The following is a 56,218-nucleotide window of genomic DNA, read 5'->3' as shown; positions in this document are numbered from 1 at the left end:
TTGCGAGCGGAGCGAAGCAATCCATCGCACCGCATATGCGGATCGATGGATTGCTTCGTCGCTTCAGCGCAAAATTGCTTTGCAATTTTGTCGCTAGCGCTCCTCGCAATGACGGGGATGGAGCTGCGACACATCAGCGTAAGCGGTTTATGACGCCCTGAGCTAGATCAAAAGTCCGCCGCCGGCGACGATCACCTGACCGCTGATGTAATTCGATTCCGGGCTGCAGAACAGATAGACCGCGTCCGCCGCCTCCTCCGGCGTGCCGCCGCGGCCGAGCGGGATCATCCGGCCCATCGCCTCCAGCATCTGCGGCTGTACGCCGACCTTGATGTCGCGGCCGGCGACGTCGATGGTCTTCTGCTGGGTCTCGATCGGCTGGGTCAGGCGGGTGTTGATCAGGCCGAAGGCGACGCAATTAACGTTGACCTTGTAGCGGCCCCACTCCTTGCACATTGTCCGCGTCAGCCCGATCAGCGACGCTTTTGCCGAGGAATAGCTGGCCTGCCCGGCATTGCCGTAGAGGCCCGCGATCGAGGAGATGTTGACGACCTTGCGGAACACCTCGCGCCCGGCCTCGGCCTCTTTCTTGGCCATCACCCGGATCGGCTCGGCCGCCGCGCGCATGATGCGGAACGGGGCGACCAGATGCACGTCGAGCATGGCCTGGAACTGCTCGTCGGTCATCTTCTGGATCGTCGAGTCCCAGGTGTAGCCGGCATTGTTGACGATGATGTCGAGCCCGCCGAAGTGTTCGATGGCGCTGCCGACGAACCGATCGGCAAAGCCGGCCTCGGTAACGCTGCCATTGACAGCGACGGCGTCGCCGCCGGCCGCCTTGATCTCGGCGACGACGGCATTGCCCGGCTCGGCATCGAGATCATTGACCACGACGCGCGCGCCCTCGCCCGCCAGCTTCAGTGCAATCGCCCGCCCGATGCCGCGGCCCGACCCGGAGACGAGCGCGACTTTGTCTTGCAGTTTCGACATTCAAATTCTCCCTGAGACTAAGTTATGTGTTGCGGCCCGCTTCGCCTCTCCCCGCCTGCGGGGAGAGGCCGGAACGCATCGAAGATGCGTTCCGGGTGAGGGGGAGTCTCCGCGAATCCGTCTGTCAGACGCGTGTGTGGAGACGGCCCCTCACCCCAACCCTCTCCCCGCAAGAGCGGGGCGAGGGAGCGCATTCCCGTTGCGGCGCGACTTCTCCCCTACAGCGCGATGATTGCTTCCCCCGCGAGCTTCACCTCGCCGTGCTGATCCTTGGTCGTCAGCGCCAGCTTCGCCCGCTTCTCACCGCCCTGCTCCATCAGCTCGGTCACCGTGCCCTCGCAGGTCAGCTTCGCCCCGAGCTGGGTGATCGCGGCAAACCGCGTCGAGAATGAGCGGATGCGCGACGGCGCGACGGCATCGGTCAGCGCCTGACCCAGATAGCCCATGACGAGCATGCCGTGCGTGAACACGTCGGGAAAACCGGCGGCTTTCGCAAAATCGCTATCGACATGGATCGGATTGTGATCGCCGGAAGCCCCGCAATACAGCGCGAGGCGGTGGCGGGTGATCGGCGGAAACTCCTTGTGGACGATGACGTCGCCGACCGCTGGTTTCGCTACGCTCATGACGGCCTCGCATTGCGCACCACGACGGTGCGCCAGAGGTCGGCGACATGGACGCGGTCCTGGTTGGTGACCTCGGTTTCGACCACGATCAGCGTCATCGCTCCGCCCTTCTTGTCGGTCACGCTGGTGACGCGCGGCCGGAACGTCAGGGTGTCGCCGACCACGACCGGTGCGCGATAGTCAAAGCGCTGCTCGCCATGCAGCACGCGTGCGAGATCGATGTCGAGCGCGGTCAGGAACTCGAAGGGCACCGTCGCGTCCATCATCTCCAGGCAGAACAGATAGGTCGGCGGCACCGGCGCCGCCGCGAACCCGGCCGCCTGCGCGGCCGTCTCGTCGCGATAGATCGGGTTGCTCTCACCGAGGGTGTCGAGGAAGAAGCGCAGGCGTCCCGGCTCGACGCGCGCGGTGACGGGCGTAAAGGTGCGCCCGACAGCGGTTTGATCGACCATGGCGCGGCCTCAGACGCGTTCGTAGAGCGTGACGACGCAGGCGCCGCCGAGGCCGAGATTGTGCTGCAGGCCGATCCGCGCACCCTCCACTTGAGTGGCGGCCGCGGTGCCGCGCAGCTGCCGCGTCAGCTCGTAGCATTGCGCGAGGCCGGTGGCGCCGAGCGGATGGCCCTTCGACAGCAGGCCGCCGGACGGATTGGTGACGATCCTGCCGCCATAGCTGTTGTCGCCGTCGTCGATGAAGCGCTCCGCCTCGCCCTCGCCGCACAGGCCGAGCCCCTCATAGGTGATCAGTTCGTTATGGGCGAAGCAGTCGTGCAGCTCGACGACGTCGAGATCCTCGGGGCCGATGCCTGCGGTCTCGTAGACCTTCCTTGCGGCGTCGCGCGCCATGTCGTAGCCGACCACCTGCATCATGTCGTTGGCGCCGAAGGTCGACGGCGTATCGGTCGTCATCGCCTGCGCGGCGATGCGGACCTGCCTGTTGAGGCCATGCTGCTCGGCGAATTTCTCCGAGACCAGGATCGCGGCGGCGCCGCCGCAGGTCGGCGGGCACGCCATCAGCCGCGTCATGACGCCGGGCCAGATCACCTGGTCGTTCATCACGTCGTCGGCGGTGACCTCCTTGCGGAACAGCGCCAGCGGATTGTTCCTGGCGTGACGGCTGGCCTTCGCACGCACTTTTGCAAACGCACTCAGCGGCGTGCCGTATTTCTTCATGTGGCTGAGGCCGGCGCCGCCGAAATAGCGCAGCGCCAGCGGCACGCCGGGCGCGTCGACCAGCTTGTCGGCGGCGGCGTCGAAATCGTCGAACGCGCTGGGACGGTCGGTGAAGACGGCGCCGAGCGCGCCGGGCTTCATCTGCTCGAAGCCGAGCGCCATCACGCAATCGGCCGCGCCCGACTCGATCGCCTGCCGCGCCAGGAACAGCGCGGTCGAGCCGGTCGAGCAGTTGTTGTTGACGTTGACGATCGGGATCCCGGTCATGCCGACCGGATAGAGCGCGCGCTGGCCACAGGTGGAGTCGCCATAGACGTAGCCGACATAGGCCTGCTGAACCTTGCCGTAGTGGAGGCCGGCGTCAGTGAGCGCGAGCTTCGCCGCCTCTGCGCCCATCACATGATACGGCGCATTGGCGCCGGGCTTGACGAACGGGATCATGCCGACCCCGGCAACATAGGCGCGTGACGTCATCGCGTATCCTCCCGAAATTTACCCACTGGACTATTTATTACCCATGGGTAATATACGGGCGATTTCACGGAGTCAATGCGACAACGACTGCTCATGGACGCCCGCTCCCCCTCCAGCAACGAATCCCCCTGGCTGCCGTTCGAGAGCCGGCGCCGCGCCCGCGACGAGAAGCGCGAGGCGGTGCTGCGCACGGCGGTCGCGCTGTTCCTGGAGCAGGGCTATCACCGCGCCACGCTCAACGAGGTCGCCAGGCGGCTGAACATCACCAAGCCGGCGCTCTACAATTATTTCCGCGGCAAGGACGAGATCCTGTTCGAGTGCTGGGCGATCGGCAACGAGCTGGTCGACGAATGCATCGCCGAAACCTCGGCCGGCGGCGGCAGCGGCCTCGACAAGCTGCGCAAGCTCACGGTGCGCTACGCCGAGCTGATGACCGCGGACTACGGCAAGAGCCTGGTGCGCTTCGATCTCCGCGACCTCAGCGACGACAACCGCAAGATCGTGCAGAGCGCGAAGCGGCGGATCGACCGCGCCTTCCGCGACTACATCACGCAGGGCATCGCGGACGGCTCGGTCAAGCCGTGCGACCCAAAGCTGTCGGCGTTTGCGATTGCGGGCTCGCTGAACTGGATCGGGCACTGGTTCCAGCCGGACGGCGCGCTGAGCGGGCGCGCGGTGGCCGAGGAGTTCGCGATCCGCCTCACCGAAGGCATCGCCACGACTTCAAGGAATACGACATCAAGGAAGAAGGCGGACAAATCGCCTCGCAAGGGAAACGCACCAAGGGAGGAGCAGAGTGAACATCACGCACGGACTGCGGCGCGCGCTGCAGGTCAATCCAAACGGGCTCGCAGTCGTCTGCGGTGAGCGGCGCCGCAACTGGCGCGAGGTCGGCGAACGCGTCGCCCGCCTCGCCGCCGCCATTCGCTCGTTTGGCGCCAAGGATGGCGACCGCGTCGCGGTGCTGTCGCTGAACTCCGACCGTTATCTCGAGCTCTACCTTGCGGTCGGCTGGGCCGGCGCGGTGGTCGTGCCGCTGAACATTCGCTGGAGCCCGATCGAGAACGAAGACGCGCTGCGCGACTGCCGCGCCGACATCCTGTTCGTCGACAAGGCGTTCGCGCCGGTCGGCGCGACGCTGGCGAAGACCATTCCCGGCCTCAAGCTGGTCTATGCCGACGACGGCGAGACGCCCGCCGACATGGAGAATTACGAGACGCTGATCGCGCGCAGCGAGGCCATGCCGGATGCGATGCGCGGCCGCGACGATCTCGCCGGCATCTTCTACACCGGCGGCACCACCGGCCGCTCCAAGGGCGTGATGCTGAGCCACGGCAATCTGATGGCCAACGCGCTGAACGCACTCGGCGAAGGCCTGTGGCCGAGCAGCACGATCTATCTGCATGCGGCGCCGATGTTCCACCTCGCCAATGGCGCGGCGATGTACTCGGTGCTGCTGTCCGGCGGCTCCAACGTCGTGATCCAGGGCTTCACCCCAGACGGCGTCGCGGCCGCGATCCAGAAGGAGCGCGTCACCGACGTGCTGCTGGTGCCGACCATGATCCAGATGTTCGTCGATCACCCCACCCTGGGCAATTATGACCTGGCGTCGCTGCGGGGGATCGCCTACGGCGCCTCGGTGATCTCGGATGCCGTGCTGATGCGCGCGATGAAGGCGCTGCCGCATGTCGAGTTCACCCAGGCCTACGGCATGACCGAGCTGTCGCCGATCGCAACCGTGCTGCACTGGAAGGAGCATATCGGCGACGGCCGCGCCAAGGGCCGGCACCGCGGCGCCGGCCGCGCCACGCTTGGCGCCGAAGTGAAGATCGTCGACGCCGAGGACAAGGTGGTGCCGAGGGGCACCGTCGGCGAGATCGCGGTGCGCGGCGACATGGTGATGATGGGCTATTGGGAGCGGCCGGAAGAGACCGCACGCGCCGTGATCGACGGCTGGATGCACACCGGCGACGGCGGCTACATGGACGAGGACGGTTTTGTCTATGTCGTCGACCGCGTCAAGGACATGATCATCTCGGGCGGCGAGAACGTCTACTCGGCGGAGGTCGAGAATGCCCTCGCCCAGCATCCCGCGGTGGCGCAATGCGCCGTGATCGGCATCCCCAGCGACCGCTGGGGCGAGCAGGTTCACGCCGTCGTGGTGCTGAAGAGCGGCGCCAGCGCCACGCCGGAGGAGCTGGTGGAGCACTGCAAGACGCTGATCGCCGGCTACAAATGCCCGCGCAGCGTCGACATTACCGCGACACCACTCCCGCTCTCCGGCGCCGGCAAGATCCTGAAGCGCGAGCTGCGCCGGCCGTATTGGGAGAACCGCGACCGGCGGGTGAGCTGAGGCGGGCAAGCTCTAACCCCGTCATTCCGGGTCTGGTCCCGCGGACCATCCCGGAATGACGGACATTCATGACGCCATTCAATGGGAAACGTTGACATCGGAGCAAGCGACCGATTGGATCGATCAACATCAATCCAGCGAGTTCCGATGACACCCGATACCAATGCCAACGGCGTGCCGCGCCGCCTGATGCACCGCCGCTCCGTCGAATGCGTCGGCTATCTCCGCGATGACGGCCTGTGGGAGGTCGAGGCGCGACTGGTCGATACCAAGCCGTATGCGCGGGAAGACCGCCATCGCGGCCTGCAGCAACCTGAGGATCCCGTGCACGACATCCGCCTGCGGCTCGCGGTCGACGACAGGTTTACCATCCGCGAAACCGGCACCACGATGGCTTCGACGCCCTACCCGTCCTGCCTCGACGTCGAGGGCATTTTGCAGCGCCTGGTCGGCGAGCGCATCGGCAAGGGCTGGCGCGAGATCGTCAGGCGCAAAATCGGCAAGCTCGAGACCTGCACGCATCTCGCCGAGCTATTGGGTCCGGCGGTGACGACGCTGTTCCAGACCGCGACCTCGGGCAAGGACCCGGAGGGCCGCGGCGCGCTCGATCACCAGCACGATGCCAAGGAGCCGCCGTTCTTTGTCGGCGGCTGCTATTCGTGGCGGCTGGATGGGCCGGTCGTGGCGGAGATCTTTCCGCAGTTTGCGAAGAAGCCTGACGTCACGCAGGATTCGTGAGCTAGCGCTCACGCCAGGCGCGCATCAACTGATCGGAAAACGGCTTGACGAGGTATGACATCACCGTGCGCTGGCCGGTCTGGATGAAAGCCTCGACCGGCATGCCCGCGATCAGCTTCAACTCTCCCAGCCGGGCGATCTCCGCCTCCGGCACGGCGATGCGGGCCACATAGAAGCTCGCCGTGCTCTTCTGGTCGACGGCGACATCGGCGGAAACCTGGCTGACTTCACCATTGATCTGCGGCGTGGTGCGCTGGTTGAAGGCCGTAAAGCGCAACAGCACCGGCTGCCCCATCGACACGCGATCGATCTCATGCGGGGGAATACGCACCTCGACGACGAGTGCGTCCTGGCTGGGGACGATGAGCATGATCTGCTCACCGGGACTGATGACGCCGCCGATGGTGTGCAGCGCCAGCTGATGCACGGTGCCATCCTGCGGCGCACGGATATCGATGCGCTTGAGCTGATCTTCGGCCGTCACCCGTTTCTCGACCAATTCCGCGGTCTTGGCGCGAATCTCGGCGAGGTCCTTTCCCACCTCGGTGCGCAAATCCTGGTCGATCTGTATCATTTGCAGCGTGGTCTCGGTGATGCGCCCCCTGGTTTCGGCGATAGCGGCGACCAAAGCGCCACGTTCGCCATGCAGGCGCGCCGCGTCGCGCTCGAGTGTCGTCAGGCGAGTGATCTGGACCAGATTCTTGCGCCACAGATCGCGTACGCCCAGAAGCTCCTGGTCGATGAAGTTGGTCTCGCGGTCCTTCGCCTGGATCTGCTCGTCGAGCCCGCGGATCTGCTCGCGAAGCTGGCCGATCCGCTCGTTGAGCTGCGCCTTCTTGCCGGCGCGGGCGGTGCGGCGCAGCTCGAACAGCTTGCGCTCGCCGGCGAGCAGCCGACTGACGTCCCGGTCAGCGGCGCGTGCGGTGAGGTCGTCTGGAAAGTCGAGACGGTCCTGATCGTCGCGTTCCGCCTCGAGCCGCGCCCGGCGCGCCGTCTGCTCGTCCAGGCTCTTTACAACGATGAGGAGATTGGCCCGCGTCACCGTCTCGTCGAGACGCACGATCACGTCGCCGGCTTTCACCCGGGCGCCCTCCCGGACATTGAGCTCGCCGACCACGCCGCCGGTCGGGTGCTGCACCTTCTTGGTATAGCTGTCGACCACCAGCGTGCCGGAACCGATGACGGCGCCGGCCAATTCCGTGGTCGCGGCCCAGCCGCCGGCGCCACCGGCGAGAATGATGACGCCCGCAAGGCCGGCGCGCAGGTGGCGACGGATCGCATACGGAACCACGTTCAACGGCTCGCGGTTCATGAACTTGCCCCTTCCGTTATGATCTTGAACGGCGCCACCGGCCGTGGCGGCGTCATCTTCGCCAGCAGCGCGTGCTTTGGCCCGAACGCGTGCACGCGCCCCTCGGCCATCACGACCAGTTGGTCCACAGCGGCGAGCGCGCTGGTCCGATGCGCGACGACGATGACGATGCCGCCGCGCGCGCGCACGCCCTCAATGGCGTGGGTCAGGGCCTGGTCGCCTTCGGCGTCGAGGTTGGAGTTGGGCTCGTCGAGCACCACCAGGAAGGGATCGCGATAGAGCGCGCGCGCGAGTGCGATGCGCTGCCGCTGTCCGGCCGAGAGCGCCGTGCCGGCTTCGCCGATCGGCGTGTCGTAGCCCTTCGGCAGTCGCAGCACCATCTCATGCACGCCGGCGGCGCGCGCGGCGGCGATCATCGCCCCCGCATCGGGGGCCAGTTCGAAACGGTTGATATTCTGCGCCACGGTGCCGGCGAACAGCTCGACGTCCTGCGGCAGATAGCCGATGTGGCGGCCGAGCGCCTCGGAGCTCCATTGGTCGAGGGCGGCGCCGTCCAGCCGCACCTTGCCGCGCGCCGCCACCCACACGCCGACGATGGCGCGCACCAGCGACGACTTGCCCGATCCGCTCGGGCCGACCATGCCAAGTCCCTGTCCCGGTTGCAGCGCGAATGAAGCGTCCATCACGACGGCGCCCTGTTCGCCCGGCGGCGCCACGAAGACGGCCTCGACCGCGAGGCCTTTGCAAGGCGGCGGCAGCGGTGTCTTCTCTTCCTCGGCCGGGAGCTGCGCCCACTGCTGCTGCAGCCGTTTCCAGCTCTGCCGGGCTGCGATCAGGCTTTTCCAGTGCGCGATGGCGAGCTCGACCGGCGCGAGCGCGCGCGACGCGAGGATGGAGCCCGCGATGATGATTCCGGCCGTCGCCTCCTGGATGATGACGAGATAGCCGCCGACGCCGAGCACCGCAGATTGCAGCACCATGCGCAGCACCTTGGAGACGGATCCGAAACCGCCGGTGATATCGGCGGCGCTACGTTGGGTGGCCATGTAGCTGTCATTGGCCTGCGCCCAGCGCGCGGCAAGGCGCCCGCGCATGCCCATCGCCTGCAATACCTCGGCATTGCGGCGGCTGGCCTCGGCGAGCGCATTGCGCTGCGCGATCTGCCCGGCAACTTCCCTGGTGCGCGTACGCGTCAGCCGGTCGGTCAGCAAAGTGAGGGAAATGAGCACCACCGAGCCGATCGACGCCGTGAGCCCGATCAATGGATGAAACAGAAAGCAGATCGCGAGATAGAACGGAATCCACGGCAAGTCGAACAGCGCAGTCGGGCCGAGGCCGGAGAGATAGCTGCGCACCTGGTCGAGGTCGCGCACCGGCTGCAGTCCGTCGCCGCTGGCGCGCGCTCGCAGCGGCCAGCGCACGACGATGTCATAGGCGCGCCCCGAGAACGCGCGATCGAGCCACTCCCCGATGCGGACAAGGATGCGCCCGCGCAGAATGTCGAGGAACGCCTGAAACGCATAGAGGGCGCCGACCAGCGCGGCAAGACCGACCAGCGTCGGCACGCTGCGGCTTGGCACCACGCGGTCGTAGACTTCCAGCATGAAGAACGAGCCGGTCAGGTACAGCACGTTCAGCATGGCGGTCATCAGGCCAAGCCCGACCAGCACGCCGCGGCAAGCCTGAAGCGGCGAGGTCTGATGCGCGTCCGCTGGCGGGTTCGCTGGCGCGGCGGTGGTCGTCGCGCGACGTCGCTTCCAGACCAACCCAATGAGAATCAGGGCCACCGCGACGAGCGGGCCGATGCGCAGGGCGAACTTAACCGGATCCGCCGCATATCCGAGGATCTCGCCATACCAGGCGGTGAAGCTATCCGGCATCGGAGATACTCCGCGCGAGTACGGTGCGCTCACTCCGCAACTTTGCGCAGGAAGTGCGACCGAACGCAGGCAGCGCCGCTGTCTGACACCATATCAGGGATATCACCGCCGCTGGATCAGGTTCTCTGACTTTCATGCAACTGTGCCACGCCTCAAGTCGCCTAAGAGGTGCCGACTGTGCGCCAAAGGTGACGTACAGCCGGCAAGCTCGCGGTTCAGACGTTGATGATGCCGTCGTGGTTTCCGTCGATCTTGATGGAGAAACTGCTGGAAGCAGTATCCCCGTCGGCGTCGGCGATCCGGACGGTGAAGTCGAGCTTCTCGTCAGGCGCCGGCTGCACCTGAGTCAGGCTGAATCCGCCGATATCGAAGGTGTTGTTATCGTTGCCGGCGATGCCATCATGGGCGCTGATATTTTCGATCAGGACGCGGTTATGGTCTGTCGCCGTCGTCCAGGTCACCTTGTCGCCGGTGCTCAACCCCGTGATGATTAGGTTGCCGTCGGCGTCGACCGTGGCGACCGGAGTAAACGTCGTGTTGCCCGTCTTGACGACAAAGTCCGTGACCGAGCCCGACGTGATGTTGATGTGGGTGTCATTGGTGAGCCCGTCGACGAAATTGACGCCCGGCTCGGCGGCGGTGCTGAAGGCCGAGATCTTGACGGTGACGGGTCCGACGCCCGGATTGGTCTGATTGACGGTAAAGGACGCCGTCTTCGCATTGAACACGTTCTGGAAGTCGATGTTGGCTTCGATATCGGCCTCGTTCTGGTCCAGATTCGGCACGAGGAAGTTCGTATTCGTGCCGGTGACGTAGGTAATGTACGCACCCTCGGTGGGATGATCGGCGCTGTCATTGAGCGCGTTGCCGTTGACACCGAACGAGGTGGTGCTCTGGGCCTGGCTGATATTGAGCACGTCCTTGGTCGTGATATTCCCGCCCTGGGACTGGTTCAGTGGATTCTCGCCGATCACCACGATCTGGGTGGAGGTCGGATCGCCGAACGTCATGAAGAGGTTGCTGCCGGATGGCGCTCCGGCGAAGCCGAAGTTCAGCTCCGCTGGCGGCAGACCGTTCAGGATATCGAAGGTGTAGCTGCCACCGGACAAGGTCAGCTTGAAGAAGTCGATGTCTCCGGCATTGTGTGTGCCGCTGTTATCGACATCCTTGAAGTAGGTGACAACCGTCCCGTTGTTGGTGATGTCCCTGAGCAGCGTCGTCTGCGAGACGGTGCCGTCCCCGACAACCAGGGATGCTGGTGAGCTGATGACGCTGTACGTCGCCGGGTCATCCGCTCCGACCACGCCGTTGAGCGTATGGGTGACGGTCGCGCCGGCGGAAAAATCCACCTGCCCGTCGGAGATGGGCCCGATCGTCGGCCCGTCGTCCTGGAACTGGATGGCATCGCCGATGCCGGTCGAGTTCGTCGCCGTATCGCCGTCGCCATCGGTCACCGTCACCACCGCCAGCAGCGCGCCGTCGGTGATCGAGATCGAGTCGTCGGCACTGGCCGCGTTCGGATGCTTCAGCGAGGCGTATTGCGCCACGCTGACGACACCGGACGTGCTGTCGATCGCCACCGCGAAGGCTGCCGCCCCCGCAGCAGAGCCGATCCGTCCGACCACCAGACTGCCTTCCTTGAACAAGAAGATGCTGGTGCCGGCCGTCGTGTCGAGGCCGGAATCCACGCCCGCGGAAGACACCGCCAGCGAGAATGCGATCGTCCCGCCCTCCTGGTCCGCGCCAAGCGAGCTTCCGGTCGAGCTGACGACCGGCGTGGCATTCTGCGCGAACCCGGACGGACTCAGGTCGGTGCTGACATTGGTCACGCCCGAGAACAGCGTCGCCACCGCTGCAGCGGTGGTGTCGTTGGCGTCCGCCTGGACACCCGCGGTCTCGTCATGCGCCACCGGCGCTGCGCCCTGCACGATCGCGGCCGTCGGCCCGTCGTCCTGGAACTGGACGGCGTCGCCGATACCGGTCGAGTTCGTCGCCGTATCGCCGTCGCCATCGGTCACCGTCACCACCGCCAGCAGCGCGCCATCGGTGATCGAGATCGAGTCGTCGGGATTGGCCGCGTTCGGATGCTTCAGCGAGGCGTATTGCGCCACGCTGACGACGCCGGACGTGCTGTTGATCGCCACCGCGAAGGCCGCCGCTCCCGCAGCAGAGCCGATCCGTCCGACCACCAGACTGCCTTCCTTGAACAGGAAGATGCTGGTGCCATTCGTCGTGTCGAGGCCGGAATCCACCCCTGCGGAAGACACCGCCAGCGAAAATGCAATCGTCCCGCCGAACGAGTCGGTGCCAAGCGCGCTTCCGGTCGAGCTCACGACCGGGGCGGCATTCTGCGCAAAGCCGGACGGGCTCAGATCGGTGCTGACATTGCTCACGCCAGAGAACAGCGTCGCCACCGCTGCAGCGGTGGTGTCATTGGCGTCCGCCTGGACACCCGCGGTCTCGTCATGCGCCACCGTCGCTGCGCCCTGCACGATCGCCGCCGTCGGCCCGTCATCCTCGAAGTGGATGGCTGTGCCAACCACGGTGCTCGCGGCGTTGGCGCTGGACAGGCTGAAGCCGCCGATATCGAAGGTATTATTGTCGTTGCCGCTGATGCCGTCGTTGTCGCTGATGTTCTGGATCAGGACGCGGTCGTGCGTTCCGTTCGTCGTCCATTGCACCTTATCCCCGGTGCTCAAACCGGTGATGATCAAGTCGCCATTGGCATCGATCGTGGCGGACGGGGTAAACGTTACGTTGCCTTTCTTGACCACGAAGTCGGTGAGCTTGAATGACGTGATGCTGACATGGGTGTCATTTGTCAGCCCGTCGACGAAATTGACCCCCGGCTCGGCGGTGGTGTTGAACGCCGAGATCTTGACGGTGACGGGTCCGACGCCCGGGTTCGTCTGGTTGACGGTAAAGGACGCCGATGTCGCGTTGAACACGCCCTGGAAGTTGATGTTGGCTTCGACATCGGCCTCGTTCTGGTCCAGATTCGGCACCAGGAAGTTCGTGTTCGTGCCGGTGACATAGGTGATGAATGCGCCTTGACCGGGATTGATCGCATTGCCGTTGACGCCGAACGAGGTGGTGCTGCCGGCCTGGCTGATGTTGAGCACGTCCTTGGTCGAGATGTTTCCGCCCTCGGATTGATTCAGCGGATTCTGCCCGATCACCACGATCTGGACCGAATTGGGATCGCCGAAGGTCATGAAAAGGTTGCTGCCGGAGGGGGCACCGGCGAAGCCGAAGTTGATTTCTTCGCTGACCGCGACCTTGACGTTGTTGCCTAGGTCGAGCGAGTCGTCTGGATTTGTCGTAATCGGATGCCGCAGCGGCTCGTACTCGATGGTCCAGAGCTTGCCGCCGGTCACCGGACTGCCGGTCTCCTCGATATAGACCGCGAAGACGATGACGCCGGCGGAAGTCTTTCCGAGCAAGATGTTGTCGTTCACGGTGTCCGTGTACAGAAAGACTTCTTCGCCATCGGTGGTGAAGATGCCGCTCGATGCGCCGTTCAGCGCGGCGCCGTTCGCATCCGTGAAGGAGATGTTGCCGACTGAGCCCGTGACGCCGCTGATGGAGAACACGTTGCCGCTGCTGACCGCCTGGTTGATCACCGTGGTCGGGGCACTAAGTGCCGTCAGCCGACTTGCAAACGCCGCAGGAAGCGCCGTGCTGGTATCGTCATTCTGCAGACCAGCGGTTTCGTCGAGAACAACGGTCGTACCGGTGGGAGTGACTGAAAGTGCCATGAGAACTCTCCTTCAAAATGAAGATGGTGAGCTTGCACTTCAAAAATGCCGCGCGCTCGCTCTCCGGCGATCCGTCGCGGTCGCCGGGAGGGCACATCAGTTCCTGGCAGTCCATGCAAATGCGGCGTAGCGGGGGCTTGCTCCTACCTCGCGCACGCGCGTTCTCCTCCGCCTGAATCAATCGCGGAGAGAGGTACCTGCAACAAAATGCTCGAAACGCCCTTGCATGCTAATTCCCTCGATCTGCCGCAGGCAGCTGCGAACCCAAATAGAGGGGCATACGAAATGCAAAAAATAAAAAATCGGAACCAGACCTGCGTTTGGAACCTTCCAGTAAGGGAGCGAGACAATTCGCGGTAAATTGCTAAAAGGCATTACCCCGTTGGGATGAGACGCATCGCCTCACATCGGTTTTGATAGAACAACGATGAAGTCGACCTGCACGTGTGTCCACAGCGAGGGCTTACGGCGTGCCGATAAGTCCACGCGATGGTCATGCAACAAGCGCTTTGGCAGCTCGGCTGCCAAAGCGCTTGTTGCTGCCCGAGGCCGGCATGAGTTGCCCTCGCCTCAACGCCGTCCGTCAGTCAAAAAAGCCGAGCTTCGGGATTCCATGAGGCACGTCGGCCCTGCCCATTCACGCCGCGGCGGCATCGTGCTCCAGCACGGCCTGCGGCGGGTTGCGAAAACCGATCCCGATCCGGTTGTAGGTGTTCATCAGGCCGATCGCGATGGTCAGGTCGACCAGCTGCTTCTCGCTGAAGACCTTGCGCGCTGCCACGTACTCCTCGTCCGGGATCGCGGTCTCGGCGACGCGGGTGACGGTCTCGGCCCAGGCCAGCGCCGCGCGCTCCTCGGCGTCGAACAGCACGTCGGCTTCGCGCCAGACCTGCAGCACCGCCAGCTTCTCGACCTTGACGCCCATCTTCAGCAGGCTCCGCGTATGGGAATCGAGGCAATAGGCGCAGCCGTTGATCTGCGAGATGCGCAGATAGACCAGCTCGACCAGCCGCGCGGAGAGGCCGCTCTGCATGATGTAGCCGTAGACGCCGCCGAGGGCCTTGATGCCGGCCGGCGCGACCTTGTTGTAATCGATGCGCAGGCTCATTGCTTGTGTCCTTCGTGATCGTAGGTGGTCAGCGCCTTTTCGCTGCTGTCGACGACAAACGTCGCCAGCAGCTTCGCCGGCTCGGTCGCGCTCACGTTTCGGGTCAGCACGTGGTGAGCGCCCGGCGGCTCGAAGAAGCTGTCGCCGGCCCGATAGGTCCGCGCGGGTTCGCCCTCCAGCTGGCTCTCGATCGCGCCCGAGAGGATATAGACATAGAGAAACGCCGATTTGGCGTGGTGGTGCGGCATCGACGTCGCGCCCGGCGGAAAGGTGACCTCGACCGAGACCAGCGATTTTCCGGGGATGTTGGTGATGACGTGCTCGAATTTCGGCGTCACCGTCTCAGGGGGCTTCTGCGCCAGCGCGGGTGTCGCAAACGCCGTGCAGGCCAGCAGCGTCGTCAGTAAGGTCTTCATGTTCTGCCTCCATTGCTGACCGATAGATGCGGGCGCGGAGGGCCAAAAAGTAGCACCAAGAACCAACCGAATTGGTGTACCACGGGCCATGCCCACCCCGCTCCCCATCGCGCTCGACCGCTCGGCCAGGACGCCGCTCTCCGAGCAGATCCGCAGGGCGATTGCGGTGGCGATCGACAATGGCGTGCTGCTGCCGGGCGCCCGGCTGCCGTCGTGGATCGACCTTGCGGCACAGCTCGGCGTCGCGCGCGGCACGGTGCGGGCGGCCTATGAGAAGCTCGCCGACGCCCAGCACATCGTCTCGTCGAAGACGAACGGGACCACGGTCGCCGGCCGGCGGAAGGCCGCAAAGCCGGACACGCCGGTCGCTCCCGGATCGGTCGTCGAGATGTTCCAGGATCTGAGCGGCCAGGGCATCTTCCGGATGGGCGTCCCGGCGCAGGATTCGCTTCCCGCAAAGCTGCTGGCGCGGATTCGCGCCCGCGCCGTGCGCGCCGAATTGAGCGCGGTGACCCGCTACAGCGATCCGCGCGGCGAGCTCGAGCTGCGCCGCGAGATCGCCGCCCATCTGGCGATTGCGCGCGGGATCGAATGCTCGCCGGCGCAGATCGTGATCACGTCGGGCTTCAGCGGCGGACTTGGCCTCACGCTGCGGGTGCTCGGTCTCGAAGGCCACCGCGCCTGGATGGAAGACCCGGGCTTTCCACTGACCAGAAAGGGACTCGAGCTGGCCCGGCTCGACCTGGTCCCGATCCCGGTCGACGACGCCGGCATCGATGTCGGGTACGGCATTGCGCACGCGCCCGATGCCGCGCTTGCCGTCGTGACGCCGGGACAGCAGGCCCCGCTCGGCCCGCCGCTGTCGCCGGAGCGGCGCGCGCGGCTGCTCGACTGGGCCGCGCAGGCCGGAGGGTGGATCATCGAGGACGACTATCTCGGCGAGTTGCAGCTCGACGGGCGCGCCGCGCCGGCGCTGGCCTCGCTCGACCGGCAGGGCCGCGTGATCCATCTCGGCTCGTTCAGCAAGACGATCTCGCCGACGCTGCGGCTCGGCTTCCTGGTGGCGCCGGAGCCGCTGGCGGCGCAGTTCGCCGACGTCGCGACGTGCCTGGCGCCGGCGCCCGGACCGTCGGTGCAGCTCTCGACCGCCGAGTTCATGCGCGAGGGCCACTACATCCGTCACCTCCGGCGCACCAAGCGGGCCTATTGCGACAGCCGCGATGCACTGACCGCGAGCCTGCGCGCTTTCACCAACGACGTGCGCGTGGCCGGCCTCGCCGTCATGCTGACGCTGCCGGACACCACCAATGACGTCGAGATCGCGCGGCAGGTGCTGGCGCATGGGCTTGCGCCGGCGCCGCTGTCGCCCTGGTATAGCGCGCCGGAGCGCGCGCAGTCCGGCCTGCTGCTCGGCATTGCGACCGTGCCCGATCGCGGCGTCCGCACCGCATGCAAGCGGCTGTTCGATGCGATCCGCAGCCCCGCTGCGCGGCCGCCCCGTCGCGTCAGAGCCCCGGCAGGCCCGTAAGCTTCAGGCTCAACGCGCGCAGGCGCTTGCGCGCATCCGCGTCATAGGCCTGCGGATGGGCGCGCGCCTCGCGCATGCCGTCGAAGAACAGCCCGCTCCGGTCAGCGACGTCGTCGCCGTGCACCAGATGCAGGATGGCGTCGCCGCCCTGCTCCACGGTCGACATCGGCGTGGCGCCGCTGATGCGCACCATGGTGGTGTTCATGTAAGTCGCCGGATGCAGCGAATTCACCGTCACACCCGTTCCCGCGAGCGCTTCGGCGAGATCAATCGTGAACATGATCTGCGACAGCTTGCTCTGCGCATAGGCGCGGGCGCCGCTGTAATTGCGTGTGATCATCACATCGTCGAAATCGATCGGGTGCTGGCCGATCGACGCAACATTGACGATGCGCGCCGGCGCGCTCGCCTTCAGCCGCGGCAGCAGAAGATGCGCCAGCAGGAAGCCGGCGAGATAGTTCACCGCAAAGCGCAGCTCGTGGCCGTCCTTGCTGGTTTGCCGCGCCGGGCCTTCGTTCTGCGAGCCGATGCCGGCGTTGCTGACCAGGACATCGAGGCGCTCCTGATCGTCGAGCACCAGCTGGGCGAACTCGCGGACCTCGGCGAGCGAGGACAGATCGGCCTGGTAGAACATCGGCTCCTTGCCGCTGACGCGCTTGATCTCGTCGCACAGCGTTTGCGCCCGCTTGGTATCGCGGCCGTGGATCAGAACCCGGGCGCCCCTGGATGCAAGCTTCATGGCGACGTAGCGGCCGACGCCGTCGGTGGAACCGGTGATCAGCACCGTCTTGCCTGCCATGTTCATTGCAACGATCTCCTTGCGCCACCGCCAAAGATAACCGCGCGGAACCGACTTTGCCATGGCGGGCCCGGTCCGAAAGGCGCCTCGGCCCGCAGGATGGGTGCAGATTTGTCGCGCGGCCTGCGGTCGCGCGGCGCCGCGCCGCGCGTCAAGGTGGATGGGTTCTGCTATCGTCGGCGGCGACGACGAAGCGGGAACGAAATGTTTTCGATCATTTCGGACAGGATTTTGCGCAAGGCTCCCTCGCTGGAACCCTTCGGCATGCTCCTGATCTTCGGCGTGCTGACCGCACTGCCGATCATTCTCGCTGCCCGCCTGGTTGAGCCCGCACTTGTCCTGCCCGCGCTCAGCCTGTTGTTGTTCGTGCAGGCAGCCGTCGCCGCCCTTGTCGCGCATCTGATTCACGCGCGGACCAGCGTGGCGAAGGTCAATCTGTGGGATTTTGCCGGCGCGTTCACCTTCATGGGCGTTGCGGCGGCGATCCTCGGCGAGCCGGACCAGGCGGCGCTGTTCTTCGAGGAACAGGCCGCGCGGCGTCCGGAATAGAGCATGATCCGGAAAAGTGTGAAGCGGTTTTCCGAAGAAACCATGCTCAAACAAGAAACCAAGCGCGATGATCCCATCGCGCTTCGACCGTAAATCCCAGGCCGGGCCCCTCTGGCAGCCACAAGCTGCGATGTCGGACTGGAACGCAAGTTGGAGTGGCCCTGCTCGACCCTCGGCGCGACCTCGCGCCGTGGCGGATTTGCCGTTCGCGTGACGGCAACAACCAATTGAGTCGAATTGGATCCACTCCCCAGACCGCAAGGGGAGCCGACCCATGTCCGAACTATTCTCGCCCGACCTGTTCTCGCTCGATGCCCTCAGCGCGCTGCTGCAGGTCGTCCTCATCGATCTCGTGCTCGCCGGCGACAACGCCGTGGTGATCGGCCTCGCCGCCGCAGGCTTGCCCGAAAAGCAACGCACCAAGGCGATCCTGATCGGCATCGGCGCGGCGACCCTGCTGCGCATCATGTTCGCGGTCGCCACCACGCAGCTGATGCAGATCGTCGGCCTCCTGCTCGCCGGCGGCATCCTGCTGCTCTGGGTGTGCTGGAAGATGTGGCGCGAGCTCCGCGCGTCCGCTCACGAGGCCACCGCGGAACATAGCGCGGACGGCACGGTGCCGCCGCGCAAGACGCTGTGGCAGGCCGCGACCCAGATCATCGTCGCCGACGTCTCGATGTCGCTCGACAACGTGCTGGCGGTCGCTGGCGCGGCGCGCGAGCAGCCGATCATCCTGGTGATCGGCCTCGTGCTGTCGATCGCGATGATGGGCGCGGCCGCCTCCTTCATCGCGAACCTGCTGCAGAAACACCGCTGGATCGCCTATGTCGGCCTCGCCGTGATCCTCTACGTCGCCATCGACATGACGGTGCGCGGCATCGCCGACGTCGTCCAGGTCGCGCCGGCGTGATCGCTCAGGCCGACTTCGGAATAATGGAAGAGTAACGGTGAGTTGCCCGACGTGTCAAGTGGCCGTCGAGCGCCGGCAGCCGCCGGCTACTTTGCATGGGGTTGTTTTCGCGGTTTGGCCCTGCGCTCCCTCCCCGCAAGCGGCAGAGGGAGCGCAGCGCCGTCGCGGAACTAGTGGATTTCCGCCGAGCGCTTCAGCGCGTCCTTCAGCTTCTCGAGCGAAAAGTCCTTGCTGCGCGCGATCTCGAGGATCGGCGTTTCGCGGCGGCCGCAGAGCTCGGCCGCTTCCGGCAGCTTCGCCGCCAGTTCATACGGGATCACGATCGCGCCGTGGCAATCGGCGTGGATCAGGTCGTCGGACCGCACCGTCATGCCGGCGACGCGGACCTCGCCGCCGAAGCTTTCGGCGTGCACCCAGGCGTGCGACGGGCCGATCGAGCCGGCCAGCGCCTGGAAGCCCGGCGCCCATTGCGGGATGTCGCGGATCGAGCCGTCGGTGATGACGCCGAGGCAGCCGAGCGCCTTGTGCACGTTGCTCTGCACCTCGCCCCAGAACGCGCCGTAGCCGACGTCGGGGCCGTCGATGTCCTGGATCACCGAGATGCGCGGACCAAAACCGGTGCCGACATATTCGTAGTATTCGATGCGGCGCTTCGACTGCTCCTCGGCCGACAGGCCGGATTTGAGCACCGAGCGGATCGCGACGGTGCGGGCGTAGCCGACGATCGGCGGCAGCGTCGGGAACGGGCAGACCAGCGGCTTCACCGTGTAGCCGATCAGGCGGCGTTCCGGCGCCACGACCTCCATCGCGTTGCAGATCGTCGGCGTGTCATAGCGCGCCAACGCTTCGAGGACGGATGCGGGCAGCGGGGCGGAAGCGGATGTCGTCACGGCGTTTCTCTCCTGGTTTTCGGCGTTCGCGAGGCCGGCTTCAGGCTATAGCCGAGATCGAGCGCCGACCCAACCGAGGCCCGCGAATGGCTGATATTTGAGAAGATGCGCCGCTCCCTCACCGTCATTGCGAGCGAAGCGAAGCAATCCATCCATCCGCATATGAGGCGCCATGGATTGCTTCGCTTCGCTCGCAATGACGTGGATGGGCTCCACTCCCTCACCGTCACCCTGAGGTGGCCGCTTCTTCAGCGGCCCTCGAAGGGTCGACGGCCCGACTGTGGCCGTGCATCCTTCGAGGCTCGCCGAAGAGGCTCGCACCTCCAGCGACAAAGGCGAAGCCTTTGCGCGGGGATGACGGGTCGGGCAGATGCGTCAGTTCAGCCTTGCCGGCCGATTGTCCTGATCCGTGGCCGTGGGCGACGGCGGAAAAGTCGGCGCCGCCTCCGGCGTGGGCGCCACGGCAGCGGCGGTCTGCGCCGCAAGGCTGCGCTCGTGGTCGCGATAGGTCTTCCAGCCCCAGGGCAGGCTGATCAGATAGGCCACCGTGCCGGCCGAGAGGATGTGCCAGGGATAGCCGATCAGGAGCGCGACAAAGACCACGACCGCGACGAACACCGGCAGCACCATCTCCGGCGGCACCCGCATCTTCACCGTCTTGCCAGAAAACACCGGCAGCCGCGACACCATCAGGAATGCGATCAAGAGCGTATAGAACGCGGTCAGCGTCGCCGGCGGCATCGGCACGCCGAGGAAGGCGAGATAGACCGGCAGCAGCACCGTGATCGCGCCGGCCGGCGCCGGCACGCCGGTAAAATAGTTGGCGGCGAACGCCGGCTTGTTCGGGTCGTCGATCGAAGCGTTGAAGCGCGCAAGGCGCAGGCCGCCGGAGATCGCGAACACCATCGCGGCGATCCAGCCGCCATTGTTGAGTTCGTGCAGTTGCCAGAAATACAGGATCAGGCCCGGCGCGACGCCGAAATTGACGAAGTCAGCGAGGCTGTCGAGCTCGGCGCCGAATTTCGACTGCCCCTTGATCATGCGCGCGACGCGGCCGTCGATGCCGTCGAGGATCGCGGCGAACACGATCGCGGCGACCGCAAGCTCCATCCGCCCCTCGGTCGACAGCCGGATCGCGGTGAGGCCGGCGCAGATCGCCAGCAGCGTGATCATGTTGGGCACGAGCATGCGCACCGGGATCGGGCGGAACCGGCGGCGGCGATACTCGGGCGAGTTGGGGTCTGACGGCATCATGATGATGTAATATAGCAAGCGCCGCCGCCCTCCGCCATTGCGGGCGGAACCGCCTGAGCTGGCTGGCAAAACAGAGTTAATCGGCGCGGAAGGTACGGCCCGGATCGGGGGTGCGGAAATCCGCCAGCACGGTCTCGCCGGCAACCGCGGTCTGGCCTTCGGAGACCAGCGCCTTGGTGCCCTCGGGGAAATAGACGTCGAGCCGCGAGCCGAAGCGGATCAGGCCAAAGCGTTCGCCGGCGCCGATCGACTGGCCTTCCTTGACGAAGCAGACGATGCGCCGCGCCACCAGGCCCGCGATCTGGATCACGCCGATGCGGCCGTTCGGCGTCGAGATCACCAGCGAGTTGCGCTCATTGTCCTCGCTCGCCTTGTCGAGCTCGGCATTGATGAAGGCGCCGGGCCGATAGGCGATGCGGTCGATGCGGCCGGCAACGGGCGCGCGGTTCACATGGCAGTTGAACACGCTCATGAAGATCGAGACCCGCGGCAACGGGCGGTCGCCGAGGCCGAGTTCGGCCGGCGGCAGCGCCTGCCCGACCATCGAGACGCGGCCATCGGCCGGCGACACCACGATGCCGTCGCGCACCGGGGTCACGCGCACGGGATCGCGGAAGAACAGCGCGCACCAGATCGTCAGCAGCGTGCCGAGCCAGCCGAGCGGGGTCCAGATCCAGAACAGGATCAGGCTCGCCAGCGCAAAGCCGCCGATGAAAGGATAGCCCTCGGGGTGGATCGGCGGGATCTGCGCGCGGATGGAATTGGCGATCGACATCTGATCTCGCTTTGATCTCGCTGTGGTACCCCGCCCCACTGGCGGGAGAGCGCCCTAGATCGACTATTCCGCGGCGGTCGGCAAGGGTTTCTCGCCTCGGTCAGCCGCGGAATCCTCGGCCGGTTCGGCGACCACCGGCGGCAGGCGGTTCGGCGCCGAGCCGTTGTCGTCGACCTGCGCCAGCCGTTCGCGGGCCGCCTCGGCCTCGCGCTGCCGGTTCCACATGCTGGCGTAGAGGCCGTCGGCGGCCAAAAGCCGCGCATGGGTGCCGCGCTCGGCGATCCGGCCCTGGTCCAGCACGATGATCTCGTCGGCGCCGACGATGGTCGACAGCCGATGCGCGATCACCAGTGAGGTGCGGTTGCGCGAGACCCGCTCCAGCGCGCCCTGGATCTCGTGCTCGGTGTGGCTGTCGAGCGCCGACGTCGCCTCGTCCAGCACCAGGATCGGCGGCGCCTTCAGCACGGTGCGCGCGATCGCCACCCGCTGCTTCTCGCCGCCGGACAGCTTTAGGCCGCGCTCGCCGACCTGGGTCTCGTAGCCCTGCGGCGACAGCCGGATGAAACCGTCGATCTGCGCCAGCCGCGCCGCCTCCTCCACCTCGTCGTCGCTGGCGCCCCAGCGGCCATAGCGGATGTTGTAGCGGATGGTGTCGTTGAACAGCACGGTGTCCTGCGGCACCATGCCGATCGCCGCGCGCAGCGAGGTCTGCGTCACTGCACGGATGTCCTGGCCATCGATCAGGATCCGGCCGCCGGAGACGTCATAGAGGCGGAACAGCAGCCGCGAGATCGTCGACTTGCCGGCGCCGGACGGACCGACGATCGCAACCGTCTTGCCTGCGGGCACCTCGAAGCTGAGGCCTTTCAGGATCGGCCGGTCGTGTTCGTAGGAGAAGCGGACGTCCTCGAAGCGCACGCTGCCGGAAGACACGGCGAGCGGCTGTGCGCCCGGCGCGTCCTTCACCTCGGGATCGCGCGCCAGCACCTCGAACATCTTTTCGATGTCGATGATCGCCTGCTTGATCTCGCGGTAGACCATGCCCATGAAATTCAGCGGCTGGTAGAGCTGGATCATCATCGAATTGATCAGCACGAAATCGCCGACGGTGTGGGTGCCGTTGCGGATGCCGAACGCGCACATCACCATGGTCGCCGTGAGGCCCGCGGTGAAGATGATCGCCTGCCCGGTGTTGAGCACGGCAAGCGAGGTATAGGTCTTCACGCTGGCCCGCTCGTAGCGCTCCATCGAGCGGTCGTAGCGCTTCGCCTCGCGCTCCTCGGCGCCGAAATATTTCACGGTCTCGTAGTTGAGCAGCGAGTCGATCGCCTTGGTGTTCGCCTCGGTGTCCGACTCGTTCATGTTGCGGCGGATCTCGATCCGCCACTCCGTCGCGACGTAGGTGAAGTACATGAACACGACCACGGTGAGCAGCACCGCCAGCACGTAGCGCCAGTCGAACTGCCAGAGCAGCACCGCCGCCAGCAGCGCGACCTCGACGATGGTCGGGATCAGCTGCAAAATCACCATCCGCACAATGGTCTCGATCCCGGAGCGGCCGCGCTCGAGGATGCGGGTCAGGCCGCCGGTCTTGCGCTCGAGATGGAAGCGCAGCGACAATTCGTGCATGTGCACGAAGGTGATGTAGGCGAGCCGCCGCACCGCATGCATAGCGACGCGGGCGAAAATGCCGTCGCGCCACTGCGTCAGCACCGCCATGATGATGCGCACCGCGCCGTAGCTGATCGTCATCAGCACCGGCGAGGCGATCAGCCACAGCAACCAGTCGGATGGCGCGACCGGCGCCGAGCCGGCGCCGCTCAGCGCATCGATCGCCCATTTGAAGGTGAACGGCACCGACAGCGTCGCGAGCTTCGCGAACAGCAGTAGCACCACCGACCAGACCACGCGCATCTTCAGATCGTCGCGATCGCCCGGCCAGATATAGGGCCAGAGATGGACCAAGGTGCCGAACAGCGTCGCCTTGTCGGCGGGTGTCGCGGCTGTCCTTGGCGCGACCGCGGGCTTGTCAGGTTGCGGCGGCGCCATCAGAAGCCCGCCCGCACCGGAACGGCGCGCCGGCCCGCCGCCACATCTTTTCCACTGTTTGCCATATTGCCCGTCATATAGATCGTTTGAATGCCGCGTACAGACTTGTGGCGAAAATTGTTCGCGATTCGCGGGAATTTACGGGATTTTTCGGCTCACCATCCCCATATGAGAGTCTTGCGCGGTTTTCGCTGCAGTGCCACAAGGATCGCATGAAACAAATCAAGACCGACCAAATCAAGACTGTCTGTGTCTATTGCGGCTCCGGCCCCGGTAACAATCCCCGCTTCGTTGAGGCTGCCATTGCGCTCGGCAAGGCGTTTGCCGAGAACAATGTCCGCCTGGTCTATGGCGGCGGGTCGGTCGGCCTGATGGGCGCGGTTGCAAGGTCCACGCTGGATCACGGCGGCTCGGTCACCGGCATCATTCCGGAATTCCTGCGGGCGCGCGAGAACGCGCTGACCACGGTGCAGGAGATGATCGTCACGCCCGACATGCATGAGCGCAAGCGGCTGATGTTCGAGCGCTCGGACGCGTTCGTGGCGCTGCCCGGCGGCGTCGGCACGCTGGAGGAACTGGTCGAGCAGATGACCTGGCAGCAGCTCGGCCGTCATCACAAGCCGATCCTGCTCGCCAACATCGACAACTTCTGGGAGCCGCTGCTCTCGCTCTTGAGCCACATGCGCACGACCGAGTTCATCCGCGGCACGCTGGACGTCAACGTGCTGATGGCCGACCGCGTCGACGAAATTTTGCCGAGGCTGCGTTCAGCGCTGGCGCGCACGCCGGAGGCCGCGAAGGAACTCGCACCCGAAGTGGCGCGACGGCTCTGATCTTGGGTCTCTTAGGGCACGTTTCGTGCGATATCATCCCCGTCACCCTGAGGCGGCCGCTTCTTCAGCGGCCCTCGAAGGGTCGACGGCCCGGCTAGTGGCCGATTCATCCTTCGAGGCTCGCCGAAGAGGCGAGCACCTCAGGATGACGGGTGAGGCGCTCCGCCAAACTCAGCTCACTCGCTCGGAAACGTCACGGCCTCGATGCGGTTGCCGTCGGGGTCGAGGACAAAGGCGGCGTAGTAGCGCACGCGGTCGTGCGGGCGCAGGCCCGGCGCGCCGTCGGAGCGGCCTCCCGAGCTAAGGGCCGCGGCATGGAAGGCATCGACCTCGGCCGTGGTCTTCGCGCGCAGGCAGATGTGCGTGCCGCTCTCATGCGGGACCTGCGCCATCGCGGCGCGCAGATTGATCCAGAATTCGGGATAGGCCTTGCCGAAGCCGATCGTCGCGGGACGCGTGACGAGGCGGCTCAAGCCGAGCGCGGCCAGCGCCGGTTCATAGAACCTCGCCGCGCGATCGAGATCGCGGACGCCGACGGAGACGTGGTCGATCATGTGTCCCTCTCTTCCTCGTCATTGCGAGGAGCGAAGCGACAAGCAATCCATACATCCGAGCATGCGGACGATGGATTGCTTCGCTTCGCTGGCAATGACGGCCGTGCGCCGTTTACCGCCTCACGCCGGCGCGCCTGACTTCACCAGCTTGTAGAATACCGAATCCATCAGCGCCTGGAACGAGGCGTCGATGATATTCGGCGAAACACCGACCGTGGTCCAGCTCTCGCCGGTCTCGTCCGCGCTCTCGATCAAGACGCGCGTGACCGCCTCGGTGCCGCCATTGAGGATACGCACGCGGTAGTCGATCAGCTTCAGCCCCTCGATGTACTTCTGGTACTTGCCGAGATCCTTGCGCAGCGCGACGTCGAGCGCGTTGACCGGGCCGTTGCCTTCGGCGGCCGAGATCAGCCGCTCGCCGTCGACATCGACCTTCACCACCGCGAGCGCCACCGTGACGCGCTGGCCATTGGCGTTGTAGCGCTGCTCGACATTGACGTCGAACTGCTCGACCTTGAAATATTCCGGCACCTTGCCGAGCGTGCGCCGCGCCAACAGGTCGAACGAGGCATTGGCGGATTCATAGGCAAATCCGGCGGCCTCGCGCTCCTTCAGCTCCTCGACCAGGCGGGTCAGCCGCGGATCGCTCTTGTCATAGGCGATGCCGGCGCGGTCGAGCTCGGCCATCACGTTGGAGCGGCCGGCCTGATCCGACACCAGCACCTTGCGGTGGTTGCCGACCAATTCCGGCAGCACGTGCTCATAGGTCTGCGGATCCTTCAGCACCGCGGAGGCGTGGATGCCGGTCTTGGTGACGAAGGCGCTCTCGCCGACATAGGCGGCATGGCGATTGGGCGCGCGGTTCAGCATGTCGTCGAGCGTGCGCGACACCTTCATCAAGGTCGCCATCTTCTCCGCGGTGACGCCGATCTCGAACTTTTCGGCGAATTCATTCTTCAGCCGCAAGGTCGGGATCAGCGAGCAGAGATTGGCGTTGCCGCAGCGCTCGCCGAGCCCGTTGAGCGTGCCCTGGATCTGCCGCGCGCCGGCGCGCACCGCGGCCAGCGAATTGGCCACCGCCTGCTCGGTGTCGTTATGGGCATGAATGCCGAGATTGGCGCCCGGCACCTGCTTGGTCACGTCGCCGACGATGGTCTCGACCTCGTGCGGCATGGTGCCGCCATTGGTGTCGCACAGCACCACCCAGCGCGCGCCGGCGTCATAGGCCGCTTTCGCGCAGGCCAGCGCGTAGTCGCGGTTCTCCTTGTAGCCGTCGAAGAAGTGCTCGCAGTCGACCATCACTTCGCGGCCGAGCGCCTTGGCCGCAGCGACGCTGTCGCGGATCGAGGCGAGGTTTTCCTCGTTCGTCGTCTCCAGCGCGACGCGAACCTGGTAGGCGGAGGATTTGGCGACGAAGCAGATCGCATCCGCCTTGGCTTCGAGGATGCCGGCGAGGCCGGGATCGTTCGACGCCGAGCGGCCCGGCCGCCGCGTCATCCCGAAGGCGGTGAAGCGGGCATGGCCGAAATCGGGCTTCTTGCTGAAGAACTCGCTGTCGGTCGGGTTGGCGCCGGGATAGCCGCCCTCGACGTAGTCGATGCCGAGCTCGTCGAGCATTTTGGCGATCACCTGCTTGTCCTGCAGCGTGAAGTCGACGCCGTTGGTCTGCGCGCCGTCGCGCAGCGTGGTGTCGAACAGATAGAGGCGTTCGCGGCTCATGCGTGGCCTCCCGGGGGCGAAGGCGCCACAGCATCGAGCGTCTTCTGCATCGTGGTGTTGGCGAGCCATTCATCGCCGACGGTGACGGTGTTGCGCTGCTGCGGGACGTAGCCGCGCTTGCGGAAGAAATCGAACGCGGTGTCGCTGGCATCGACCTTCAGCATCTTGGCGCCGCGGGCGCCTGCGATCTTCTCCAGCGCCTCGCACAGCGCGGCACCGACGCCCTGCCCCACCGCGCTCGGATGCACGTAGAGCATGTCGATGTGGTCGGTGCCTTTCAGCGAGGCGAATCCAACAGGCGATCCCTGCAGCGTTGCGATCAGCGTGAGTTGGCCGGCGAGCTTCTTGCCGAACGCAGCCTCATCCTCGGCAGCCTGCGCCCAGGCCTCCTGCTGCGCCTCGCTGTAGTCGTCGCCGGTCAGGTCCATGATCGAGGCCGCGAAGATCGCCGCCAGCAGCGGCGCATCCTCGGGCAGATATGGGCGCAATGCGGGGGCGGAACGGCTCATCGCGCAACCTCCCAGGTGGTGCCTTCCTTGGAGTCCTTGATCACGACACCCATCGCGGCGAGCTGGTCGCGAATGCGATCGGACTCCTTGAAGTCCTTTCGCGCCCGCGCCGCGGTGCGCTCGGCGATCAAGGCTTCGACCGCACTGGCATCGACGCCGCTCGCCTGCTGCTTGCGGCTCTTCCAGGCCGCGGCGCTCTCCGACAGGAAGCCGAGCATGCGGAGCGAGCCGGCAAGCTCCCTACGGCTCGCTTCGCTGCTCGCCGACGCGTTGCGCAGGCCATGCAGCACGGCCATCGCCTGCGCCGTGTTGAGGTCGTCGGACAGCGCCTCGAGCATGGCCGGCGACGGCGCGCCGGGCTCGATGTCGGCCGCGACCGCATACCAGTCGTCGAGCGTCTTCGCGCTCTCCTCCGCGCTGCGCACGGTCCAGTCGAGCGGCGAGCGATAGTGCGTCTTCAGCATCGCGAGCCGCAGCACCTCGCCCGGCCAATCGGCCAGGAGATCGCGGATGGTGAAGAAGTTGCCGAGCGACTTCGACATCTTCTCGCTCTCGAGCTGGAGAAAGCCGTTGTGCATCCAGACGTTCGCCATGCGGTCGGAGTGGAACGCGCAGCAGGTCTGGGCGAGCTCGTTCTCATGGTGCGGAAACACCAGGTCGATGCCGCCGCCATGGATGTCGAACCTTTCGCCGAGATGCTTCCAGGCCATCGCCGAGCACTCGATGTGCCAGCCGGGCCGGCCCTCGACCGCGATGGCGGCCGGCGACGGCCAGGACGGCTCGCCCGGCTTCGCCGGCTTCCACAGCACGAAGTCGGTGTGGTCGCGCTTGTAGGGCGCAACATCGACGCGGGCACCGGCGATCATCTCGTCGAGCGAGCGTTTTGAGAGCGCGCCGTAGCGCGGCAGCACCGAATTGGCGGCATTCATCGCCTGCGGCGAGAACAGCACGTGATCCTCGGCGACATAGGCAAAGCCGCCGGCGATCAACTTCTCGATGATCGCGCGCATCTCCGAGATGTGCTCGGTGGCGCGCGGCTGCACCGTCGGCGGCAAGCAGCCCAGCGCGGTGACGTCGTCCTGGTATTGCTGGTAGGTCAGCTCGGTGACCTTGCGGATCGCCTCGTTGAGCGGCACGCCGGGATAGTCCCGCGCCGCGCGCTCGTTGATCTTGTCGTCGACGTCGGTGATGTTGCGGACATAGGTCACGTGGTCAGCGCCATAGCGATGGCGCAGCACCCGGAACAGCACGTCGAAGACAATGGCGGCGCGGCCGTTGCCGATATGGGCGAAGTCATAGACCGTCGGTCCGCAGGCATACATGCGGACGTTATTGGCATCGAGCGGCACGAACGGCCGCTTCTCCCGGGTCAACGTATCGTAAAGGCGCAGTTCCATAGGCCCATCCCTTGCGGCCGGGCGTCCAATGATCTCATGTCGATTGAGAAAAGACGGCCTCAGCCAGCGAATCGCTAGCTAATAATCTCGCGGCAAATGCTGCAGATGGCGAGGTGACCGTTCATGGTTCCACCTCTCTCACGGCCCCTCCATGACGTCAAGGGGCTGTTTTTGGCGGTTTTGCCCGCCGATCCGAGCAGCAAGATCGCGCCAGCCCCTCATGGTTAATCATTATTAAGCATTTGGGCGTATCTGGTGCCCGTGCAGATTCTCTCGCATTTCATTGGTGCCCCATGGGACGTTTTCAGGGACGTTTTTCAGCATTGATTGCCGGCGCATCCTTCCTCATCTCCTCGGCCGCACTGGCCGACAGCCGCATCTTCATCATCGCCAACCAGGCCGACGGCTACGGCATCGACCAGTGCCTGGCGCGCGGCGACAAATGCGGGGCATCGGCCGCCCGCGCCTACTGCCAGTCGCGCGAATTCGCTCAGGCCACCAGCTATCGCCGGGTCGATCCCGACGAGATCACCGGTGCGGTTCCGCACGCCGCGAACCAGAAGTGCCACGGCAATGTCTGCGGCGAGTACGTCGCCATCACCTGCCAGCGCTGAGCTCATATCAACCGCACCGGAAATCAGCCGCGCCGCTCGCGGCGAATTCGCCTCAAGCGGCTGGTCAGGCCGGGCTTTTGCCACACCGGTGCCCCGGAAACGACGTGACGCTGCCCAGAGAACAGGCTATTGCAGGGCAGCCTTGGCCGCGCGCTTCGGCGTTGATCGCCGCGCGGCGTCGTTTTAATGGCCGGATATGCCCAAGACCTCCTATCGTCGCTTCTCCCGCTGGCTCCTGAGCTGCGCCGTGCTGGCCGGCATCGCCCTGCCCGCCTCGTACGCCTTCGCGCAGCAGCAGATGAATCCGCCGGGTCCGCCCGGTCCGCCGCCGCAGCAGCAGCAGACGCAGCCCAATCCGCTGTGCAGCCGGCTCGAGGGGCAGCTGGCGACGATCGACCGTGGCGGCGGCACCGGCGATCCGGCGCGTGACGAGCAGATCCGCCGCTACCAGGATGCCGCCACGCGGCAGCAGGGCGAGCTTGACCGCGTGACCGCGCAGGCCCGGCGCATGGGCTGCGACAGCTCCGGCTTCTTCTCGCTGTTCAACAACAACTCGGCGCAGTGCGGCCCGGTCAACAACCAGATCCAGCAGATGCGCGCCAATCTCGACCAGATGACCGCCAACCTCGAGCGGCTGCGCTCCGGCGGGCTCGGCGGCGCCGACCGCGAGAACCAGCGCCGCTCGGTCTTGACCGCGCTCGCGCAGAACAATTGCGGCCCGCAATACGCCGCCGCGGCGGCGCGCGGCCCCGGCAACTTCATCGAGAACCTGTTCGGCGGTGGCGGCAACAGCAACAACCCGCTGCCGCCGCCCGGCGCCGACTATGCCGGACAGTCCGGCACCTTCCGCACCGTCTGCGTCCGTACCTGCGACGGCGCCTACTTCCCGGTCTCGTTCGCGACCTCGCCGGCCCGCTTCCCCACCGACGAGCAGGTCTGCAAGGCGCAGTGCCCGGCCACCGAGGCGTCGCTGTACGCCTATCGCAACCCTGGCGAAGACATCAACCAGGCGGTGTCGATCAGCGGCCAGCCCTACACCTCGCTGCCCAACGCGTTCAAATACCGCACCGAGTTCAATCCCTCCTGCTCCTGCAAGCCGGCCGGCCAGAGCTGGGCCGAGGCGCTGAAGGCGGTCGACGACAAGGCCGCGGTCGAGCAGCAGGGCGACATCGTCGTCACCGAGGAGAGCGCGCGGAAGATGCAGCAGCGCGCCCAGGAGCGCGCGGCGAAATCAGCGCCCGCCGGCAAGAAGGGCGCCCCGGCGACGGCGCAGCAGCAACCTGCTGCGGCCGAGACGCCGCCTCCCGCTGCGCCCGCCGGCGGCGATGGCCAGATCCGCACCGTCGGACCGACCTTCATCCCACCGAAGCAGTAGGTAGGAGCCTTTTTTGGAGCATGATCTCTTCGGAAAACCGCTTCGCACTTTTCCGGATCATGCTCACCCCTCGAACGCCTCCGCCGACGCGCGCGAGGTGCGCGTCAGCAGCGTCTCGTCGGGCGCCGGCAAAACCTTGCCGAAGTCGCGAAAGCGGTTGGTGATGGGATAGCGGCGGTCGCGGCCAAAATTCTTGCGCGTGACCTTGACGCCGGGCGCGGCCTGCCGCCGCTTGTATTCGGCGATGTTGAGCAGACGGTCGATGCGGGTGACGACATCGCGGTCGAAGCCGGCGGCGATGATGTCGGCCAGCGGCTCCTCGTGCTCGACGAGGCGTTCGAGGATCGCATCAAGCATGTCGTAGGGCGGCAGCGAATCCTGGTCGGTCTGGTTCTCGCGCAATTCCGCGGTCGGCGGCCGCGTGATGATGTTGGTTGGGATCACCTCGCCCGATGGCCCGAGCGCGCCGTCCGGCTTCCAGGAGTTTCGCAACGACGACAGACGGAACACCTCGGTCTTGTAGATGTCCTTGATCGGGTTGAAGCCGCCGTTCATGTCGCCATAGAGCGTGGCGTAGCCGACCGACATTTCCGACTTGTTGCCCGTCGTCACCACCATGGCGCCGGTCTTGTTGGAGATCGCCATCAGCAGCGTGCCGCGGGCGCGGGCCTGCAAATTCTCCTCGGTGATGTCGCGCTCGAGGCCGGTGAACACCGGCGCCAGAATCTTCTCGAACCCGTTCACGGCATCGGCGATCGGCAGCACCTCGTAGCGGATGCCGATCGCGGCCGCGAGCTTGGCGGCATCGTCGAGCGAGACCTGCGCGGTGTAGCGGAACGGCAGCATCACGCCGCGCACCTTGTCGGCGCCGAGCGCGTCGACCGCGATCGCGGCGCACAGCGCGGAATCGATGCCGCCGGAGATGCCGAGCAGCACGCCCGGAAACCCGTTCTTGCGGACGTAGTCGCGCAGGCCGAGCACGCAGGCCGCATAATCGGCCTTGTCGCCCTCGAGCTGCGGCGTGATCGGCCCGGAGCAGCGCCAGCCGTCCGCGGTCTTGCGCCAGACCAGCGTCGTGATGTTCTCCTCGAACGCCGGCAGTTGCGCCGCCACCGAGAGATCGGCGTTGAGCGCGAACGAGGCGCCGTCGAAGATCAATTCGTCCTGGCCGCCGACCTCGTTGAGATAGACCAGCGGCAGCCCGCTCTCGGTGACCCGCGCCACCACGATCGAGAGCCTAAGATCGGCCTTGTCGCGCGCGTAAGGCGAGCCGTTCGGCACCACCAGGATCTCGGCGCCGGTCTCGGCCAGGCACTCGACGACGTTCTCGTATTCCTCGGACTCCTCGAGCCAGATGTCCTCGCAGATCGGCACGCCGATGCGCACGCCGCGCACCGTCACCGGGCCCGGCGCCGGGCCGCGCGCGAACAGCCGCTTCTCGTCGAACACGCCGTAGTTCGGCAAATTGGCCTTGAAGCGCAGCGCCGCGATGCGGCCGCCGTCGAGCAGCGCGCAGGCATTGTAGAGCTTTTCGTCCTCGACCCAGGGCGTGCCGATCAGCATCGCCGGCCCGCCATCGGCGGTCTCGCGCGCCAGTTGCTCGATCTCGGCCCGGCAGGCCGCCTGGAACGCCGGCTTCAGCACCAGGTCCTCCGGCGGATAGCCGGCGATGAACAGCTCCGAGAGCACCACCAGATCGGCGCCGTCGGCTTTGGCCCGCTCGCGCGCGGCGCGCGCCTTGGCGGCGTTGCCGGTGACGTCGCCGACCGTCGGGTTGAGTTGCGCCAGGGTGATCTTGATCTGTTGTTCGCTCATAACCTCATGTTGTCCTTCGCAACCGCAAACTTCAATCGCCTTCCGGTCATGGTGCGATTGCAGAAATCGCCCGGCGAGCGTCAAGGTACGAGCTCTGCTCGGGGATCATCGCCGAGTTTTGGTCAAGTTTGGCCGTCCGGACAGGCGATCGGCGGCGAACATCGGGATTACCACCCTTGGTACTCCCCTTGAGCGGATCCATCGCGTCGGCCGCTGCACGTCAGAACGCCCCCATGCGTTCGGCGACGGCGAACAGCCAGAACAGCCCGGCCATGACCAACGCGACCCCGACCGCGGCCGAGCCCATGTCCTTGACCCGCCCGATCTGCGGGTCGTGATCCATGGTGAGGCGATCGGCGAGCTTCTCGATCGCGGTGTTGAGCAGCTCGATCACCAGCACCAGCACCACGGTCGCGACCAGCTCGACCCGGCGCATCACGGTGGCGCCGACCAGCCAGGCCAGCGGCACCGACAGCACCAGCGCCACCACCTCCTCGCGGATGGCCTGCTCCGAGCGGAGGGCGAACGCCAGTCCGTTGCGCGAGTTGATGGTGGCCCGCCAGAACCTCAGCAAGTCACAGCCCCCAAATCACAATCCCGCGGCGGCCGGCATCGGTTTGGCCTTGCCGGCGCGCTCCTGCTTGAGCAGCTCGGCGATCAGGAAGGCCATGTCGATCGACTGTTCGGCATTGAGGCGGGGATCGCAGGCTGTGTGGTAGCGGTCGTTGAGGTCCTCGTCGGTGATGGCGCGGGCGCCGCCGATGCATTCGGTGACGTCCTGCCCCGTCATCTCCAGATGCACGCCGCCGGCATGGGCGCCCTCGGCGGCATGGATCGCGAAGAACGACTTCACTTCCGACAGCACGCGGTCGAACGGCCGGGTCTTGTAGCCCGACGTCGAGGTGATGGTGTTGCCGTGCATCGGATCGCACGACCACACCACGACACGGCCCTCGCGCTGCACGGCGCGGATCAGGCCAGGGAGATGGTCGCCGACCTTGTCGGCGCCGAAGCGGTTGATCAAGGTCAGCCGTCCCGGCTCGTTGTCGGGGTTGAGGATGTCGATCAGCTTCAACAGCTCGTCCGGCTTCAGCGACGGGCCGCACTTCAGACCGATCGGGTTCTTGATGCCGCGGAAATATTCGACATGGCCGTGATCGAGCTGCCGGGTGCGGTCGCCGATCCAGATCATGTGGCCGGAGGTCGCGTACCAGTCGCCGGTGGTGGAATCGACCCGGGTCATCGCCTGCTCGTAGCCGAGCAGCAGCGCCTCGTGGCTGGTGTAGAAATCGGTGGCGCGCAGCTCGGGATGGCTCTCGAGGTCGAGGCCGCAGGCGCGCATGAAGTTCAGCGCATCCGAGATGCGGTCGGCGAGCTCCTTGTAGCGGCGGGACTGCGGCGAGTCCTTGAGGAAGCCGAGCATCCACTGATGCACGCTGCCGAGATTGGCGAAGCCGCCGGTGGCGAAGGCGCGCAGCAGGTTCAGCGTCGCCGCCGACTGCCGATAGGCCATCAGCTGGCGCTGCGGATCGGGGGTGCGCGCTTCCGGCGTGAAGGCGATGTCGTTGACGATGTCGCCGCGATAGCTCGGCAGTTCGACGCCGTTCTGCTTCTCGGTCGGCGACGAGCGCGGCTTGGCGAACTGCCCGGCGATGCGGCCGACCTTCACCACCGGCAGCGCGCCGGCATAGGTCAGCACCACCGCCATCTGCAGCAGCACGCGGAAGAAGTCGCGGATGTTGTTGGCGCCGTGCTCGGCGAAGCTCTCGGCGCAGTCGCCGCCCTGCAGCAGGAAGGCCTCGCCCGCGGCGACCCGCGCCAGCGCTTTCTTCAGGTTGCGAGCCTCGCCGGCGAACACCAGCGGCGGAAAGGTCGCGAGCTGGGCCTCGACATCGGCCAATGCCTTGGCATCGGGATAATCGGGCACCTGCACGACCTTCTTGGCGCGCCAGCTATCGGGTGTCCACCGCTCGGACATGAGGTCAACTCCTGAGCAAAAACCGCAACTTAATCGACGGGAAAGCCCGGCTTATACACAGCCGCCCCCTCCCCCGCCAGAACCAATTCCGGCAATTCCGTCAAGCTCTTGCAGGAACGGCCGAACTCGCATTTGCTGGACCATATCATGAATGCCGGGGGAAATGCCGTGGCCGGGGCGGCGCTGGACGACGTTTTTAGCGACGACATCGTGGTGCCCGCGGTCGACGGCCACCCGCTCGGCGCCACGCTGTTCCTGCCCCGCGGCGCCAAGCGCCGCGCCGTCCTGATCAATTCGGCGACCGCCGTGCCCCGGAAAGTCTATCGCGGCTTTGCCGGTTACCTCGCCCGCCGCGGCGCGGCGGTGCTGACCTACGACTACCGCGGCACCGGCGACAGCCGGCCGAAGGCCAAATCGCTTGATGGATTCAAGGCCGACATGGCCGACTGGGCCGCGCTCGACGTCACCGCCACCGTGCGCTGGATGCGCGAGCGCTACCGCGACCTGCCGTTCGCCTATGTCGGCCATTCCTTCGGCGGCCAGGCGCTCGGCCTTCTTGCCGATAATGCGGAAATTCCGCGCGCGCTGCTGGTCGCCTCGCAGGCCGCCCATTGGAAGCTGATGGCCTCGCCCGAGCGCTACCGCGTCGTTGCCTTCATGACCGGCGTCGGCCTGCCGCTGACCCGCCTGCTCGGCTACCTGCCGGGCTGGGCCGGCCTCGGCATGGACCTGCCGAAGGGCGTGTTCGAGCAATGGACGCGCTGGGTGCTGCGCGAGCGCTATCTGCTGGATGATCCCGCGCTCGCTGCGCGCGAAAACTTTCCGAAGTTTCGCGGCAAGCTCCGCGCCCTTGTCATGACCGACGACACCTGGGCGACCCGCCCCGCCGTCGAACTGCTGTGCTCGGCGTTTACGTCGGTGGCGCCAGAGGTCATCTCGATCAGCCCGGCCGATGCCGGCGTCAAAGCGATCGGCCATCTCGGCTTCTTCCGCACCGAACACCGCGACACGCTGTGGCGCGGTGCGGCGGAATGGATCGAGGCGGAGGGGTAGTGCCAATCTCTCAACCGTCATTGCGAGCGAAGCGAAGCAATCCACGGTTTGGCACATGCGGAGCGATGGATTGCTTCGTCGCTTCGCTCCTCGCAATGACGCATCAAGCCGCATCCTCGGTGTCATCACCCGCGGAGGCGGGTGATCCAGTATTCCAGAGACTGTGGTGATTGAGCCGAGAGGCCGCGGCGTACTGGATCGCCCGGTTAAACCGGGCGATGACAGTTGTGGGTGGGGACGCAGTTTCGCTATCTCGCGACATGATTTGTCCGAGCTTTGCTTCTCGTTCCGCCCTCTCCGTTATCAGAGGGCGCAGGGAAAGCCGGGTGCCGATTGCACCCATGGGCCCGGTGCAACAAAAAAGCACCGGGGTAGGACCACAGGTGTAACCGGAAACAACCCGGCTTTCCCTGCGCGATGGGTTACGGCTTATACGTGCTCTCCCCGGCGAGACTGGGCTTTTTTGTCACCGCTTTCGCAACAACGCTTGCGCGTTTTGCGAGAGGACACCTGCCACTAGGGCGTCAGGCCTGCACGACTTCACCGTCCGCCTCGCACGCTGTCGTCACTGACGTGCGCGGCGTCCACCGCATCTCACCGCAACACCGCGACGATGGCCAGCGCCCCTCGATCGGGTGAGACGGGCGGATTAAACATCTGAGTTGGGTCAAATGCCAAGCGGAATATTTTCCGCAAGAGGACTGGACAGAGCCGATCGCTTTGATCGATCTAGGGAATTTCGCATTTCGGCGCAAAGCCTTATCGTCCATTTAGGTTATATACAAAACTGATCTCGGAACCCCAGCGCTTCCGATTTGCATAGCTAAGGTCGGGCTTGTGCCCTTGGGGAGGGATACTGCTACTCCCTCGAAGCTCCCACACGACCAAACATCCGAATACGCAGTGGACCGGACGTCGCAACAACAACCAGTCTTGTCTACGTGGCCGACTGGTTCCTGTTGCCTGCACTCAATGAGGAAGACATCACAGCAATCGTTTCCCGCCGCCGCGGCGCTTGGGGCAGCGATGCTCGCCCCTAATCTGAAGAATCGGAACCGGAGAGATAGATTGCCCACCGATGGTGAGCGATTTTGGAGTCCCTGTAATTCCGTTTAGCTGGCTCGACTGGGTTGACAAGAACCTGTGGAAGTGGACGACGAGTCTCGCGCGAAGCGTGCGACTTGCTCATTGTTATACCATAAATCGGTATACTGCAGTCCCAGCGAATCGGCGCGCAGCAGGTAGGGAATAGAATGGAAGGATTGGACCTCGGGCGGCTCAACCCCAATTCATTTGAACGACTTGTGCGCGCGCTCTGCTTCGCAAAGCTTGGACCGGCGGGCACAGTTTATTCATCTGGTCCTGACGGTGGCCGAGACTTCACGTATGAAGGCGCCATAGCAGGCTACGAAACTAAGAATTGGAATGGCTAAGTGCATCACCGAATTGTTGGATACTTGTGACGGAATTTCGGGCCTTTTAGCTGGGCTCTTGTCAGGTGAGTTTTTGCCGGTTGAACGTCGTCTGTACGTGCTGACAGTCATTATAAAAAAACTGAGAGAGAGGAACTCGCCGAAATGGCGTCAATATATTGCACTGACCAGCAAGGCTCTCGATTCTCGCAAGTCAGAACTCACTAATCGATCGGTTTGGACTGCTTTGCAGATGCCAAAAGAAAGCTTCGACGTTCTGCTGCCGGTTGCCGTTTCTCCCTCCTAGCTTCCTTGGAGAGCAAGGCGGCATTTTGGTCTTTTTCCAAGCTTGAGATGCAACGCTACTGTTCGAGGCGTAGAAACGGACTTTGGAGGCGGCGCGTCGGTCATTAGGTTTGGTCCCTCATTTCGGTTCTTATTGTGCCGTGGGATTGGTCGCATGAAATTTGCTCGTTGTGGTGGCTTTAGAGAGGTGTGGGCAGTACCCACCCAACTGTACTTGGTCGTGGCACAGTTCGCTGGAGCGCAGCGCCGATCTCACACCACCTTCCGCGGCGCCGCGGTCGCCGCATCGCCAGTGTTCGGCGTGCCGGTCGGCTCGATCAGCAAGAGGTGCACCTCTTCCCGGGCGACGGGGCGGTGCTCGACGCCTTTGGGCACGATGTACATCTGGCCGGGCGTCAGCGTCACGGTGCGGTCGCGCAGCTCGAGGTCGAGCACGCCTTTCAGCACCAGGAAGAAATCGTCGGTGTCGTCGTGCTTGTGCCAGACGAACTCGCCCTGCACCTTCACGACCATGACGTCATGCGCGTTGAATAGCGCGACGGTGCGCGGCGACCAGTGATCGGTAAATGTCGATCGTTTTTGTGAAAGATCGATTGCATCGCTCATGGGTGCCTCCGGGCCTGGCCAGCCTGCCGGGCTCGTTAGCTCACCCGCGCGATGCGCTCAATGCGGACCTCAATGCCTCGCTGCCGGCTTGCGTTGCCCCTTGATGTCGCAAGGCCCCTTGCCGTTGGCGGCCTTTCGCTCCAGCAATTCCTTCTCGGCCTGGTACCAGAGGTGGTCCATGTTGCCGTGCGGCTCGCCAGCGTCCTTCCACAATTCGTAGGCTCGGGTCCGGATCTCCTGCTCCGTGGGTCCTGGCATGGGCGGCTCCCTTGGTCTGAGAGGTCAAACTATTTAGGAAATGGAACTGCCAGGCAAGCGCAAGGTTCCAAAAGTCGCACGCCGTTGCAATGTCTGCTGATTCCAGAGCATGCCCGGGAATGGGATGTGGCGCCAGCACCTCTCACCAATGAACATTCGTGATTATGGGGTCCGGCTCCAAGCCAAACGATGAACCACTCAGGACGTCCTAATTCTGTAAATCGGCAATTCACCCGGGCACGATCACCATGGCGATGCTCGGCGTGCGATCGTCACCAACTCTCGTCACGAGCTCTTGGGACGCGATCGGGTGAACCCCGTCGGTGGACTTCGCCGGCTGCTGACAGCGGCATATCACCGCTGAGATAAGACTCGTTTGGCCGGCGGGCGGGTGGCGTTTCCAGCTTGTACGAGTATGATTGAGCGTGGCAAAAACAGGGCAGGCCGACCATGCCGTTACCCCGTCCCGTACCGTTTTTCTCGCAAAACGCCGGCGGCCCAAATGGGCCTCCGATCGATGATCCCACAGGCTGTTGGTACGCGTGCGCAAAAATGATGGGCGTCTATTACGAAGGCACCTATTTCAGAGCGCGCAAGGGAGTGCCGGAACTCGTCAACCCGAACGGCACGCATCAATCGCTCGGGGCCGACAAGTTACAGGTCTTTCAGCTAAATGAGAGGCTGCAACCCCTGAGTATTACGACGCCGTTGAACACGGCCAGCGATTTCGACGCAGTGCTGACCAACAGGGGACCGATCATGTTCACCTGGTGGGTTCCGGGGCCGAAATTTTATATCTTTCACGCGTCGGTGGTCGTCGGAACGCTAGGGCCGGACGTTTGCTACCACGATCCCGCCGTTGGCCCCAACCAGTCCATGTCGGCGAGTGTATTGAAATTTGCGCGCAACGGTCCGGGGGGCCGCGTAGACCCAATGCTGGTGCGCGACCCCGCAACCATTCCGAAACAGCAGGTGGATGTAATCGCACCGAGAGGAATTGATTACGCGTCAAGATGAACGCCCCGGTGTTGCTCGCGCCGGCCGCAATCACCATCAGGCGTCGGCGCGCTTTGTTGAGCGTGTCCGGCGATTGCCGCCAGGTCGCCTGCTGCCGACGTGGGTGTCGATGAGGGTCGGCCCCTACTCCGCCGCCTGCCGCACGTGGCGGGCGGTCGGGGTACGCATCGTCACCAGCTCTTCGGAGGCGGTCGGGTGCAGCGCGACGGTGGCGTCGAAATCCGCTTTCGTCGCCTTCATCTTCACGGCGATCGCAACCGCCTGGGTGATCTCGGCGGCGCAGTCGCCGACGATGTGGCAGCCGAGCACGCGGTCGCTCAAGCCGTCGACCACGAGCTTCATCAGGACGCGGGTGTCGCGGCCGGACATCGTCGCCTTGATCGGGCGAAAATCGGCCTTGTAGATATCGACGTGGGAAAACTGCGCCCGCGCCTCTTGCTCCGTCATGCCGACGGTGCCGACCTCGGGCTGCGAGAACACCGCCGTTGGGATCGTGGCATGATCGACCTGCACGGGACGTTTGCCGAACACGGTGTCGGCGAAGGCGTGGCCCTCGCGGATCGCGACCGGCGTCAGATTGGTGCGGTGGGTGACGTCGCCGATCGCATAGATGTTGTCGGCCGAGGTCTTGGACCAGCCGTCGACCTGGATGCCGCCATTGGCGGGGTTGATCGCAACGCCCGCGGTCTCGAGCCCGAGATTGGCAACGTTGGGATGGCGGCCGATCGCGAACATCACCTGGTCGGAGGCGATGCTGGAGCCGCCGGACAGATGTGAGGTGAAGTCACGGCCGTGCTTGTCGACCTTGGTCACCGTGCAGCCGGTGATGATGGTGATGCCGCGCTTCTCCATCTCGGCGCGCACATGCTTGCGCACGTCCTCGTCGAAACCGCGCAAAATGTTCTCGCCGCGATAGACCACCGTGACGTCAGAGCCGTAGCCGGCGAAGATGCCGGCGAATTCCAGCGCGATGTAGCCGCCGCCCTGGATCACGATTCGCTTCGGCAGCTCCTTGAGGTGAAACGCCTCGTTGGAGGAGATCACGTGCTCGATGCCGGGAATCGCCGGACCGTGATTGGGCGCACCGCCGGTCGCGATCAGGATGTACTTTGCCGTCACCGTCTCGCCGGTGCCGAGGCGGATGGTGTGGGCGTCCTCGAGCACGGCGCGGGTCTTGACGATGCGGGCGCCGGATTTTTCGACATTAGTGGTGTAGGCGCCCTCGAGGCGGGCGATTTCCTTGTCCTTGTTGGCGACCAGCGTCGCCCAGTCGAACGAGACATCGCCGATGCTCCAGCCGAAGCCGGCGGCGTCCTCGATCTCCTGGTGGACATGGCTGCCGATCACGAACAGCTTCTTCGGCACGCAGCCGCGGATCACGCAGGTGCCGCCCATCCGGTACTCTTCGGCGACCACGACCTTTGCGCCATAGCCGGCGGCGATGCGGGCGGCACGGACCCCGCCCGAACCGCCACCGATGACAAACAGGTCGACGTCATACTCGGCCATGGTAACCTCTCTGTGCTCCCTCGCCCGGTGCCGGCACGAGCGAGGCCTGCTCCTCGGAGGGTTGGGGTGTGTACATCTCCGCAAGATAATCTCGCGGCGAGGCCCTTTCACCCCGCACACCGCCGAAGTTTCGCTGCTGCGTCGCTACTGTTACGCCGTGACGCGCAATCCGGGCTACGCAACTCTTTCTGCTCCCTCGCCCTTGCGGGAAGAGGATCGGGGTAAGGGGCTGTCTCCGCGATTCGCCCTGCGGAGAGTCCCCCTCACCCGGATTGCTTCGCGGACAGCCGAAGCTCTGCTTCGGCATTCTTCAAGAACGGCCGCCAAAGGCGGCCTATGCTCTCCCCGCAAGCGGGGCGAGGTGACTAGACGGGCTCAGATATCCTTGCCGCGCTTCTTCATCTCGGCCTTGAACTGGTTATTGATGATCACGCCGAACTGCTGCGCCCACTGCTGCATATATTGCAGCGAGCCATTGATGGCCGCGGGCTCTGCCTTCAGGAGCTTGTCACCGAGCGGCGTCTTGTAGAACGCGACCAGATCCTGCAGCTCCTTCTCGGTGAACTCGGCGGCGTAGATCTGCGCCATGCCCTCGCCGATCTCCTTCTCGCTGCCGCCGAACTGCTTGGCGATCACCACCGCGACCTCGTTGAGGTCCTTCTGGAAGTTCAGGTTCTGCTGCAACAGGCCAGTCTTGGTCTTCTCGATGATGCCGGCAACCGCGCCAGCATACATCACCGACACGTTCTTCATCGCCAGGATTTCCTTGGCGGCCGCGATCGCTGCCGGGGTCGACTGCTTGACCTTGGGCATTTCGGGCAGCGGCTGCTGTTGCGCCATCGCCGGCGCGGCCGCGAGCGCCAATCCGGCCGCAAGCGCGGCAGCCGACAAAAGTCCCGAGAAACGCTTCATTCCAAGTCTCCTTGCTTGCGGCGTCATCGCCGTTCAACAACCCGAATTCCCTGCGCGCCGGCCAGCACGGCGCGGCTCGCGAGCCCAATGAACAGGCCATGCTCGACCACGCCCGGAATGACGCTGAGCAACCCCGCCAGACGCGGCGGATCGCCGATCCGGCCCAGATGGGCATCGACGATCCAGTGGCCGCCGTCGGTGACAAAAGCGTGACCGTCCTTGGCCTTGCGGAGCACCATCTGGCCGGACACGCCGGCCTGCGCGAACGCCCGCGCCATCGCCGCCTGCGTGGCCGCGAGCCCGAACGGGATCACCTCGACCGGCAGCGGGAAGCGGCCGAGCGCATCGACCCATTTGCTGTCGTCGGCAATCACGATCATGCGATCGCTCGCGCTAGCTACGATCTTCTCGCGCAGCAGCGCGCCGCCGCCGCCCTTGATCAAATTGAGATCGGCGTCGATCTCGTCGGCGCCGTCGATCGTGAGGTCGAGATGGTCGACCTCGTCGAGCGTGGTCAGCGGCACGCCGCAGCGGATCGCATCCGCCTTGGTGGCTTCCGAGGTCGGTACGCCCACGACCTTCATGCCGGCCCGGACCTTCTCGCCGAGGAGCTCGACGAAATGCTTGGCGGTCGAGCCGGTGCCGAGCCCGAGCTTCATGCCGTCGCGGACCTCTTCGAGCGCGCGCGCTGCCGCCTGGCGTTTCAATGCGTCCATGTCCACCGACGAGTTCCCCCGCTTGCGCGCCGCTCCGGAGGCCCCGATCGGCCCGCCCGGCGGGCGCATATCTAGCGTCGTTTTGCGGGCAGGAATAGGCATGAATCGAGGCTTTTGCGACGATGTTTCAGACCTTTTTCCGGTGCTGAAGCGCCGAGAACGACTGCACCGGACCGCAAGAAATGAAGCGGTGTCCGGAACTGTACGGGAGGCCTTGCCAGCAGGCTCCATCATCGATAGCCAAAGACGTCATGCCCGCCGCTTCTCCCCCCATCATCGTGTTCGATCTCGACGGTACGCTGGTCGATACCGCGCCCGATCTGATCAGCGCGCTCAATTATGTGCTTGCTCGCGAGGGCCTGCGGCCGGTGCCGCTGGCGGCCGCGCGCAACATGATCGGCGCCGGCGCCCGCAAGCTGCTCGAGCGCGGGCTGGAGGTGGAGGGCCGCGCGGTCAGCGTCGCCGACCTCGACCGCCTGACCCGGGACTTCGTCGATTATTACGCCGACCACATCGCCGACGGCTCGCGCCCGTTCGACGGGCTGGAGGAGGCACTCGACCAGCTCGAGGCGCAGGGCCACCGCTTTGCGGTCTGCACCAACAAGCTGGAATGGCTGTCGAAGCTGCTGCTCGACCGCCTTGCTTTGACCCGGCGCTTTGCCGCGATCTGCGGTGCCGACACCTTCGGCGTGGCGAAGCCGGACCCGGCATTCCTGCGCGAGACCGTGGCCCGCGCCGGCGGCCGGCTGCCGGGCGCCATCATGGTCGGCGATGCCGGCACCGATGTCGGGGTGGCGCGGCGCGCCCAGGTCCCGGTGATCGGGGTCGATTTCGGCTATACCGACGTGCCGATGGCGGAGCTGAAGCCGGACCGGCTGATCGGCCATATGCGCGATCTGCCGGCCGCCGTAGCCAGCCTCGCCGCCGGCTAATATTTCACAAACCGTTGATATCGCTTGGTATTATATTGCCATGCGATTTTGCCGTTAACCATCCTTTAACGAGCAGGGCCCGCGCTGTTGCGCCCCTGTTCCGACGCCCATATGGTCGCGCTGGGGATTGTGGCTGATAGCCGCAGGTGAGTGTGGATCATGCGTCGTGTCATCGTGATTGCGGCCGCCGGACTGGGTCTGGCGGGCTGCTCCTCCTTTTCATTGGATTCGTTCAAGTCGGCGCCGCCGCCGATGCAGGTCCAGCTCGATTCGGCGCCGCCGGGGGCTGACGCCGTGACCTCGCTCGGGCCGGGCTGCAAGACGCCGTGCACGGTGTCGATCCCGACGCCGGAGACCAATTTTTCCGTCACCTTCAACCTGCCGAAATACCAGCCGGCGAATGTGCCGGTGACGGTCACCCGCGTGCCCGGCGACTTCACCAGCCCGGCCACCACCACGCTCGACCCGAGCCCGGTGTTCGCCGAATTGCAGCCGGCCGGCCCGCCGCCGCGCGCCGCGCGCAAGCCGATCCGGCCGAAGAAGAAGCCGAAGGCCACGGCGGCAGCGCCGGCCGCAGCCCCCGCCTCCGCGTTCCCCGATCCGAACGCGCCGCCGCCGGCCGCCGCGCCGTCGCGCTAGCAGTTCCCCCTCGCCCAGCTCTCTTGTCCGCTGAAGCCCGCCTTCGGGCGAAGGCGGATGCGGGACGAGGTGAAAAGCGGCGCTAGCGCGATCGCGCGATTTGCACTGCACAAGAGCCCGGCCGGACGCCGGGCTCGCATTTGTGCTCAAGCACTTCGCCGATTAGGTTCTCGCATCGCGCGATGCGCCTCGCCTATCGTGTCAGCGCGGCTTTGCATGCTGCGGATCATGCTTTGGAACGCATTGTGACAACCCGCCAACATGCATACATTGTTTGACGTCGATGCCATCAGCGGCGCCGGCGCACGGGGAACAATCGCAAGACCCAAGTCCAAGACCCAAGTCAAAGGCCCGAGTTGAATGAACGGATCCACGCAAGCGCATCCTGACACGCTGTTTCGCCCGATGATCGACCCGTTCGGCCGGACCATCCGCTATCTGCGCGTCTCCGTCACCGATCGCTGCGACCTGCGCTGCTTCTATTGCATGTCGGAGGACATGACCTTCCTGCCGAAGGCCGACCTGCTGACCCTGGAAGAGCTCGACCGGCTCTGCTCGGCCTTCGTCGCCAAGGGCGTGCGCAAGATCCGCCTCACCGGTGGCGAGCCGCTGGTCCGCCGCAACGTGATGAGCCTGGTGCGCTCGCTGTCGCGGCATCTGTCGACCGGCGCGCTCGACGAGCTGACGCTAACCACCAACGGCTCGCAGCTGGCGCGCTTTGCCCAGGAACTGGCGGATTGCGGCGTGCGCCGCGTCAACGTCTCGCTCGATACGCTCGATGCCGAAAAATTCCGCGCCATCACCCGCTGGGGCGACATCGACAAGGTGCTTGCAGGCATCGAGGCGGCGCGCTCGGCCGGGCTCGCGGTGAAGATCAACGCGGTGGCGCTGAAGAACCTGAACGAGGACGAAATCCCGGCGCTGATGCAGTGGGCGCACGGCAAGGGGATGGGACTGACCCTGATCGAGGTGATGCCGATGGGCGACATCGGCGCCGGCCGGATCGATCAGTACGTGCCGCTGTCGCTGTTGCGCGCCCGGCTCGAGAAGCACTACACGCTGACCGATCTCGACGACAACACCGGCGGCCCCGCCCGCTATGTCCGGGTCGCCGAGACCGGCGGCAAGCTCGGCTTCATCACGCCGATGACCCACAATTTCTGCGAGTCCTGCAACCGGGTGCGGATCACCTGCACCGGAACGCTGCACACCTGCCTCGGCCATGAGGATGCCTCCGACCTGCGCCGGCCGCTGCGCGCCTCGGAGGACAACGACCTGTTGTCGGCCACGATCGACCGCGCCATCGGGCTGAAGCCGAAGGGGCATGATTTCATCATCGACCGCCGCCACAATCGCCCGAGCGTCAGCCGCCATATGAGCGTCACCGGGGGCTAATCTCCGTAACTCCCCGGACGCCGTGGGCCCTCCCCGATTTACCAAGGCGGGACAACAGTTTGTTGCCGCGTCAATTTGCCCATTTTCCGATTGACGGCGTCACACGGCGCTGAAATGGTGCCCCAGCTTTCACGCTAGTCTGGCCGGATAGGCCGCTGCCCCCGTCGGCTGCTGCCGACGATCCGGCAGCCAAGAACGGCGGAAGCGGATTTCGGGGGAGGACGACCGTTTTGCAACTGCTCCTGAAAGTGAGCCGTGGCTCCGTGCGCATGCGCGCGGCGGCCAGATGATGCTTGGACAGATGTTCGGCGCGCAGCATGCGCGGCCGCGGAGATCGTGATGCGCCCATTGTTGGCACTAAGTCAGGCCATCGACCGACTCAATGAGAAGATCGGCTATATCTGCAACCTGCTGGTGTTGATCTCCTGCCTGGTCAGCGCCGGCAATGCGATGATCCGCTACGCCTTCTCCTACTCCTCGAACGGCTGGCTCGAGGCGCAGTGGTACATGTTCGCCATCCTGGTGATGTTCGGCGCCTCCTACACCTTCAAGCGCAACGAGCACGTCCGGGTCGAGATCCTCTATCTGATGCTGTCGGAGCGCGGCCAGCTGATCCTCGATCTGATCGGCACGCTGTGCTTCCTGATCCCGGCCTGCCTGCTGCTCGCCTATCTGTCGTGGCCGTTCTTCTACCAGGCCTATGCGGTCGGCGAAATGAGCGGCAATGCCGGCGGCCTGTTGCGCTGGCCGATCAAGTTCGTGATCCCGGCCGGCTTCGTCATGCTGGCGCTGCAAGGCGTCTCCGAGGTGATCAAGCGCATCGCCGCACTGGAGGGCTATGTGACGATCGACGCCAAGTATGAGAGGCCGACGCAATGATCACGCTGGAGATGATGCCGCCCTTGATGTTCGGCGGCCTGATCATTGCGATGCTGATCGGCTATCCGGTGGCGTTCACGCTGGCCGCGGTCGGCCTGTCGTTCGGGTTCCTCTCGATCTGGCTCGGCTTCTTCGACCTCAACTTCCTGCAGGCGATCCCGGGCCGCATCTTCGGCAGCGTGCTCTCCAACGAGCTGCTGCTCGCGATCCCGTTCTTCACCTTCATGGGCGCGATATTGGAACGATGCGGGCTCGCCGAGGACATGCTGGATTCGATGGGCCAGCTGTTCGGCCCGATCCGCGGCGGCCTCGGCTATTCCGTGATCATCGTCGGCTTCATCCTCGGCGCCATCACCGGCACGGTGGCGGCGCAAGTCATCGCCATGGCGCTGATCTCGATGCCGGTGATGATCCGCTACGGCTACAACATCCGCTACATCACCGGCGTGCTCGCCGCCTCCGGCACCATCACCCAGCTGGTGCCGCCGTCGCTGGTGCTGATCGTGCTCGCCGACCAGCTCGGCAAGTCGGTCGGCGACATGTATCTCGGCGCCTGGGGTCCGTCGGTGTTCCAGATCATGCTGTTCGCCGGCTACACCTTCCTGCTCGGCATCTTCAAGCCGAGCCATGTGCCCGCGGTGCCGCTGGAAGCGCGCACGCTGACAGGCTGGGCGCTGTGGAAGAAGTGCCTGCTCGGCATCATCCCCTCCGCGGTGCTGATCTTCGTCGTGCTCGGCACCATGATGATGGGCCTTGCGACCCCGACCGAGGCCGGCGCGATGGGCGCGGTCGGGGCCATGGTGCTGGCTGCGATCCACCACAAGGATTTCAGCGCCACCGGCAACAAGGTGCTGATCGCGGGCGTCATCGCCGCAGGCATCGGCACCATCGTCGCGATCCTCTACAGCGAGAACCTGGTCTTCAAGCTCGCCTATGCCGTCACCTATCTTGCGATCGTCTGGATCTGCCTCGAGGCGGTGAGAATTCCCGACCTGCGCGACCTGATCAAGCAGGGCTACGAGACCACCATGCGCATCACCTGCATGGTCACCTTCATCCTGATCGGCTCGACCTGCTTCTCGGTGGTGTTCCTCGGCGTCTCCGGCGGCACCTGGCTGGAGCACCTGTTGACCTCGCTGCCCGGCGGCGTCTGGGGCTTCCTGATCTTCATCAACCTGTTCATCTTCTTCCTGGCGTTCTTCCTCGACTTCTTCGAGATCGCGTTCATCATCCTGCCGATGATCGCGCCGATCGCGCAGAAGATCCTGACGCCGGTGGTCGGCGCCGATGCCGCGCTGATCTGGTTCGGCGTCATGCTGTGCGTCAACATGCAGACCTCGTTCCTGCATCCGCCGTTCGGCTTTGCGCTGTTCTATCTGCGCGGCGTGGCGCCGCGCGAGGTGAAGAGCTCCGACATCTATTGGGGCGCGATGCCCTGGATCGGCCTGCAGGCGATCATGGTGGCGCTGGTGATCGCGTTCCCGGTGGTCGTCACCGGGCTGCTCGACAAGCCGCTCAACGTCGACCTCGACAAGGTCAAGATCGATGTGCCGCAGATCGAGCTTCCGCCGCTCGATTTCGGCCAGCCGAAGCAGTAGCCGGCTTGCAGCGGAGACGAAAAAACCCCGGAGCCCAGGCTCCGGGGTTTTTTGTTTGATGTCGCACGCGCGATGCGGTTTGCAGGCGGCGGCGAAGATGGCTCCGCCGTCGGCTGGCCGGGATCAGATCTGCGCGTGACGCGCCATGAAATTGTCGTAGCCGACTTCGGCGACCTGGAACCACTGATAGCCGTTGCTGGAATAGGCCGTCAGCGACTCGAGCAGCGCCTTGAAGGTGGGATTGCCGGCTGCGACCTCGGCGTGCAGCTCCCGCGCCGCCTTGAAGCTCGCCTCCATGATCGGCGGCGAGAACGCGTGCAGCTTGGCGCCGCCGGCCAGCAGCTTCTTCAGTCCGGTCGGATTCACGCTGTCGTATTTCGCCATCATCCAGTTGTTGGCCAGGTGACCGGCCTGCTCGAGGATGTTCTGATAGTGCTTCGGCAACGCGTTCCACTTCTCGAGGTTGATCATCGCCAGCAGCATCGGGCCGCCTTCCCACCAGCCCGGATAGTAATAATGCGGCGCGACCTTGTGCAGGCCGAGCTTCTCGTCGTCATAGGGCCCGACCCATTCCGCGGCGTCGATGGTGCCCTTCTCCAGCGCCGGATAGATGTCGCCGCCGGCGAGCTGCTGCGGCACGCAGCCGAGCTTCTGCATCACGCGGCCGGCGAAGCCGCCGATGCGGAATTTCAGTCCCTTGAGGTCGTCGACGGTGTTGATCTCCTTGCGGAACCAGCCGCCCATCTGACAGGTGGTGTTGCCGGCGAGCAGCGAGGTGACGTTGTAGTTCTTGTAGAATGCGTTGAGCAGATCCTTGCCGCCGCCCAGCATGTACCAGGCCTGGTTGAGACGCGCGTTCGGTCCGAACGGAATCGACGAGCCGAAGGTGAAGGCCGGGTCCTTGCCGAAATAATAGTAGGAAGCGGTGTGGCCCATCTCCACCGTGCCGTTCTGCACAGCGTCGAGCACCTGCAGGCCGGGCACGATCTCGCCGGCGGCAAAGGTCTGGATCTGGAATTTGCCGTCGGTCGCCTCGCCCACCGCCTTGGCCATCATCTCGGCGCCGCCATGGATGGTGTCGAGCGTCTTCGGCCAGCTCGTCGTCATGCGCCATTTGATTTCCGGCATCGACTGCGCGATCGCCGGCGCCGCCACCGTCGCCGCACCTGCGACGCCTAAACCGGTGACCTTGATGAAGTCTCTTCGTTTCATAGTTATTCCTGCCCTGGTTGTTGGTCGTGTTGTTTGAAGCGGCGACCGATTATTATTGTCGCGCTCGCTTTTCTTGGCCGTCACGATCAGTGAGTGATCTGTGCGTCCGCCCCTGTGCCGAGGCTTGGCGGCGAGCATGGAGCATCCCTCACTTGAATGCCAGACGCAAAAAGCCCGGCCGTCTCGCGAGGGCCGGGCTACTTAAGTCGAACACTTTCGCTTTGGCTCCGATGAGATCAGACCCAAAGCCTTGGATTGTCGTGCAGCGTTCTCTTGACGCGAACGCTGGTCAGCTTCGCGGTGCCGATCAGCCGCGCGTGCGCGAGCGGATCATGAAGCTGTCGAAGGTGTATTCGGCGACCTGCCACCACAGATACTGGTCGGAGCGGTAGGCCTGCATCGCCTCGATCGACTTCTTGAAGTCGGGGTTCTTGCCCGAGATCTCGCTCCACAGCTCGTTGGTCGCCTTCAAGCAGGCCTCGAGCACTTCGGTGGTGAACGGGCGCAGCTGCGTGCCGCCGGCCACCAGACGCTTCAGCGCCGACGGGTTCTGCATGTCGTAGCGCGCGGCCATCCAGCTGTTGGCGTTGGCGCAGGCGTTGGTCAGGATCGCCTGGTAGTTCTTCGGCAGCGCGTTCCACTTCTCCAGATTGACGAAGGAGTGCACGGTCGGACCGCCTTCCCAGAAGCCCGGATAGTAGTAGTACTTCGCGACCTTCTGGAAGCCGAGCTTCTCGTCGTCGTAAGGACCGACCCACTCGGCGGCGTCGATGGTGCCCTTCTCCAGCGCCGGATAGATGTCGCCGCCGGCGAGCTGCTGCGGCACCACGCCGACCTTCTGCAGCACCTGGCCGGCGATGCCGCCGATGCGCATCTTGAGGCCGGACATGTCGGCGACGGTCTTGATCTCCTTGCGGAACCAGCCGCCCATCTGGGTGCCGGTGTTGCCGGTCGGGAAACCGATAACGCCGAACTTCTTGAAGAACTCGTTGCCGAGTGCCTCACCGCCGCCCTGGTACCACCAGGAATTCTGCATGCGGGCATTGAGGCCGAACGGGACCGACGAATAGATCGCGAAGGTCGGATCCTTGCCGACATAGTAGTAGGCGACCGTGTGCGACATCTCGACGGTGCCGTTGGAGGTCGCGTCCAGCGCCTGCAGGCCGGGGACGACTTCGCCCGCCGCGAACACCTGGATCTGGAACTTGTTGTCAGTCATTTCGGCGACGTACTTCGCCACCTCGACCGCACCGCCATAGATGGTGTCAAGCGACTTCGGGAAGCTCGAGGTCAGGCGCCACTTCACTTCGGGAGAGGACTGCGCGATCGCCGGCGCGGCAACGGCCGTCGCGGCAGCACCGGCCGCAGAAACTTTCAGAAAATCACGACGCTTCATCGTAAGGCTTCTCCTTGAGGGGGCGTTTCCCAGTAACTGCAAGCATGTCCTCCGGCGATTCCACGATGTGATGCCGGGGCGCTCTGGCTCGGCCCTTTAACACGGAAGGCGGCGTCACGGAAACGCGACAATGGCATGACCGCGCCAATTAAACGAAAGTCTGATGGTGCAGTATTGGCTCGGAAAAAACCGGCCCGGAACGCGACGATGACGCCTGGCACTGCTTGCGGCGCGCGGCGCGATAAATCGCCACGTGCGGGCGGTGCGACCGGTTCACCATCACCAGTTACCGGAGGTGGTACCGATGGCCGTGTGCAACGGGGATGCGATCATGCAACGGCACGTGGCGCCGTGGCGGGCGGCGCATGGCCGCGCCAATCAGCGCTTCGCCGCTTCCCGCGCCTTCTTGGCCTTTTCGACCAGATACCGTCCGCGCCGGATCCAGCCTTGCGCGGTCGTGGTGCTGACGCCATAGATCTTTGCGATCGCCGCCGCAGCCTCGCCGATCGAGTCGGACTTCTTCATCAGGTTGAACGCCTGGCGCGAAGCCTCTTCGCGCTTCTCCCGCGTCAGATGCTTGCGGCGTTCCTTCTTTGCAGGTGACGGTGCCATGTGATCGTCGCTTACGGTCTCTCGGCAGTTTCGGCTTAACCGATCGCCCTCGTCAAGGTTGACGGACGGCGTGGCGCGATTCGGCTGTACCCGGGCCAGCATACAGGCTGGACGCGATCCGACAATCGGTCACGGCGACAGTCCTGTGAAGAACGGCCTCAGGCGGCGGCAATCGCGCCCTTGAGCTGCTCGCGAACCTCGGCGCCGATCGCCCGGTAGATCGCCGCGTGCGGGCCGTCGGGCTCGCTCTCGACCACCGGATGACCGGAATCCGAGGTGGTGCGGATCGCGATATCGAGGGGGATTTCGCCTAGGAACGGCACCCCGAGCCGCTCGGCTTCGTGGCGGGCGCCGCCATGGCCGAAAATGTCCGAGCGGGTGCCGCAATGCGGGCACTGGAAATAGCTCATGTTCTCGACGATGCCGAGCACCGGCACGTTGACCTTTTTGAACATCGCAAGTCCCCGCCGCGCGTCGATCAGCGAGAGGTCCTGCGGGGTCGAGACGATGACGGCGCCCTTGAGCGGGACGTTCTGCGCCAGCGTCAGCTGGGCGTCGCCGGTGCCCGGCGGCATGTCGACCACCAGCACGTCGAGCGTGCCCCAGGCGACGTCGCGCAGCATCTGGGTGATCGCCGACATCACCATCGGCCCGCGCCAGATCATCGCGGTCTCCTCCTCGACCAGGAAGCCGATCGACATGATCGCGAGGCCAAATCGGTTGAGCGGAATCATCTTCTTGTCGTCGTTGAGCTGCGGCTTCTCGTGAATGCCGGTCAGCCGCGGCACCGACGGGCCGTAGATGTCGGCGTCGAGCAGCCCGACCCGCAGGCCGAGGTCGCGCAGGCCGAGCGCAAGGTTGAGCGCGGTGGTCGACTTGCCGACCCCGCCCTTGCCGGAGGCGACCGCGATGACGGCAGAGATGCCGGGAATTTCGGCCTGCCGGGCCATCGGCGAGGTAGCCCCGGGCGGCTGCGGATGGCGGTGCGTGCTGGCGGGCTGGACACCGCCGGCCGGCCGCGGCGGCGCGGCAGCGCTGCCCGGCTTGCGTTCGGCGGTCAGCGCGATCATCGCGACGCTGACGCCGGGAATGGCGCGCACTGCGTTCTCGGCCTGCGCCCGCACGCTCTCCCAGGCGCGGGCCTCGGCGGCATCGACGTTGATCGAGAAGAACACCTTGCCGTCGGTGACCGTGATCGCCGACAGCACGTTGGCGTTGGTCAAGGCGGTGCCGCGCGGCGACATCACCTTGGCAAGGCAATCGAGGACCTGTTGCTGCGTCACGCTCACGGCATCTCTCTCCTTAGGGGGGCATGATCTCCGCGCAAACGCCTAGCGTTTGTCGCGCCGGAAAACCGCTTCACACTTTTCCGGATCATGCCCGGGAGACGACCCATTAGAGCGTTGCAGCGCAAAAGGCTACCTCGCTCCGACGTCGTCCCGCCGCTCGGCCGGCGCCGCCCCCGCCTCTTCCTTGGCGGCCTCGTAGTTCAACTCGATCATCACCCCGTTGGGGTCGTTGACGAAGATCTGCCAGAGGTCGCCGCCGGGAACCTGGCGCGAGTCGTATTCCATGCCCTTGGACTCCAGCCGCTGCTTCATCCCGGCAAAGCCGTGGCTGGCGAAGGCGACATGATGGACGACGCCGGAATCCGGCTTTTGTGCCTCGTCGGTCTTGGAAATATCCACCAGATGCACCACCGCCTTGCCCTCGCTGTACATCCAGGCCCCGGGGAACGCGAAGTTCGGCCGCGGCCCCTTCTCCAGTCCGAGAACGTCCTCGTAGAACCGGACCGTATCGGTGAGATTGCGGGTCCGGATGTTGAAATGATCGAGCACACCGACGCTCATGCCCATGCGAAACACTCCCTTTTTTGTGAAGTTCTTTGAAGGCCTTCGGTGAGCCGATCCTAGCACAAAAGCTGGACCTGCCATCCCACGAAGCCGTTGCCCTCCGCTGCACAGGGGGTATGGTGCGGCTCCCCTCCATGAAAGAAATGCCCTGCCCGCCTTAGGGTTGCGGGGCGATCATCAAGGCAAACCATAAGGTAGCAGACATGGCTAAAGTCGCTTTTCTCGGTCTCGGCGTGATGGGTTTCCCGATGGCGGGCCATCTCGTGAAAAAGGGCGGCCATGAGGTCACCGTGTACAACCGGACCGCGGCGAAGGCGAAGGATTGGGCCGACAAGTTCGGCGGCAAGACCGCAGGCACGCCGAAGGCCGCCGCCGAGGGCCAGGATTTCGTGATGTGCTGCGTCGGCAATGACAACGATCTGCGCGCGGTCACGATCGGTCCCGACGGCGCCTTCGCCGGCATGAAGAAGGGCGCGACCTTCGTCGACCACACCACCGCCTCCGCCGAGGTCGCCCGCGAGCTCGATGCCGCCGCGACCAAGGCCGGCTTCAAGTTCGTCGACGCGCCGGTGTCCGGCGGCCAGGCCGGCGCCGAGAACGGCGTGCTGACCGTGATGTGCGGCGGCACCGAAGACGCCTATGCCGGCGCCGAGCCGATCATCAACAGCGCCTATGCGCGGATGTGCAAGCTGCTCGGACCCGCCGGCTCCGGCCAGCTGACCAAGATGGTCAACCAGATCTGCATCGCCGGCCTGGTGCAGGGCCTCTCCGAGGGCATCCACTTCGCCAAGAAGAGCGGGCTCGACGTCACCGCGGTGATCGAAACCATCTCCAAGGGCGCGGCGCAGTCCTGGCAGATGGAGAACCGCTACAAGGCCATGAACGAGGGCAAGTACGATTTCGGCTTCGCGGTCGAATGGATGCGCAAGGATCTCTCGATCTCGCTGGCCGAAGCCCGCCGCAACGGCGCCACGCTGCCGGTCACCGCGCTGGTCGACCAGTTCTACGCCGAGGTCGAGAAGATGGGCGGCAAGCGCTGGGATACGTCGAGCCTGATGGCCCGGCTGCAGCGGTAACTCGCTCGTAGTTCGGCCGGCCGTCATCCCTCAGAATTCGTCATGCCCGGGCTTGTCCCGGGCATCCACGTCTTTGGATTCCCGTGCGAGCGGGGCGAGGTATTCGAAACCGTTAATTTAACCCCCCATTAACGAGTTTCTTTAGCTCTTTAAGTCATCGCTTAATGATTTGGCGTCACAGATAGACAATGCAAAAGGCCCGCGCGGTTCGCGGGCAGGATTTGTGTTGTTTATGAGTGATCCCGCAGAAAAGCCTGAAGTTGTAGCGCTTCCGGCAGGACCTCAACTGGCCGCTCCGGTGAGCAGCCGGCGTGCCGCTGCACAGCGGGTGCGTGAGGCGCGCGATCGGTTAACGTCAACCAGTGGAACCCGCCCGGCGTTCGACGCCGAGCTGCTCCGGCAATACGCCCAGACCCGGATTTCGGCCTCCTACGTCGTCATGCTGCTGGTGGTGGCGACCGGCGTGCTATTCGGCCTGCTCTGGATGCAGCCGATCATCGCCGTGGCCTGGACGGTCGGCATGCTCTGCGTCCATGCCGCGATCATTCGCAGCTGTTCCCGCTTCCTCGCCGAGCAGCCCTCGGTCGCGATGACCCGCAAATGGCGCACCCGCTTCGTGCTGCTCGACCTGCTCTACGGGCTGTGCTGGACCGCGATCCTGATCCACCCGGCCGGCCGCGACCTCGCCTCCAACACGCTGATGATGTTTTTGATGCTGCTGGTGATCGCGGTCTCCAGCATGCTGGCGGCAAGCCTGCCGATCGCGGCGCTCGCGGCCACCGTCCCGGTGACGGTGGCGATCGCGCTCGACCTCGTGCTGTCGGGCTCATTCGACAATTATGTGCTGGCGCTGCTGGCGCTGGCCGCCGAAGGCTATTTTGCCCTGCTGGCGCACCGCCTGCACTCGACCACGCTGGCGACGCTGGAGGCGCGCGCCGAAAAGGATGCGCTGATCGGCGAACTCGAGCAGGCCAAGGCGATCTCCGACGAGGCGCGGCACCGCGCCGAATCCGCCAATGTCGCCAAATCGCGCTTCCTTGCCCAGATGAGCCACGAGCTGCGCACGCCGCTGAACGCGATCCTCGGCTTCTCCGAGGTGATGAAGAGCGAAATCTTCGGCGCCCATGCGGTCGCGGTCTACAAGGAATATTCCGCCGACATCCATAATTCCGGCGTGCACCTGCTCAATCTGATCAACGAGATCCTCGATCTGTCGCGGATCGAGGCCGGCCGCTACGAGCTGAACGAAGAGGCGGTGGCGCTGGTGCATGTGGTCGCCGACTGCCACCATCTGTTGAAGCTGCGCGCCTCGAGCCGCGGCATCACCATCCACGAGGTGTTCGAGCACGGCATGCCCAGGATCTGGGGCGACGAGCGCGCGGTGCGCCAGGTCGTGCTCAATCTGCTCTCGAACTCGATCAAGTTCACCCCGCAGGGCGGCGAGATCTGGCTGAAGGTCGGCTGGACCGCGTCCGGCGGGCAGTATCTCAGCGTCAAGGACACCGGCAGCGGCATCGCCGAGGACGAGATCCCGGTGGTGCTGGCCTCGTTCGGACAGGGCTCCAACTCGATCAAGTCGGCGGAACAGGGCGCGGGCCTCGGCCTGCCGATCGCCAAGAGCCTGATCGACATGCATGGCGGCACGTTCACGCTGAAATCCAAGCTGCGCATCGGCACCGAGGTGATCGTCACCTTCCCGCCGGAGCGCGTGATGAGCGCGCTGGCGCCGATGGCGGAAGAAGCGCCGCCGATGCAGCCGGAACCGATCGAGACCGCGCCGACCGCCGACCGCAAGCGGGTGCGCCGCAAGTCGATCATGAGCGCCGGCACCGGGTTGTAGCGCATGGTCCGGACGGTTCAGGCGGCTTGCGGAAGCCGCCGAAACCGTTCAACAGTTGAACAATGAGCCTCGAGACGCCGTGTATCGCAGTCTGCATGATGGACCCCAAAACCAAGCTGTGCTTCGGATGCGGCCGCACGCTTCCGGAGATCGCGCGCTGGCACAAGATGGACAGCGCGGAACGGCTGGCGCTGATGGCCACCTTACCGGCGCGGATGGCGGAGGCCGGGCTCCAGCGCATCGAGCCGCGCCCGAAGCGCGCCTGACCGAGGCTCTCGCGGGAGGCGCGCCGTGAGCCGCATCCTCCTCGTCATCCTGCTGCTGATGGCGACCGCGGGCGTCGTGGTTGCCTATGGCGATCCCCAGCAGATCGCGCGCGCCAGGGAAAACATCTCGCAGATCTTCGGCCACGGCAGCGCCGGCCCCGCCCCCGCGGTGCAGATCGCGCGCAGCCAGGGCGGCGAGTTCGCCTTCCGCGCCAAGATCAACGGCGTCAGCGCGCCGATGGTGATCGACACCGGCGCGACCTCGGTGGTGCTGACCTGGGAGACCGCCAAGGCGATCGGGGTGCCGATCGAGATGCTCGAGTACAATGTCGATCTCGAAACCGCCGGCGGCCACA

The 56,218-nt window shown here is 65.2% G+C and carries 52 protein-coding genes (1 of these 52 only partly in view); 21 read left to right on the top strand and 31 right to left on the bottom strand.

Features of this window, described 5'->3' with window-relative positions; all coding sequences use genetic code 11:
• Positions 1-162: 162 nt before the first annotated feature.
• The 4 genes from XH93_RS17475 to XH93_RS17460 form a co-directional block, all read right to left on the bottom strand.
• A complete protein-coding gene (locus XH93_RS17475; RefSeq protein ID WP_194474475.1) occupies positions 163-990 on the bottom strand; it encodes an SDR family NAD(P)-dependent oxidoreductase in 828 nt (275 codons plus the stop codon).
• Positions 991-1,208: 218 nt separating this feature from the next.
• Complete coding sequence (locus XH93_RS17470; RefSeq protein ID WP_194474474.1) at positions 1,209-1,616, bottom strand: MaoC family dehydratase; 408 nt, start codon at positions 1,614-1,616, stop codon at positions 1,209-1,211.
• Complete coding sequence (locus XH93_RS17465; protein ID WP_194474473.1) at positions 1,613-2,068, bottom strand: MaoC family dehydratase N-terminal domain-containing protein; 456 nt, start codon at positions 2,066-2,068, stop codon at positions 1,613-1,615. Before XH93_RS17465 ends, XH93_RS17470 begins: the two co-directional genes overlap by 4 nt.
• 9 nt (positions 2,069-2,077) lie before the next feature.
• On the bottom strand, positions 2,078-3,262 hold the full coding sequence (locus XH93_RS17460; protein ID WP_194474472.1) for a lipid-transfer protein: 1,185 nt from the start codon (positions 3,260-3,262) through the stop codon (positions 2,078-2,080).
• A gap of 93 nt (positions 3,263-3,355) precedes the next feature.
• Between XH93_RS17460 and XH93_RS17455 the strand changes: the two genes are divergently transcribed.
• The 3 genes from XH93_RS17455 (at position 3,356) to XH93_RS17445 (ending at position 6,353) form a co-directional block, all read left to right on the top strand.
• Positions 3,356-4,129 (top strand): TetR/AcrR family transcriptional regulator, encoded by a 774-nt coding sequence (locus XH93_RS17455; RefSeq protein ID WP_194474471.1) that lies wholly within the window; start codon positions 3,356-3,358, stop codon positions 4,127-4,129.
• On the top strand, positions 4,059-5,615 hold the full coding sequence (locus XH93_RS17450; RefSeq protein ID WP_194474470.1) for a long-chain-fatty-acid--CoA ligase: 1,557 nt from the start codon (positions 4,059-4,061) through the stop codon (positions 5,613-5,615). The genes XH93_RS17455 and XH93_RS17450 overlap by 71 nt, the downstream gene beginning before the upstream one ends.
• A 147-nt stretch (positions 5,616-5,762) precedes the next feature.
• On the top strand, positions 5,763-6,353 hold the full coding sequence (locus XH93_RS17445; RefSeq protein WP_194474469.1) for a DUF2889 domain-containing protein: 591 nt from the start codon (positions 5,763-5,765) through the stop codon (positions 6,351-6,353).
• Between the two features lies 1 nt (position 6,354).
• Here XH93_RS17445 and XH93_RS17440 read toward each other — a convergent pair whose 3' ends face one another.
• From XH93_RS17440 to XH93_RS17420, 5 genes are all read right to left on the bottom strand, one after another.
• Positions 6,355-7,665 carry an HlyD family type I secretion periplasmic adaptor subunit gene (locus XH93_RS17440; RefSeq protein WP_194474468.1) on the bottom strand — a complete coding sequence of 437 codons (1,311 nt, stop codon included), beginning with the start codon at positions 7,663-7,665 and terminating at the stop codon, positions 6,355-6,357.
• Positions 7,662-9,545 carry a type I secretion system permease/ATPase gene (locus XH93_RS17435; RefSeq protein ID WP_256436625.1) on the bottom strand — a complete coding sequence of 628 codons (1,884 nt, stop codon included), beginning with the start codon at positions 9,543-9,545 and terminating at the stop codon, positions 7,662-7,664. The genes XH93_RS17440 and XH93_RS17435 overlap by 4 nt, the downstream gene beginning before the upstream one ends.
• A 215-nt stretch (positions 9,546-9,760) precedes the next feature.
• Positions 9,761-13,303 (bottom strand): DUF5801 repeats-in-toxin domain-containing protein, encoded by a 3,543-nt coding sequence (locus tag XH93_RS17430; RefSeq protein WP_194474467.1) that lies wholly within the window; start codon positions 13,301-13,303, stop codon positions 9,761-9,763.
• Between the two features lie 637 nt (positions 13,304-13,940).
• Positions 13,941-14,411, bottom strand: coding sequence for a carboxymuconolactone decarboxylase family protein (locus XH93_RS17425; protein ID WP_194474466.1), 471 nt, complete (start codon positions 14,409-14,411; stop codon positions 13,941-13,943).
• Positions 14,408-14,827 (bottom strand): cupin domain-containing protein, encoded by a 420-nt coding sequence (locus XH93_RS17420; protein WP_139482701.1) that lies wholly within the window; start codon positions 14,825-14,827, stop codon positions 14,408-14,410. Before XH93_RS17420 ends, XH93_RS17425 begins: the two co-directional genes overlap by 4 nt.
• A gap of 88 nt (positions 14,828-14,915) precedes the next feature.
• On the opposite strand from XH93_RS17420, the gene XH93_RS17415 reads away from it, so the two are divergent.
• Positions 14,916-16,355 (top strand): PLP-dependent aminotransferase family protein, encoded by a 1,440-nt coding sequence (locus tag XH93_RS17415; protein ID WP_194474465.1) that lies wholly within the window; start codon positions 14,916-14,918, stop codon positions 16,353-16,355.
• Here XH93_RS17415 and XH93_RS17410 read toward each other — a convergent pair.
• Positions 16,333-17,160, bottom strand: a complete 828-nt coding sequence (locus XH93_RS17410) for an SDR family NAD(P)-dependent oxidoreductase (protein ID WP_194474464.1) — start codon at positions 17,158-17,160, stop codon at positions 16,333-16,335. The genes XH93_RS17415 and XH93_RS17410 overlap by 23 nt on opposite strands.
• Before the next feature lie 105 nt (positions 17,161-17,265).
• On the opposite strand from XH93_RS17410, the gene XH93_RS17405 reads away from it, so the two are divergent.
• Positions 17,266-17,703: a hypothetical protein gene (locus tag XH93_RS17405; protein WP_244622268.1), complete on the top strand. Its 438-nt coding sequence runs from the start codon at positions 17,266-17,268 to the stop codon at positions 17,701-17,703.
• Positions 17,704-17,977: 274 nt separating this feature from the next.
• Positions 17,978-18,613 carry a TerC family protein gene (locus XH93_RS17400; protein ID WP_194474463.1) on the top strand — a complete coding sequence of 212 codons (636 nt, stop codon included), beginning with the start codon at positions 17,978-17,980 and terminating at the stop codon, positions 18,611-18,613.
• A gap of 170 nt (positions 18,614-18,783) precedes the next feature.
• Here XH93_RS17400 and XH93_RS17395 read toward each other — a convergent pair whose 3' ends face one another.
• The 4 genes from XH93_RS17395 to XH93_RS17380 all read right to left on the bottom strand — a co-directional run bounded on the left by XH93_RS17395 (position 18,784) and on the right by XH93_RS17380 (position 23,581).
• Positions 18,784-19,503, bottom strand: coding sequence for an RraA family protein (locus tag XH93_RS17395; RefSeq protein WP_194474462.1), 720 nt, complete (start codon positions 19,501-19,503; stop codon positions 18,784-18,786).
• 375 nt (positions 19,504-19,878) lie between these two features.
• Positions 19,879-20,754, bottom strand: coding sequence for a CDP-diacylglycerol--serine O-phosphatidyltransferase (gene pssA, locus XH93_RS17390; protein ID WP_194475206.1), 876 nt, complete (start codon positions 20,752-20,754; stop codon positions 19,879-19,881).
• Positions 20,755-20,833: 79 nt separating this feature from the next.
• Positions 20,834-21,532 (bottom strand): phosphatidylserine decarboxylase, encoded by a 699-nt coding sequence (locus XH93_RS17385; protein ID WP_139482696.1) that lies wholly within the window; start codon positions 21,530-21,532, stop codon positions 20,834-20,836.
• 63 nt (positions 21,533-21,595) lie between these two features.
• Complete coding sequence (locus XH93_RS17380) at positions 21,596-23,581, bottom strand: ABC transporter ATP-binding protein/permease (RefSeq protein WP_194474461.1); 1,986 nt, start codon at positions 23,579-23,581, stop codon at positions 21,596-21,598.
• A gap of 212 nt (positions 23,582-23,793) precedes the next feature.
• Between XH93_RS17380 and XH93_RS17375 the strand changes: the two genes are divergently transcribed.
• A complete protein-coding gene (locus XH93_RS17375; protein ID WP_139861486.1) occupies positions 23,794-24,414 on the top strand; it encodes a TIGR00730 family Rossman fold protein in 621 nt (206 codons plus the stop codon).
• Positions 24,415-24,590: 176 nt separating this feature from the next.
• Here the strand turns inward: XH93_RS17375 and XH93_RS17370 are convergent, their stop codons facing one another.
• The 4 genes from XH93_RS17370 to cysS all read right to left on the bottom strand — a co-directional run bounded on the left by XH93_RS17370 (position 24,591) and on the right by cysS (position 28,593).
• Entirely contained in the window at positions 24,591-24,968 is a 378-nt protein-coding gene (locus XH93_RS17370) for a VOC family protein (RefSeq protein ID WP_194474460.1), read from the bottom strand.
• A gap of 120 nt (positions 24,969-25,088) precedes the next feature.
• A complete protein-coding gene (cimA, locus tag XH93_RS17365) occupies positions 25,089-26,687 on the bottom strand; it encodes a citramalate synthase (RefSeq protein ID WP_194474459.1) in 1,599 nt (532 codons plus the stop codon).
• On the bottom strand, positions 26,684-27,196 hold the full coding sequence (locus XH93_RS17360) for a GNAT family N-acetyltransferase (protein WP_194474458.1): 513 nt from the start codon (positions 27,194-27,196) through the stop codon (positions 26,684-26,686). Before XH93_RS17360 ends, cimA begins: the two co-directional genes overlap by 4 nt.
• Complete coding sequence (gene cysS, locus XH93_RS17355) at positions 27,193-28,593, bottom strand: cysteine--tRNA ligase (protein ID WP_194474457.1); 1,401 nt, start codon at positions 28,591-28,593, stop codon at positions 27,193-27,195. Before cysS ends, XH93_RS17360 begins: the two co-directional genes overlap by 4 nt.
• Before the next feature lie 293 nt (positions 28,594-28,886).
• On the opposite strand from cysS, the gene XH93_RS17350 reads away from it, so the two are divergent.
• A complete protein-coding gene (locus XH93_RS17350) occupies positions 28,887-29,207 on the top strand; it encodes a hypothetical protein (RefSeq protein WP_194474456.1) in 321 nt (106 codons plus the stop codon).
• Between the two features lie 196 nt (positions 29,208-29,403).
• Positions 29,404-30,582 carry a DUF2865 domain-containing protein gene (locus tag XH93_RS17345; RefSeq protein WP_194474455.1) on the top strand — a complete coding sequence of 393 codons (1,179 nt, stop codon included), beginning with the start codon at positions 29,404-29,406 and terminating at the stop codon, positions 30,580-30,582.
• A gap of 63 nt (positions 30,583-30,645) precedes the next feature.
• Here the strand turns inward: XH93_RS17345 and XH93_RS17340 are convergent, their stop codons facing one another.
• From XH93_RS17340 to XH93_RS17330, 3 genes are all read right to left on the bottom strand, one after another.
• On the bottom strand, positions 30,646-32,397 hold the full coding sequence (locus XH93_RS17340) for an NAD+ synthase (protein WP_194474454.1): 1,752 nt from the start codon (positions 32,395-32,397) through the stop codon (positions 30,646-30,648).
• Positions 32,398-32,617: 220 nt separating this feature from the next.
• Complete coding sequence (locus tag XH93_RS17335) at positions 32,618-32,971, bottom strand: diacylglycerol kinase (RefSeq protein WP_139482687.1); 354 nt, start codon at positions 32,969-32,971, stop codon at positions 32,618-32,620.
• Positions 32,972-32,986: 15 nt separating this feature from the next.
• Complete coding sequence (locus XH93_RS17330) at positions 32,987-34,375, bottom strand: class II 3-deoxy-7-phosphoheptulonate synthase (protein ID WP_194474453.1); 1,389 nt, start codon at positions 34,373-34,375, stop codon at positions 32,987-32,989.
• Between the two features lie 147 nt (positions 34,376-34,522).
• Here XH93_RS17330 and XH93_RS17325 point away from each other — a divergent pair, with 147 nt between their 5' ends.
• The gene (locus XH93_RS17325) at positions 34,523-35,428 is read left to right on the top strand and encodes an alpha/beta fold hydrolase (protein WP_194474452.1); all 906 of its coding nucleotides are present in this window, start codon (positions 34,523-34,525) and stop codon (positions 35,426-35,428) included.
• Positions 35,429-36,853: 1,425 nt separating this feature from the next.
• On the top strand, positions 36,854-37,147 hold the full coding sequence (locus XH93_RS17320) for a hypothetical protein (protein WP_194474451.1): 294 nt from the start codon (positions 36,854-36,856) through the stop codon (positions 37,145-37,147).
• A 251-nt stretch (positions 37,148-37,398) separates the two neighbouring features.
• Here XH93_RS17320 and XH93_RS17315 read toward each other — a convergent pair whose 3' ends face one another.
• Together XH93_RS17315 and XH93_RS17310 are read right to left on the bottom strand one after the other, a co-directional pair.
• Complete coding sequence (locus XH93_RS17315; RefSeq protein ID WP_194474450.1) at positions 37,399-37,752, bottom strand: cupin domain-containing protein; 354 nt, start codon at positions 37,750-37,752, stop codon at positions 37,399-37,401.
• Positions 37,753-37,821: 69 nt separating this feature from the next.
• A complete protein-coding gene (locus XH93_RS17310) occupies positions 37,822-38,010 on the bottom strand; it encodes a DUF2934 domain-containing protein (protein ID WP_139482683.1) in 189 nt (62 codons plus the stop codon).
• Between the two features lie 552 nt (positions 38,011-38,562).
• Here XH93_RS17310 and XH93_RS17305 point away from each other — a divergent pair.
• Positions 38,563-39,027 (top strand): papain-like cysteine protease family protein, encoded by a 465-nt coding sequence (locus XH93_RS17305; protein ID WP_371815079.1) that lies wholly within the window; start codon positions 38,563-38,565, stop codon positions 39,025-39,027.
• A 123-nt stretch (positions 39,028-39,150) separates the two neighbouring features.
• Here the strand turns inward: XH93_RS17305 and gor are convergent, their stop codons facing one another.
• The 3 genes from gor to rpiA form a co-directional block, all read right to left on the bottom strand.
• Complete coding sequence (gene gor, locus XH93_RS17300; RefSeq protein ID WP_194474449.1) at positions 39,151-40,536, bottom strand: glutathione-disulfide reductase; 1,386 nt, start codon at positions 40,534-40,536, stop codon at positions 39,151-39,153.
• A 375-nt stretch (positions 40,537-40,911) separates the two neighbouring features.
• Positions 40,912-41,448, bottom strand: coding sequence for a DUF2059 domain-containing protein (locus XH93_RS17295; protein WP_139482680.1), 537 nt, complete (start codon positions 41,446-41,448; stop codon positions 40,912-40,914).
• A 23-nt stretch (positions 41,449-41,471) separates the two neighbouring features.
• Positions 41,472-42,170: a ribose-5-phosphate isomerase RpiA gene (gene rpiA / locus XH93_RS17290; RefSeq protein WP_194474448.1), complete on the bottom strand. Its 699-nt coding sequence runs from the start codon at positions 42,168-42,170 to the stop codon at positions 41,472-41,474.
• Between the two features lie 245 nt (positions 42,171-42,415).
• Between rpiA and XH93_RS17285 the strand changes: the two genes are divergently transcribed.
• The 5 genes from XH93_RS17285 (at position 42,416) to XH93_RS17265 (ending at position 47,607) form a co-directional block, all read left to right on the top strand.
• The gene (locus XH93_RS17285; protein WP_194474447.1) at positions 42,416-43,096 is read left to right on the top strand and encodes an HAD-IA family hydrolase; all 681 of its coding nucleotides are present in this window, start codon (positions 42,416-42,418) and stop codon (positions 43,094-43,096) included.
• A gap of 159 nt (positions 43,097-43,255) precedes the next feature.
• Complete coding sequence (locus tag XH93_RS17280; RefSeq protein ID WP_194474446.1) at positions 43,256-43,735, top strand: PEGA domain-containing protein; 480 nt, start codon at positions 43,256-43,258, stop codon at positions 43,733-43,735.
• Positions 43,736-44,095: 360 nt separating this feature from the next.
• Positions 44,096-45,130, top strand: a complete 1,035-nt coding sequence (gene moaA / locus XH93_RS17275; protein WP_194474445.1) for a GTP 3',8-cyclase MoaA — start codon at positions 44,096-44,098, stop codon at positions 45,128-45,130.
• Between the two features lie 339 nt (positions 45,131-45,469).
• A complete protein-coding gene (locus tag XH93_RS17270) occupies positions 45,470-46,009 on the top strand; it encodes a TRAP transporter small permease subunit (RefSeq protein WP_139482675.1) in 540 nt (179 codons plus the stop codon).
• The gene (locus XH93_RS17265; RefSeq protein ID WP_139861503.1) at positions 46,006-47,607 is read left to right on the top strand and encodes a TRAP transporter large permease subunit; all 1,602 of its coding nucleotides are present in this window, start codon (positions 46,006-46,008) and stop codon (positions 47,605-47,607) included. The genes XH93_RS17270 and XH93_RS17265 overlap by 4 nt, the downstream gene beginning before the upstream one ends.
• Before the next feature lie 123 nt (positions 47,608-47,730).
• On the opposite strand, the gene XH93_RS17260 is transcribed toward XH93_RS17265, so the two are convergent.
• From XH93_RS17260 to XH93_RS17240, 5 genes are all read right to left on the bottom strand, one after another.
• Complete coding sequence (locus XH93_RS17260) at positions 47,731-48,819, bottom strand: TRAP transporter substrate-binding protein (RefSeq protein WP_139861504.1); 1,089 nt, start codon at positions 48,817-48,819, stop codon at positions 47,731-47,733.
• Positions 48,820-49,126: 307 nt separating this feature from the next.
• Entirely contained in the window at positions 49,127-50,215 is a 1,089-nt protein-coding gene (locus tag XH93_RS17255) for a TRAP transporter substrate-binding protein (protein WP_139482672.1), read from the bottom strand.
• A gap of 378 nt (positions 50,216-50,593) precedes the next feature.
• Positions 50,594-50,827, bottom strand: coding sequence for a hypothetical protein (locus XH93_RS17250; RefSeq protein ID WP_139482671.1), 234 nt, complete (start codon positions 50,825-50,827; stop codon positions 50,594-50,596).
• Positions 50,828-50,985: 158 nt separating this feature from the next.
• Positions 50,986-52,116, bottom strand: a complete 1,131-nt coding sequence (locus tag XH93_RS17245) for an Mrp/NBP35 family ATP-binding protein (RefSeq protein ID WP_194474444.1) — start codon at positions 52,114-52,116, stop codon at positions 50,986-50,988.
• 129 nt (positions 52,117-52,245) lie between these two features.
• Positions 52,246-52,683 carry a VOC family protein gene (locus tag XH93_RS17240; RefSeq protein ID WP_139861506.1) on the bottom strand — a complete coding sequence of 146 codons (438 nt, stop codon included), beginning with the start codon at positions 52,681-52,683 and terminating at the stop codon, positions 52,246-52,248.
• A gap of 200 nt (positions 52,684-52,883) precedes the next feature.
• Here XH93_RS17240 and XH93_RS17235 point away from each other — a divergent pair, with 200 nt between their 5' ends.
• The 4 genes from XH93_RS17235 to XH93_RS17220 all read left to right on the top strand — a co-directional run.
• Positions 52,884-53,756, top strand: a complete 873-nt coding sequence (locus tag XH93_RS17235) for an NAD(P)-dependent oxidoreductase (protein WP_139482668.1) — start codon at positions 52,884-52,886, stop codon at positions 53,754-53,756.
• Positions 53,757-53,988: 232 nt separating this feature from the next.
• The gene (locus XH93_RS17230; protein WP_194474443.1) at positions 53,989-55,596 is read left to right on the top strand and encodes a HAMP domain-containing sensor histidine kinase; all 1,608 of its coding nucleotides are present in this window, start codon (positions 53,989-53,991) and stop codon (positions 55,594-55,596) included.
• A 62-nt stretch (positions 55,597-55,658) separates the two neighbouring features.
• A complete protein-coding gene (locus XH93_RS17225) occupies positions 55,659-55,862 on the top strand; it encodes a DUF1289 domain-containing protein (protein ID WP_139482666.1) in 204 nt (67 codons plus the stop codon).
• A 25-nt stretch (positions 55,863-55,887) separates the two neighbouring features.
• Positions 55,888-56,218: the 5' portion of a TIGR02281 family clan AA aspartic protease gene (locus XH93_RS17220; RefSeq protein ID WP_194474442.1), read on the top strand. It continues 242 nt past the right edge of the window; only the first 331 of its 573 coding nucleotides appear in the window; the start codon lies at positions 55,888-55,890; its stop codon lies off the right edge, out of view.

This window comes from Bradyrhizobium sp. CCBAU 51753 (assembly GCF_015291565.1).
Classification (GTDB): Bacteria; Pseudomonadota; Alphaproteobacteria; order Rhizobiales; family Xanthobacteraceae; genus Bradyrhizobium; species Bradyrhizobium ivorense.
Note: the sequence above shows the minus strand (reverse complement) of the source record. Positions and strands in the feature narration are given on the sequence as shown.

Excerpts from the sequence above, each read along its gene's own strand:
- XH93_RS17475 (WP_194474475.1), bottom strand. The coding sequence starts at position 990 with ATGTCGAAACTGCAAGACAAAGTCGCGCTCGTCTCCGGGTCGGGCCGC.
- XH93_RS17470 (WP_194474474.1), bottom strand. The coding sequence starts at position 1,616 with ATGAGCGTAGCGAAACCAGCGGTCGGCGACGTCATCGTCCACAAGGAG.
- XH93_RS17465 (WP_194474473.1), bottom strand. The coding sequence starts at position 2,068 with ATGGTCGATCAAACCGCTGTCGGGCGCACCTTTACGCCCGTCACCGCG.
- XH93_RS17460 (WP_194474472.1), bottom strand. The coding sequence starts at position 3,262 with ATGACGTCACGCGCCTATGTTGCCGGGGTCGGCATGATCCCGTTCGTC.
- XH93_RS17455 (WP_194474471.1), top strand. The coding sequence starts at position 3,356 with ATGGACGCCCGCTCCCCCTCCAGCAACGAATCCCCCTGGCTGCCGTTC.
- XH93_RS17445 (WP_194474469.1), top strand. The coding sequence starts at position 5,763 with ATGACACCCGATACCAATGCCAACGGCGTGCCGCGCCGCCTGATGCAC.
- XH93_RS17440 (WP_194474468.1), bottom strand. The coding sequence starts at position 7,665 with ATGAACCGCGAGCCGTTGAACGTGGTTCCGTATGCGATCCGTCGCCAC.
- XH93_RS17435 (WP_256436625.1), bottom strand. The coding sequence starts at position 9,545 with ATGCCGGATAGCTTCACCGCCTGGTATGGCGAGATCCTCGGATATGCG.
- XH93_RS17430 (WP_194474467.1), bottom strand. The coding sequence starts at position 13,303 with ATGGCACTTTCAGTCACTCCCACCGGTACGACCGTTGTTCTCGACGAA.
- XH93_RS17425 (WP_194474466.1), bottom strand. The coding sequence starts at position 14,411 with ATGAGCCTGCGCATCGATTACAACAAGGTCGCGCCGGCCGGCATCAAG.
- XH93_RS17420 (WP_139482701.1), bottom strand. The coding sequence starts at position 14,827 with ATGAAGACCTTACTGACGACGCTGCTGGCCTGCACGGCGTTTGCGACA.
- XH93_RS17415 (WP_194474465.1), top strand. The coding sequence starts at position 14,916 with ATGCCCACCCCGCTCCCCATCGCGCTCGACCGCTCGGCCAGGACGCCG.
- XH93_RS17410 (WP_194474464.1), bottom strand. The coding sequence starts at position 17,160 with ATGAACATGGCAGGCAAGACGGTGCTGATCACCGGTTCCACCGACGGC.
- XH93_RS17400 (WP_194474463.1), top strand. The coding sequence starts at position 17,978 with ATGTCCGAACTATTCTCGCCCGACCTGTTCTCGCTCGATGCCCTCAGC.
- pssA (WP_194475206.1), bottom strand. The coding sequence starts at position 20,754 with ATGCCGTCAGACCCCAACTCGCCCGAGTATCGCCGCCGCCGGTTCCGC.
- XH93_RS17385 (WP_139482696.1), bottom strand. The coding sequence starts at position 21,532 with ATGTCGATCGCCAATTCCATCCGCGCGCAGATCCCGCCGATCCACCCC.
- XH93_RS17380 (WP_194474461.1), bottom strand. The coding sequence starts at position 23,581 with ATGGCGCCGCCGCAACCTGACAAGCCCGCGGTCGCGCCAAGGACAGCC.
- XH93_RS17375 (WP_139861486.1), top strand. The coding sequence starts at position 23,794 with ATGAAACAAATCAAGACCGACCAAATCAAGACTGTCTGTGTCTATTGC.
- XH93_RS17370 (WP_194474460.1), bottom strand. The coding sequence starts at position 24,968 with ATGATCGACCACGTCTCCGTCGGCGTCCGCGATCTCGATCGCGCGGCG.
- cimA (WP_194474459.1), bottom strand. The coding sequence starts at position 26,687 with ATGAGCCGCGAACGCCTCTATCTGTTCGACACCACGCTGCGCGACGGC.
- XH93_RS17360 (WP_194474458.1), bottom strand. The coding sequence starts at position 27,196 with ATGAGCCGTTCCGCCCCCGCATTGCGCCCATATCTGCCCGAGGATGCG.
- cysS (WP_194474457.1), bottom strand. The coding sequence starts at position 28,593 with ATGGAACTGCGCCTTTACGATACGTTGACCCGGGAGAAGCGGCCGTTC.
- XH93_RS17350 (WP_194474456.1), top strand. The coding sequence starts at position 28,887 with ATGGGACGTTTTCAGGGACGTTTTTCAGCATTGATTGCCGGCGCATCC.
- XH93_RS17345 (WP_194474455.1), top strand. The coding sequence starts at position 29,404 with ATGCCCAAGACCTCCTATCGTCGCTTCTCCCGCTGGCTCCTGAGCTGC.
- XH93_RS17340 (WP_194474454.1), bottom strand. The coding sequence starts at position 32,397 with ATGAGCGAACAACAGATCAAGATCACCCTGGCGCAACTCAACCCGACG.
- XH93_RS17330 (WP_194474453.1), bottom strand. The coding sequence starts at position 34,375 with ATGTCCGAGCGGTGGACACCCGATAGCTGGCGCGCCAAGAAGGTCGTG.
- XH93_RS17325 (WP_194474452.1), top strand. The coding sequence starts at position 34,523 with ATGAATGCCGGGGGAAATGCCGTGGCCGGGGCGGCGCTGGACGACGTT.
- XH93_RS17320 (WP_194474451.1), top strand. The coding sequence starts at position 36,854 with ATGGCTAAGTGCATCACCGAATTGTTGGATACTTGTGACGGAATTTCG.
- XH93_RS17315 (WP_194474450.1), bottom strand. The coding sequence starts at position 37,752 with ATGAGCGATGCAATCGATCTTTCACAAAAACGATCGACATTTACCGAT.
- XH93_RS17310 (WP_139482683.1), bottom strand. The coding sequence starts at position 38,010 with ATGCCAGGACCCACGGAGCAGGAGATCCGGACCCGAGCCTACGAATTG.
- XH93_RS17305 (WP_371815079.1), top strand. The coding sequence starts at position 38,563 with ATGATGGGCGTCTATTACGAAGGCACCTATTTCAGAGCGCGCAAGGGA.
- gor (WP_194474449.1), bottom strand. The coding sequence starts at position 40,536 with ATGGCCGAGTATGACGTCGACCTGTTTGTCATCGGTGGCGGTTCGGGC.
- XH93_RS17295 (WP_139482680.1), bottom strand. The coding sequence starts at position 41,448 with ATGAAGCGTTTCTCGGGACTTTTGTCGGCTGCCGCGCTTGCGGCCGGA.
- XH93_RS17285 (WP_194474447.1), top strand. The coding sequence starts at position 42,416 with ATGCCCGCCGCTTCTCCCCCCATCATCGTGTTCGATCTCGACGGTACG.
- XH93_RS17280 (WP_194474446.1), top strand. The coding sequence starts at position 43,256 with ATGCGTCGTGTCATCGTGATTGCGGCCGCCGGACTGGGTCTGGCGGGC.
- moaA (WP_194474445.1), top strand. The coding sequence starts at position 44,096 with ATGAACGGATCCACGCAAGCGCATCCTGACACGCTGTTTCGCCCGATG.
- XH93_RS17270 (WP_139482675.1), top strand. The coding sequence starts at position 45,470 with ATGCGCCCATTGTTGGCACTAAGTCAGGCCATCGACCGACTCAATGAG.
- XH93_RS17265 (WP_139861503.1), top strand. The coding sequence starts at position 46,006 with ATGATCACGCTGGAGATGATGCCGCCCTTGATGTTCGGCGGCCTGATC.
- XH93_RS17260 (WP_139861504.1), bottom strand. The coding sequence starts at position 48,819 with ATGAAACGAAGAGACTTCATCAAGGTCACCGGTTTAGGCGTCGCAGGT.
- XH93_RS17255 (WP_139482672.1), bottom strand. The coding sequence starts at position 50,215 with ATGAAGCGTCGTGATTTTCTGAAAGTTTCTGCGGCCGGTGCTGCCGCG.
- XH93_RS17250 (WP_139482671.1), bottom strand. The coding sequence starts at position 50,827 with ATGGCACCGTCACCTGCAAAGAAGGAACGCCGCAAGCATCTGACGCGG.
- XH93_RS17240 (WP_139861506.1), bottom strand. The coding sequence starts at position 52,683 with ATGGGCATGAGCGTCGGTGTGCTCGATCATTTCAACATCCGGACCCGC.
- XH93_RS17235 (WP_139482668.1), top strand. The coding sequence starts at position 52,884 with ATGGCTAAAGTCGCTTTTCTCGGTCTCGGCGTGATGGGTTTCCCGATG.
- XH93_RS17230 (WP_194474443.1), top strand. The coding sequence starts at position 53,989 with ATGAGTGATCCCGCAGAAAAGCCTGAAGTTGTAGCGCTTCCGGCAGGA.
- XH93_RS17225 (WP_139482666.1), top strand. The coding sequence starts at position 55,659 with ATGAGCCTCGAGACGCCGTGTATCGCAGTCTGCATGATGGACCCCAAA.